Origin of the sequence: Pseudomonas sp. IT-P253 (assembly GCF_949768125.1) — a bacterium.
GTDB lineage: Bacteria > Pseudomonadota > Gammaproteobacteria > Pseudomonadales > Pseudomonadaceae > Aquipseudomonas.
Genome location: NZ_CATKPT010000011.1, coordinates 513,488 through 564,300, shown reverse-complemented (window position 1 = coordinate 564,300; position 50,813 = coordinate 513,488). Strand labels below are relative to the sequence as shown.

Genomic DNA, 50,813 nt, shown 5'->3' with positions numbered 1-50,813 from the left:
AATGTCCGACTCGATAATGCCGCCACTGCATTGCGTTTCCGCAAACGCACGTCTGAGGTAAGAAGCAAAACGCGTCAGGCGAGCGCTGGCGTCGGCTACGTCAGCGGCCGTCAACCCCACATCGCTAATCGATTCCGCGACCGGCGCCACGGCAGGATTAAACCAAGTGGTTTCTTGCAGCGCGACCAGATCGCGAATCAAGGGGTAGCCGGCGTACCAGCTTTCAAGTGTTCTTCCCAAAATCATAACGTGGTCCCTTTAAACAATCAGGCTGAAAATGTGGGTGGATTCAAACAAAACACGACAGCAGCAGGGTCAGTCCCAGCGCGACCAGCGAAGCCAGTACGGTGGCCAAGGTGAACTTCTTCAAGGCTTCGGCGAGCGAGACACCCAAGTATTCCTTGACCACCCAGAAGGCGGAGTCCGTCACATGGGTCCAGCCAATGGCGCCGGCGCCGATGGCAATGCAGATAATTTCCTTACTCACGGTTGGATGAGCGCTCAGCATTGGCATCACCATGCCCGCGGCGCTGATCATTGCCACCGTCGCCGAACCGACGGCGAAGTGCATCAACCCGGCCACCAACCACGCCAGGACGATGGGGTTCATATGCAATTGGGTCAACGTATCGGCCAGCACGTTACCCACGCCGCTGTCGACCAGGATGCCGTTGAATGCGCCACCCGCACCGATGATCAGCAGAATGCTGGCCAGTGGCGGAAAGCTCTTCTGAGTGTGCGCGAGCAAGTCAGGCATAGATAAGCCGCGGCGCAGGCCCAGCGCCCAGTAAGCGAATACCACGGCAATGGACAGGGCGATCAGCGGCGTTCCCAGGAACGAAATAACACTGAATATCCCCGAGTCATGGGGCCGGCCGGCCGCGAGGCTTTTCCCTACCATCAGCAGAAGTGGCAACAGAATGGTCAGCAGCGTCAAGCCAAGGCTTGGCAAGTCCCGGGTCATGCTGTCGTCGCAATGTTCGTCCAGAAAGGCTTCTTGAGTGGCAGGCGCTTCAGTCTTGCAGACCAGCTTGATCCACAGCGGCCCGGCGATAATGGCCGTCGGCAGCGCGACAATGAGGCCGTACGCAATCACCTTGCCGACATCGGCACCCAGCATTCCCGTGATCGCCATGGCGGCAGGGTGCGGGGGCAACATGCAATGAACGGCCATCAGCGACACGGCCAGGGGCACGCCCAGGTACAGAAGGTTGATTTTGGTCTCTTTCGCGACCACATAGATCAGTGGAATCAGCAGGACGAATCCAACTTCGAAGAACACGGGGATGCCCGCAATAAACCCGACGAGCATCATGGCCCATGACGCACGCTCTTTACCCAACGCGCTTAATAGCGTCTGGGCGATGCGCTCCGCGCCACCGGATTCTTCAAGCATTTTGCCGAGTATGCCGCCAAGGCCAATGATCGTTGCGAGGAACCCAAGTGTTCCACCGACACCTTTTTCATAAGCAGTGACCAGTTGCGCCAGTGGCATGCCTGAACCGATACCCACCACAAAACTCGCCGCGGTCAAGGCCAGGAAGGCGTGGACGCGAACTTTTACGATTAGAAAAATGATCAGAAGGATGGCGCAAAACAACACCAGCAATAGAGTAGGACCGCTGTGCATGGGATCTCCTGGAAGAGCTTTTATTGTTGAAATTAGTGACCGGGATCACTCGGCTTTCCGGCATTAGAGGCCACTGCACAGGGCCTGACAAAGGATGGATTATCAAGGTACAGATGACATGGGATCATCTATGAGGGGCGTGGGACACAGGCCATCGCACCGAGGCGTTGGTGCAGGAAGTCGGTCAGGGCATGCTTGAGCGGGTCATCGAAAAACGATTGGTGTCGTCACCAGGCACTCAATACCGCTAGAGTCATCGTGATGAACTCTTCGTTTTGGTCGATTGCGGCCAAGGCGTCTTGTACGTTGTCGGCGACTACACCTGATCCTCAAGGCTTGCCCCAAATTGTGAGTTCCATAATGGCCGCTACAAGGGCGAGTCGATTTTCATTGACCTTGAGCAGCAGTGAAGGGAGCAGTGAATGGCTTTCTCAGTCTCTCCTCGATAGCGATGAGTACAGGATGAAAATATGAGTAGCGAACGTTTAAACACCAACGCTGAACCTTTTCGTATTCCGCGCACGATCTGGGCTCTTGGCTTTGTCAGCCTATTCATGGATCTATCATCCGAGCTGGTGCACAGTTTACTGCCTGTGTTTTTGGTCACTACATTGGGGGCCAGCGCATTGGCTGTCGGCGTGATCGAGGGTATTGCCGAAGCGACCGCCATGCTCGTCAAGATATTTTCCGGTGCTATCAGCGACTTCATTGGCCGGCGCAAAGGATTGCTGTTGCTTGGATATGGTTTAGCCGCTCTGACCAAACCACTTTTTCCTCTGGCTCACTCGGTTGAAGTGGTCTTTACCGCACGATTCCTGGATCGAATTGGCAAAGGCATTCGTGGGGCGCCACGAGACGCTCTGATCGCAGATGTGGCTCCGCAAGAAATCCGTGGCGCCTGTTTTGGACTGCGACAGTCGATGGATACCGTCGGGGCTGTTTTTGGCCCCGCTCTGGCCATCGTGCTCATGTTATGGCTCGCCGATATACAGCTTGTCCTGTGGTTCGCGGTGATTCCGGCAGCGGTGGCGGTGGCGCTCATTGTCACCGGAGTAAAAGAGCCGACTCATCTCCCCGGCGAACACACATTTCGATCTCCCATTCATTGGAGAGTCCTTCACGACTTCTCCTCCGGGTATTGGTGGGTCGTCATAATCGGAGGGGTGTTTACGCTTGCTCGTTTCAGCGAGGCGTTTCTGGTATTACGAGCGCAACAGATAGGCCTGTCGATCACCTGGACTCCACTGGTGATGGTGGTGATGTCCCTTCTGTATGCACTGTCCGCTTATCCTGCCGGCTGGTTATCCGATCGCATCAGTCGCAGCAAACTGCTCTGCCTGGGTATGGGGTTGCTCGTCTTGGCGGATCTGGTACTTGCTCAATCCAGTTCTGTCATCACGATGATGCTGGGCGTTGCCTTGTGGGGGCTTCATATGGGATTTAGCCAAGGCATTCTTGCCTCGCTGGTAGCCGATACATCTCCCGCGGAACTCAAGGGCACGGCATTCGGCATTTTCAATCTTGTCAGTGGTCTATGCATGCTGATCGCCAGCGTTCTTGCCGGCTGGCTCTGGCAAAGCATCGGGTCAGACAGCACATTCCTCACAGGTGCACTGCTTGCCACAACAGCTCTGTTGTTACTGTTATTCAAGAAGCAGTAAGTGCGGGCAATCTTGCGGAACGCCGTGTCGGGAGCACCACGATCGCCGGGCAGCCGCATACTTTTGCAGAACCATCTAGAGTTGATGCCAGATGGTTTGAAGGATCAGCTTTCAGTCAGTCGTGGGAGTTGCATGGACATGATCCACATTCGGCGTAGATTGCTCTGGCATGGCATGTTTTTGTTCTTCCTGGGCCTCTGTACAGGCCTCATCGAACAGCGGTTCAGCAATCCGCGAATGGGCTTGCTGCTCACCTCAAACTACCGTCCACTCAGTAAGTGAGTCGTGCTGATCCTTTCCATGTAGTTCCCAGACCCGCTACTCACCCTTCCCGGCATCTTGTAATGTACGGCCCCAAAGGTTAAGAGGAGCTCGTCATGATCGACATGAACCATTTCACGCCACTCAGCGCACTCATCGGCGGCCTGTTGCTCGGCACTGCCGCCGTGTTGTTCATCCTGTTCAATGGGCGCATCGCCGGCATCAGTGGCATTGTCGGCGGTTTGCTGCGCCCGGTGGTCGGTGATGTCATCTGGCGAATAGTATTTGTGCTGGGCCTGCTCATGGCACCGCTGCTGTACCGCCTGATCGCCCCACTGCCCACCGTGCAGATTGACGCCGGTTATCCACTATTAATTATCGCCGGACTGCTGGTCGGTATTGGCACGCGCTATGGCGCTGGCTGTACCAGCGGTCATGGCGTCTGCGGCCTGTCGCGCTTGTCGCCTCGCTCAGGGGTGGCGACATTGGCGTTCATGAGCGTTGGTTTTATCACCGTCTTTGTGGTCCGCCACCTCCTGGGAGGGAATTAACCATGGTGCTGTTCTTTTCCTGGATGGCCGGGCTCATATTCGGTATTGGATTGCTGGTCTCAGGAATGACAAACCCCGCCAAGGTGTTGGGGTTCCTGGACGTGGCCGGGGCGTGGGACCCCTCGCTGGCCTTCGTCATGGCCGGTGCCATTGCAGTGGCAGCCGTAGGCTTTAAGGTGGCGAGAAAACGCACTCGATCACTGCTTGGCTTACCGATGAATCTGCCCACCGCTCGACATATCGATCGACGCCTGGTCATCGGCAGCATGCTGTTCGGGGTAGGCTGGGGACTGGCCGGGATTTGTCCGGGACCGTCTCTGATACTGCTGGGCTCGGGCATTCCCAAGGGCGCTGTGTTTGTCATGGCCATGTTGGCTGGCATGGGGCTGTTCGAATGTCTTGAACGGAAAAAGCGCCGTGGGTCGCCTGCTCCAACTGCTGTGGGTAAACCCACCTGACGCGGTCGAAGCTGCGTATCGGCGTTGAGACCTTTTCGAGAAACGGCGGCGTCGTATGGTCATCACCGGTCGCAGCCATAGCCATGATTTGAAAAAAATAGAGGTGCGGCAGCACCTCTATTGTTCAACTGCCTGGCCGAGCCGGGAATGCACTCACTGATGCAGTACGAAAGTCGCCAGGGTTTGCAGATCGTCCGGGCTTAACTGCGTGAAAGGCGGCATTGGGATATTCCCCCATTTGCCGGTACCGCCGTGCTGAATGCTGGACGTTACCTTGGCCAGTGCCTGCGGGTCATTGGCATACTTGGCAGCCACATCGTGATAGGCCGGGCCTACGACCTTATGATCGATTGCGTGGCAGGACAGGCAGGTGTTGCTCTGCAGCAAGGCCATGGCGTCGACTTTGGCGACAGGCACCGCCGGGGTTTGGCCGGTCGAAGGGTTCGAGGCAGCCTGCACATCGGCATCGCTCGCATGGGCACTACCGTAGGTAGCCGCAAGGTAGGCGCCGATGATGCTCACATCCTGATCGCTGATCGGAGCACCGTACACATGCTGCATCTTGCTCGCTTCCCCAGTCCACTGCGCCAGGTTCATGCCGGGAGGCTGGAAGTTGATGTAATCGGCGGAATGGCAGGTGGAGCACTTCTGTTGAGCCAATGGGTACCCGGGCAGAGCACTGGGCCTGAACACAGCCGTTTCGGGTGGCAATGTGATCGAGAGTGGCGCGGCACTAGCCATGGCAGCCAAACAAACCTGAGCCGCGCACAGCAAGGTGGTCATACGTTTCATGCGGAGCCCCCTCAGGCGATGGTCACGTGGCTGGTTTCTATGACGTGGCGGCGGTAGCCACCGGGGTTCCAGTCGGCTCGCAGCGGCTGCGTCTCGCCCGCACGGTTACTGGCGCGCACCATCAGCTGTGTGGCGCCCTTGCTGGTAAAGGTGATCGGCAGCGTCCACTCGCGGAAGGAGAAACGTCCAAGATCCACCCCAAGCCTGGCTTCGCGCCAACTTTGTCCACCGTCGATTGACACTTCCACCTTGTTGATCCCAACGCCGCCGTCGAACGCAATGCCCTTGAGCTCCACGTCCTTTTTAAGCGGCAATACATCGCCGTGTTTGACGTTGGTGATGAAGCTGCGTACCGGCATCTTGGAAATCGGCTGCGTTTGCGCCGCAGTGGTGCCGGGGGCGACGCAGAAACAATCGTTGTCTGGAACGCGATAACCTTTAGCCATGAAGAAACCGTCGTAGGTGTGGTCGACGACTTCGATCTCACTCAGGTGCTTGACCCAGTACGTGCCGAAATAGCCCGGCACCACCAGACGTATCGGGTAACCGTTTAGGAATGGCAGGTCGGTACCGTTCATTGACCAGGCGATCATGGGCTCGCCGTCCATGGCATGGCTGATGTCCAGGGCCTTGATGAACTCCGGTGTGCTCGGCAGCACTGGCTTATCGAGCCCACGGAATGTCACTTGCTTGGCGTCGGCTTTCACACCCGCCTTTTCCAATACCGCCTTGAGCGGTACCCCTACCCAGCGGGCATTACCCATTGAACCATTGCCCAACTGAGCGCCGAACACGCGCGGCATCGAGAAGCCACGGCTGTTACCCGAACATTGATTGACGGCCACCACTTCTACCGGTTCGGCCAGCGCCTTGAGTTCTGCAAGGGAAAGTGACAGTGGTGTGTTGACCGTTCCCTTGATCGTCAGACGGTAACTGTCCGGATCGATGCTGGTAGGGATATCGGCTAGATGGTAACGCACAAAAAAAGCGTCATTCGGCGTGATGGGCCCTTCGTTGAAGATGGCGAATGGCGTCTCAAGGTGTGGCGGGCGGGTGGTTACCAGGGTCAACGGTCGTTTTTGCGGGTATTGCACCAGCGGCCGTGGGCCGGCAGCAAAGGTCACTTCTTCCGGCGTTTCGTCGGCTGCTTTGGCGAGGTTTGCCAATGGAGAAGCTGTCAAAGCCAGTGCGAAGGCATCGCGTAGAACGCGCCGGCGGCTCGGGTTGCCGTTATCAACAAGACTGAACTTCATGCTGTTCTCTCTTTGATTTTTTTATTGAGATGTATCTCACAGCACCCCACATACCCCAATGGGGAGGAGAGGCATCCGACGTAACGTGTAAATGGTTTTTCAATTAACTGACCGACTTCGATTAACAAGCCAGTATCGTCACGCGCAAAGCGACTGCTTTTCATTGAGCGTCAGTGACTTGGCATTTGATGACAGGCAGCGTCGACATGTTAGGTATAGCCAACTAATGACTGGCCGTGCTTTCTTTCCGGGGCGGGGGATGACAGGCAATATGCCTAGGCTCAAGTGGGCAGTTGGCTGGCGAAAGCCGTGAAAAGTAGTGAGCGAATCGCAGGCAAAGAAAAGCCCGCACGGGGCGGGCTGTTTTTTCACACTGGGCGCTGATCCGTCAGCTGAGGTCAGTGTAGACGGTGCCCGCAGAGGCGCAAGTCAGAAACGCAAAGTCCGGCAAGTGAGGCGACACCCTGAAGGTCGCGCGTCAGGTCTTGCTCTGGCTTTTTAAGTCCCGTCATCATTCCTTGCAAATCGCCGCCACACTATTCGCTTCAGCTTGCCATCGCGATTCTCAGCGCTACCGCAGCCTCAAGCAGTTTATTCGCCTGATTCGAAACAGCCGTCGCCAAGACATCATTTCCTGCCTCTTTGAGCATCGCTGCCAAATCGAGCAGCTTCCCCACCTCGATTTCAACGACGCGAACGGATTCGGTTATCTGGTATTGAAGCGAGTGCGCCATGCCATCAACCCTCGATTAAGATCGCCCACAGATCCCCGACCTTGATGGTCATCCGTCTTTCAATGAGTCCATGGCAGGTCTTCAATGAAGAGTCACAACCCTGCGACTTTCGCCAATCCTGATCCGGTCCAGCGCCCGGTTTAGAGAATCCAAGGCATCAAGGAGGGCTTTCGCCTCGGTCTCTCGACCATCTCCCCAAAGGCGCTCGGCCATTTTATTCAGGGCTTGGATAGATCTTTCAATGTCTGCAGCGGTTGCTGCAGGGGTGTCTGCCGGTCGTTTCTTTGGCATGGTCAAAACTTCTGCAGTGCCCGCACGACGACGCCCACGATCCGGCAATGCTCGTCAAACGGTTCAATCGGATACCCAGGGTTCAGCGGCTTTAAGAACAGCCTTCCGCCATCTTTGACAAGTTTCTTGAACGTGGCCTCATTGCTATCTGGCAGCTTGGCGATTACCAGCTTGTCGGGTGCTGCCTCGGCTTCGGTATCTACCAGGATCAGTATACCTTCGGCGACGCTCTGCCCGGCAGGCGACGTCATCGAGTCGCCTTTGACCTCCAGCCAGAAGGCGGAGCCCTTTGAGTCGTACTCGGAAAATTCGTAGCGATCTGAAAACCCGGCAGGGTAGGGCTCAACAGCCCCGGCCCCGGCGGCCACCCAGCTGATCACAGGGTAGGACTCGACTGGCTGGCGTGCTTCTGCAATGTTGGAATCGGAGTTCGCTGCACCGGTCATTGGACCCATATTCTCAGACAGCCAGATTGCGCTCACGCCGCACGCATGCGCGATTTTTGGCAGATGTGCGCTTTGGAGGTTCTTCCCTGTCTCCAGCTGCGAAATCACTGGCTGCTCGACCCCCGCTTTTAGAGCAAGAGCCTTCTGCGTCAGCTTGGCATGAGTTCGTGCGGATTTGATTCTTTCGGCGAGTGTGCTCATCCGCTGAACTTTATAAGCTTCCTTATAGGCTTGCAAATAAGCGGCCTTCTATTTTGGGTATAAGCAGACGATGTTTCGGTTTGTTTGGAGGGTTAACGTGATGGATGATGGGGTGGTAAAAAAGATACTGGTTACGGTAGCCGTTGCAGCGGGAACTCCAGGGTACTGGACAGGTCAATTGGGACCCTGTATCGGAAAAGCCGAGCAGCGCTGTGGTCCGTTTTACGGCAGTGCCGTCCGAGATCAGTCGAGTCCGCCCCTGATGCCAACCAAGAGTTTTCTGCCGGGTCTTATCCTGGTGTTCTGCGCCGTCGCGTCGCTTTGTTCGGTTGCTGCCGAGCGAAGAGCGCCAGCGCAAAGTAACAGCGCATCAACCAACTTAATCGAAACCGCCTCGCGGCAGTATGAAAATGGCCAGCTGGACCAAGCCTCTGCCACGCTGGAGCGAGCCCTGCATATCCAGCCGAACAATCCCGCGACGCTGCATTACCTCGGTGTATTGCGTCTTCAGCAGGGGCAGTACCAGCAGGCTGAAACCTTGGCGGCACGCTCGAACATCCGGGTTGGCCGCAACATCGAGCTACGCAACCGCAACTTCCAATTGATCCAGGCGGCGCAGCAGGCCCAGTCTTCGGGTACCCCACCCAGCGCCAAAGTGGACCTGGTCGCAGCACAGAAAAGGCTGGAAGTGGAGACCCAAAGGCGCAGCGAAGCAGAAATGGGCGTTGCTGAACAATTCACTCAGGACACTGGGCGCAACGCTGGCAACTTCGCTGGAGCAAAGGCAGACCGAGAATTGGATTCACCGACGGCTGGCAGACCTCAGCCCGAAGGAAAATTACAAATGGCTTCCGTCGAGCCCGAGTCTGCGTTCGATGAAGTTGAGATTCCCCGCGGCCATTTGCCGCCTCCGGGTAAATGCCGAATCTGGTTTCCTGATCGCCCGCCGGGGCATCAGCCCCCACCCGGCAAATGCAAGAAGCTGCGATATCGGGTTCCGTCAGGGGCCTACTTGGTGCACGGTTGAGTTTCCACTTCTGGCTGTTTTTTGCCTGTCGCGAAGGACGGCAACCGACTGTGGATTCAACCGGTCGCGACAGGCAGAAAACGCCTAAATTAACGCCTCCATTCGACGGCCATGCGCATGGCCAAGCCCGCGAGAACCGTCCCCATCAGCCCGCGTTGCACGATCTGCCACGAGGGTCTGCTTGCAAGAAATGTCGCGATAGAGCCAGCCATCACGGCAATCAGCGCGTTGACGCTCACGCTAATGACGATCTGCGTAAAGCCAAGCACGATGGATTGCGCTAGGACGCTGCCGTGGCTGACGGGGTTAATGAACTGGGGCAACAGCGACAAATACATTACCGCGATTTTTGGATTCAGCAGGTTGGTAACAAAGCCCATCATGAACAATTTACGCGGGCTGTCCTTGGGAAGGTCGCGCACCTGGAACGGAGAGCGGCCACCGGGCTTGACCGCCTGCCAGGCGAGGTAGAGCAGATAGAGCGCGCCGCCGAGGCGCAGGGCGTCATACGCATAGGGAACAGCCAATACCAAGGCCGTGATGCCAAATGCGGCGCAAAGCATATAGACGACGAAACCCAATGCCACGCCGCCTAAGGAAATCAGTCCAGCCATTCGTCCCTGGCAGATCGACCGCGAGATGAGATAGATCATGTTTGGGCCGGGAGTCAGCACCATGCCAAGTGAGATCAGGCCGTAGGCAAACAGGTTTGACAGTTCGGGCATGGCGTAACTCCTGGGAAGAAATAACGAATCGGAAGCTTCGCTAAATCAGCATAAAGCGGCTTTCGCCATCTCTGATGGTATGCACCTGGATGGAGCGGGTGATAGTAGTGGAGCCTAAGGGGGAGTGTTAGATACAGATTGACTAACAAAACGTCATACAGAAGTGCAGCACCTGGTATCAGTCCCCCCAGAATACGTAGCGACTTCATCTTGAGCGGTGGCTTGCTCCATTGCGCATCTAAAGCACTCTGACATAGTCAACAACGGGCATTATGGATGACTGCTTTGGGCGTTTTCAGCATTGTCGCGACTGAGCAAAATCCATAACCCAAAGCGGAAAGTCCGGACACCAGAATCAGGTTTCGGATTGATCAGTCACCCAGTGTTTCATCTCTTCGGCAATGAAGTGGTTTACCAGGTCGCTGTACATCTTCTCGATTGCATCCGGGCTCAGGCCCTCGACCTCGGCCCACTCGCGACGTGTCGCCAGCATGGCCTTGAAACGCTCCGGAGCACGCACCGAAGTCGCCGAGGTCTTGAACTTCGAGGCAGCCAGCACGTAGTGAAAACGCTTGCCCAACAGCTTGATAACGACCTGATCAAGGGCGTCGATTTCGCGTCGGATGTCCTCCATGCCCGCACACTCTGCGGGTTGCAACTGATTGATGACTTCCATGTAGGTGACTCCGTTTGTTGAGAAAATGGTGAACCTTCGGAAGAGGACCAGCGTTTCTGGTTATTCTGTGCTACAGCTAAAGGCTATGTGTCTGCACTTTTCAGTTACCATTGCGTATCTAGGAATAGTTAGCTACTACTTGCAAGCGTTGAACATGGAAGGGAATCAATAACATGGATGATGTGCGTTCTGTACAAGTTATCGCCGTGACCGGCGGAAAGGGCGGCGTCGGCAAAACGACGGTGGCTGTGAATCTTTCATTGGCGCTGGCGAAACTTGGAAGGCGAGTCGTATTGCTTGATGGCGATCTTGGCTTGGCGAGTATCGATGTCCTGTTGGGGCTTTCCCCGCAGTACACGCTTGTCGATTTAATCGAAGGTCGCTGTGAGCTAGCCGATATACTTTTGCGCGGTCCGGGCGGGATACGAATCGTCCCCGCGGCTTCAGGCATCCAGAGCATGGTGCATTTGTCTCCGGCTCAGCACGCAGGCCTGATCCAGGCCTTCAGTGAAATCGGTGACAGTCTCGATGTGCTGGTGATTGATACAGCTGCGGGCATCGGCTCATCGGTGATCAGTCTCGTGCGGGCGGCCCACGAAGTCTTGCTGGTGGTCTGCGACGAACTGACCTCGATCAGCGATGCCTACGCACTGATCAAACTGCTTAATCGTGATTACGGAATGGACCGTTTCCGGGTGCTGGTCAATAGGGTGCAGAGCCCGAAGGAAGGTCACGCGCTGTTCGCTAAATTGACCAAAGTCACCGATCGCTTCCTCGACGTAACCCTGCGGTATGTGGGAGCGGTTCCGAACGATGAATGTGCGCGTAGGGCAGTGCAGAAGCAGCGAGCGGTGTACGAACACTTTCCGCGCTCCAAGTGCGCCCAAGCATTTCAGGAAATCGCTTTAAAGGTCGACGCTTGGCCTTTGCTGGCTACCCCCAGAGGGCATATGGAGTTCTTCGTTGACCGACTCGTCCTTAGTTCGAGAAGGTGACATTTCTCTTCCGGCCCCCAGTCAACAAAAAATAGCCCGCTCAAAGTACACAAAAACGCCACTCTATTTAGAGTGGCGTTTTTGTTGGCGCTTCAGGTGCGGTCAACCAAACTCTTGCATCGCGTCCAGCAGCGCCTCACGAAAATACGTCTTCGACGCCCGATCGCAAAGGATGTGAAAGCTCGGCTGCTGCGCGGTGCCGGAGTTGATCACGATCACATTGATTCGTGCCGCCGAGGTTTGCGCCACCGCACCGGGGCCGAACGCCGGTGGACTCAGGTCGACACCGCAGAACTTGGCCATGACGTCGGCCAGGTGTTCACCGCTCAGTTGAAAACAGGCATGGCTGTCCTGACGCGGCAGCAGGTAGTTGGCCTGGTGATCCAGCTCCCAACGGGCCTCTTCGTCGGCGATGCGTTGGCCCAGGTCCGAGGGGCTACCCAGCAGCAGGTATTCGGTCTGGGACAGGCGCGCCACTTGGCTGCCATCGGCCTGGAATACGACGCGGTTGGGGGCGTCCGGCAGGGCAAAATCCCGGCCTTGCAGGTACGCGGCGCTATGCGCACCACGAAAACCCACTCGAGGCAGGTCCGTTAAATCCGCCAGGGTGCAGCTCGGCAACGGAGCGAGGGCGTGCTGCCCGACGGTGTGTTGTTCTCTCAGGCTGGTCATGGCTTAAAGCTCCTGCCGTTGGTTGTCGGGATCGAAGAAGGGCAACTTCACCACCTCGGCCTGGAGCAGAATGCCGCCTTCGACACGGATCGGAATTCGCTGGCCGGGCTGGCTCTGGTCGATGCCGGCGTAGGCCAGACCGATGATTTTCCCCAGGGTCGCGGAATACTCGCAGGAGGTGACGCTGCCGCTGATGTTCTGGCCGTTGAGCACTAGATGGCCCTCAAGCGGTTGCGGGCTGCCCTTGGGCAGGGTGAACCCCACCAGTTTGCGTTTCAGCGGCTGGGCTTCGAGGATGTCCACCGAACGGCGACCGACGAAGAACGGCTTGGTGCGACTGACCGCCCAACTCATGTCGATTTCCGCCGGGTGGGTCATGCCGTCGGTGTCCTGGCTGATGATCACATGGCCTTTTTCCAGGCGCAGCAGGCGCTGGGTTTCGACACCAAAGGGACGGATGTCGTGGACTTTGCCAGCCTCAATAAGCGCATCCCAAAGCTTGAGACCGTGGCGCGCAGGAACGTGGATTTCATACCCCAGTTCGCCGACAAAACCGACCCGCAGCAAGCGCGCCTTGATCCCGGCGACCGTGCCCTGACGCACGCCCAGGTAGGGGAATCCTTCAGCGCTCAGATCGAGGTCGCTACAGACTTTCTCCAGCACTTTGCGCGAGTCGGGTCCGGCGACGTTGACCGCGCAGATGGCCGCGGTGACGTTGGCGACGTCCACGTCCAGGCGCCACTGTGCATTCCACTTGAGCATCTGCTGATAGATCCGGTCGACGCCGCTGGTGGTGGCAGTGACGTAGAAGTGATTTTCGGCAAACCGCGCGCAGACCCCATCGTCGATCACCACCCCGTGCTCATTGGTCATCAGCGCATAACGGGAACGACCGATCGGCTGTTTGAGGAAGGCAAAGGTGTACATCCGGTTAAGCAGCTCGGCGGCGTCCGGACCGCGCACGTCCAGGCCGCCGAGGGTCGAGACGTCGATGAGGCCGACCTTGTTGCGCACGTGCAAGGCTTCGGCTTGCATGCAGCGTTCGCGCTCCTTGGCGCTGCCGTAATAGGCCGGACTCTGCCAGATTCCGGCGGGCATCATCTTCGCCCCGGCTTGCAGGTGGCGAGCGTGCATTGGTGTTTGCCGGTAAGGGTCGAAGGCACGGCCGGCGACATGCGCCAGTTTCTCCGCGACGAAGGGCGGTCGTGCCGTCGTCACACCGGTTTCGCTGATGTTGCGTTGGGTCGCCCAGGCCACCAGGCGTGCGGTCGGCAACGCCGAGTGACGACCCTGGGACGGCCCCATGCCGACGGTGGAGTAACGCTTGACCAGTTGCACGTCGCGATAACCGATCCGGGTAGCGTTGACGATATCGGCCACTTGCAGGTCCTCGTCGAAGTCGACGAAGTCCTTGCCCTTGGGGTGAGGGAAGATCGGCCAGTTGAAGTTGACCCGGGCTTCTGTACCGAAAGATGCACGCTGGGCTCCAACCTCTAGGCCCAGGGCGAGCGCCGCATCGGCACCGGCGTTCACGCCATCGGCGATGACGTTGTCCAGCCCATGGTGGCCATTGACCGAGCCGGCGACCGCGAGGTTTTCTGGCAGGCCGCTGAGAGTGAACTCAGCACGCTGGTCGTCGTAGGCCAGTTTTCCTCCAGCCTGGCACAGCAGCTGATAGACCGGCATGTAGCCGGCGGACATGCACAGCAAGTCGCAGTCGAGTTGTAGGCCACTTTCGGCGACCTGACCTTGCGCGGTGATCTTGCGTATGTCGACGCCAGTGACATGACGCATACCCTTTTCGTGCAGGGCTTCGTACACCGTACTGTTGCTCAGGCGACGGATCTTGCGTTGCGCCAATGCGCCTTGCAAAGCGGTGTTCCCTGGCGCATGGCGCAGGTCCACCAGCGCCGCCACTTCTACCCCTTGATCATGCAAATCGAGAGCCGCGAGGTAACCGTCATCGTTACCCGTCAGTATCACCGCGCGTTTGTCGGGTTTGACCGCACCCTGGTCACGTCCCGGCGATTACGTGCTGCTGCCTGTCAGCACAGGCAGAAATCGGCCAATAGCTGAAGTAGCCAGCTTGGGGAGCAGACATTCAAGGTCTGGCCTAACCCGGTGCTACGCGGCTTCTTCGCCCGGCGCCCATATCGATCGATACGTTAAGCCCCAGGCTTTAGATGCGCCTGAGCGTCGCGATGGAATTCTTGCGACTTCGCACATGACTCGGTTTTCTGATCTGGCTCAAAGTATCTACCGTCCCTGGGCGTAGTGTTTGTAATAACGTTTCGTAGACACGCCGGAAATTGGTGCTCACGTCCTTTACGTTTTTCAGTGTGTTTTTGAGATGTTTTTGCCTTTTTCATACTTTAAAAGGGTGTCCCATGAAAACCTCATATTTCGTAGCAGCGACAATCCTCGCCGCAGGCTTGTCTGCCATCGCATCTCACGCCAACTCGCAGACACTCGAAAAAGTTGCCGGTAGTAACAAAATCACCGTGTCTTACCGCGAGGCATCGGTACCTTTCAGCTACTTGATTAGTCCCACCAAAGCCGTGGGTTTCTCAGTCGATTTAACCGATGCCATCGTTGATGATGTGCGCAGGAAGCTCAAGAAGCCGAACTTAGAAGTGGCTTACATTCCTGTGTCCTCGCAAACCCGCATTCCGTTGCTGGTCAACGGCACATACGATCTGGAGTGCGGATCCACCACCAACAACGCTGCGCGTGGCAAGGACGTGGCTTTTGCAATTAGCCATTTCTACACCGGCACGCGCCTATTGACTAAGAAGACCTCCGGCATAAAGAACTACGCCGATCTCGCAAAGAAGACTGTCGCCAGCACCGTCGGCAGCACGAACGAGAAGGTCCTCCGCCAATACAGTGCCGACAACAATCTAGACGTACAGGTCGTCTTGGGCAAAGACTATGACGACTCCTTGGCGCTGGTTGAAAATGATCGTGCCGTGGCGTTTGCCATGGACGATATCCTGCTGTTTGGCCTCATGGCGAACTCCAAAAATCCCGACTCGCTCGAAGTCGTGGGTGATGCACTGCAAGTCGAACCCTACGGCTGCATGCTTCGCAAAGATGATCCTGAATTCAAGGAATTGGTCGATGGCACCATAACCCGTCTCATGAAGTCGGGCGAATTCGCAAGGCTATACACCAAGTGGTTTCAATCACCGATTCCTCCAAAAGGAATGAATCTGAACATGCCGATGAGCGAACAGCTCAAAGCCAATCTCGAGGCGCGCAGTGACAAACCAGCGCTGTAAAGCATGACGAATACCTGAGCAAACGACACAGAAGTCCGACTTGACTCGGTCATTGCGAGCAGCTGCCGGTTCCGAATCGCATTGGGTCGGCACTCACGCTCGGTGAGAGGCGGTTGCAGCCGCGAAGCTCAGATTAGAGTTGGCTCCATTCACTTAATTGAGTACAAAACCGGTCGGTTGCGTACTCTCATACTTTTCAAGTATTCGAAACTAAGCAATATGATTTTCGGACACGTCAGTAATTTCATGCATCCATTCCGGACGGAATTATCTGAGCTTTGCGGCTAGACCGCCTTTGAGCAACGCCTAGTATTGCTTGAGTGGTGCGAACGTCTTCTTTGAAGCGAAAGCACCAAGGTCCGGAATTGGCGGATTGCAGTCTGTCGCAAAGGGGTACATCCGTCACAATGCGATGCACGTTGATTTTAGATGTTTGGTGAGGTCGTCCGACATTTTGTTTCTCCTTGTGTGGGTTGGTGCTGCGCAAGGAGGCTAGCAGTGTCGTTGATTGTCGCGAGGTGAAACCGCGCAAAACCGATGATCGGCATCGCCGACGGCAGCCAAGGATTGATTGTGTTGGCTGCGTGTAAGGCATACGTCCGGGAAATCACGTGTTGAGTGTTACCCGTTATTGACAACATCACTGCCATCGCCGCCGAATCGCTCTATCAGGTTGGCTCCTTGGTTATGCACATTGCCAATGGCTGCACTGACCTTGAACCATTCGAAGACCTCGGACGGCTCTCCCTGTTGAATCATCATATGCTCGGCGCGCTCCTTGGGCGTGGCCGGGTCAAGCCATTCTCGGGCCAGCTCCGGTGCCAGTATTACCGGGCGTCGGTCGTGGATGTCCACCATTCCGCCGGCCGAATCGGCGGTGATGATCACGAAACCGTCATACTCGCTGGGCGCGTGGTCGCCGGTCGTAAACTGGCCGATTGAGGCGCAGAAGGCAGGGGTACCATCTCGGCGCCGGATAAGGTAGGGCTGTTTCTTGGGGCCACCTTCATCGACCCACTCATACCACCCGTCGATTGGCGTAATGGCGCGGTGTGGCCAGATCGCCCGATAGAATGGGCTATGCGCTACTTTTTCGACTCTGCCGTTCGGTTTCGCTGGCAGGTCGGTTGCCCAATGCGGTCGCCAACACCACCTGACCAGGTCGGCGCGCAGCGTGTCGCCTTCCTGGCGAAAGAGGGCGACCCTTGTTGTGGGGGCGACGTTGTACTGCTCGAGCGGCTGGTCGCCGACGGTGTTGACCAGAGCATTGGGTATGCTCAGCGCCGCCACGAAGTCGTGGATACCCCTGTACTGCGAAAGTCGTCCGCACATGGCTGAACCCTCAAGCTGAATCTTGAGTTTAGACGATCGTTTTCGGGCGATCTATCAGGCCGTCTAACATGTCGCGCAGCCGTTCAGCCTCGCGCTTGTTACCTCTCTCTATTAAGTCGAGGTCATACAGTTGCTTGCGAACGGTTGCCAGCTGCCCGGACCTCTCCCGGAGATTTTTCATCGCTTCGTCACGCTGGGCGCCGGCTTCGCCATACATCTGCACCAGACCGAAGATGTCCTCTCTGGCCTTGCGTAGTTGCAGGGTCAGTTCCTGTACTTCGTTTTCCAGCATGCGCAGGTAGTGACGGCAGGTTTCGAGGGGCGTCGGGCACCCGAGCCAGTCACTGGTGTCTTCGATTTCGTACGAGTCCACGGTCGCCTCACGGAGAACTGTTTGCATATACAGTAAAAGAGGCGTTACGAATCGGCGAGGATGAAATGACGAACAGGTCGGCAGAAAGCGGCAGGAGCAAGTCAGTACAAGGCCAACCTGAAGGTCCTAGACAGTCGATAGGATACGTATGGGATAATGGCTTTTTGCCCACAAGGATAAAGTGATGACCCTACGCAATGCGTTCTTGAGCCTGATGGTGGCTTGCGGTGCCTCGATTGCACAAGCAGCAGATGGTGTTTACACGGAGATTGGTGTGTACATGATGGTCTGCGATAGCCCATCTCAGGCAATAAAGCTGTCCCGGCTTGGGCTTAATGAAGACAATATGCGTGCCTTTGTTCTTGCGGATAATAGCGGCTGTACATTTTGGAAGAGTCCGGCAAGCTACCGAGTAGTTCCAGGCACAGCCACTAACGGTATCGTGCAGATCCAGATCGATAAAGACAATAGGGGCACAAATCCAGGGATGGGCTGGCTGACACAGCAACAGCTTGAGTTTGCGAGCGGTAAGAATACAAACATGGTGAGATTGGAAAAGCCTGTCCTCGCGTGTAACACCCTAGAGGGTGCAAAACAGAACATCCCTGCCAGCATGCGTGCAGCTAAAGCTGGTGTTGCTATTCTTGGCGCCTCTGACGGTTCCAAAGCTCACCCAACGCAAAACTATACTTGCACTCGCATCGAGCCGGTCACGTACGCCATTGGCTACCTTGACTCAGTCAATTCAGGGTTTGCCCATTACAGGCTCATGGATGCCAAGAACAGCGAAGTGTGGATGAGCAAATTCTGGAAATGAGCGGGCTGGAAAATTTTAGGATGAGGCTTCGTTAAAGTTGGGCTCTTGATGGCAGATACTTAACGCACGCAAATTCTAAATTGCCTCCAACTGGCTGTTTTCTCCGTCCAGGCCGGTGTCAACTATTGGCAGTTGATAGCGGTCACTCCGGCGTCATCATCACCGCGAGCGTCATCTTGATGAACTCTTTGTTTTTTTCGATCGTCTCCAGGGCACTGCGGATATTACCGCCGACCTCGGTAGCTCCGCGTTGCTCGACCCAGAGGGTGAGCTCCATGGTGGCGGCTTCTAGGGCGAGTTGGTTTTCGTTGATTTTGAACAGCAGGGAAGGGAGCAGGTCTGAGTTTGGCATCGTGAATCCTCGGTGATGAGGTCAGCGTAGCAGTCGTCAATCGTGGGGGATTGTGCAGTCGGCAGAACGCCGGGGAGGGGCCGAAATAGCGTGCGTGACTTTTGCGTGACTCTCTCACGCACTTGTAAGCTCTTGTGGGCATTCGGTTGCAGCGAGCGCCAATGATTACGGGCAAAACAAGGGGCCTTGCAAGGGGCCTGCATGCATGGGGTGCTAGGGGTCGATAAAGGGGGTATGTTCGGTCGGCAGGACGCCGTAGGAGGGCGAAATGCTGTCTAAAACTACCTCGGCCTTACTCGGTTTCATTGGTCCGAAACGCGCTTAATTCGTGGTAGGGTTTTAGACAATCACCAATGCAAACCGTTGAAATACATGGTCTGTAGGCCAATTTCGATACTACTGCTGTATTGCCGCTGTCTGCATAGAGCCGTGGGGGCGACGTGAGCCCAAACGATAGACTCAGAAAGGAGGTTGCCCGACAGCTCAACTTTTTTTTAAGGGCTCCTTGTCGTGATGGCTTGTGGCCATAATAATCTCTTCGCTATTTTTGGCATAAGCATGGACGTCGAAGGATATTTATGGCGATTAAAATTTTTGAGGGCGTGGTTTCTCGAACCAGCCATGGAACTATCAGCGAAGGCTCGGTCACTACCTACGAATTCATCGAGATTGGTGGTAAGCGTGTAATGAAGGTCCAGGCTTCCAATTTGCTAGATACGTTCATCCAGGTCGGGGATAACATTGCTATCTCGACCGAGAAAGGCTTGGGTAGTCCCCACAGGGTGTGTGCCGTTCGCGAACCAGATGGTCGTGTCACGAAAATGGAAATGAGCGTTCCTGTTGCTACCTCAGTAATAGCGTTCGGCTGCTTGGTCGTGGTGGCTTTAATTCCTATGTTCTTCGCATTGGCGATTATGTCTCCCGTAGCCTCCCTTGTGCTTGGGCTCTCTTTATCTGCGGGATTGACATACCTTTTGACAAAGGACCTCTACAAGGCGCGGAACGCTCTCGATGCGCTGTCCATAGTGGCGCCAGTAGCTCGGAAGGGATAAATCGTAGTGCCAGTTTGGCCATGATTTAGTATGCATTCGCCCAACTCGCCTTGAATGGTTGGGCGGGCGCTCCACTTGCATGGTAGTAACTCTCACCACTTGCACGCTATGTCTACAAGCGCTCCAGATAACCGTCACTCCGGTGTCATCATACCGCGAGTGTTATCTTGATGAACTCGTCATTCTTGTCGACGGTGTCCAGGGCGCCTCGCATATTGTCAGTAACTACGGCCGAGCCGCGCTGCTCAACCCAATTCGTGAGCTCCATGATGGCGGCTTCCAGGGCAAGCTGGTTTTCGTCGAGCTTGAACAGCAGGGAAGGGAGCAGGTCTGAATTTGGCATCGCGATTCCTCCATGAACGAAGGCCAGCGTAGCAGCGGAAATCTGGTGACACATATAGGGGAAGGCAGCGGTCGGCAGGACGCCGGATGAAGGGAAAAAGCGGAAAGTTTTGTAACGGTTACCAAATAGTTTTGTAACGACTCCAAAAAACAGCGCCGATTCCCAAACCCCAGAAACGACAAAGCCCTGAAAAATCAGGGCTTTGTCGGTACAAATATGGCGGAGGCGATGGGATTCGAACTCATGGACCTGTTACAGTCGACGGTTTTCAAGACCGCTATTTAGATCCGCTAAATTCGCTGCGCGTAGCGATTTTTCGTTCCATTACTTTCGTCTTTCAGCACCCCTACAGACCGCATTCTACAAGGGGGCTGCTTTGAGTTATGGAACGCATTTTTCGGTTATTTAGACGGCCTGGCAATGGCGCCCACGCGGCGATAAACCCGCTCGGTGATGTCGCCTTTGGTGTGCCCCAACAGCAGACTTGCTTCGCCGACATCGAGGATTTCCGATGCAGCTTTCGGCCTGATATCCCGGAACTGGAACCCACCGATCTTTGCCGCAAGCAATTCGTCGCCAATCTCGATCGCTGCCAGCTGTGCTTTTTCTCGAGCAGTGTCCCAACGCTTTCTCAGCATCGTCGCAGTCATCCGCTTTCCGTGTCGGCTCACAATCAAATAGTTCGAGACGTGCCGAGCATTGCGCTCGGTTATCTCTGTGATGAGTTTACCAAGGCTGTTTGCCTTACCGCCGGTGGTCATCTGAATCCGCAACTTTTTGTGCGTCTTGTTCTGTTGCACTCCCAAATATCCCCCCTCTGCATCATCCTTTCGCATGACTAGAACATCTGCCGGTCGCTGCCCGGTCAGGTAGGCCAGGTCCATCGCGTCTTTCAGCTCTTGAGCTGCCTTCTTGTAAACCGCATCCCAAACCACATCATTCGCGTAATAATCCCTCGGTGTTTCCTTGTTTTTACGCACGCCCTGACAGGGGTTTTCTTTGGTCGTCAGCCCCCACTCCCGGGCGATGTTGAAAACGTGGGAGAGGGTAGCGATCTCTCTATTCGCCCGAACCTTTGCCGTTCGAGCATCCCGGTACCCAGCAATCGTGGCCGGGGTGATTGAGTCAATGGGCGCACTGTCGAACATCGGCCGCAGCTGCTTGATCTCCGACAGGTTGTCCTTCTGGGTGCGCGGTGCCTTCTTGGAGACAATGTCGCGGATGTAGCGGTCAAAGATCCCTTTCATAGTCCGCAGGTCTAGGGGCTTTTCCTTGGCTTCGAGTTCGGCCCATTTGATCCTGGCCTTGTCGAGGTCTTTGCCCAGGGGGATGTCCTTGCCTAGCAGGTCGCGGTAGTAATACGCGGTCCACACATCGCCGCTTTTCCGTGTGCGGGAGCGCTGATACATCCGAGGGGGAAGGTGGTGATATTCGGTCTTGCGGGGGCGCATATCAGTTCACTCGCGAGAAGTCTGGCGTCCATGCCGGAGCTGCCGGCGGTGGGTTGGGGTCAGCGATGGTGGGGGAGATCATTCCCAGCTTCATGCGGGCATACATCCGCCCAACCAGTGGTCGCTTGCCGCGGCTTTCTACGAACACCCAATGGCGATCTATAAGCCAGCGCCGCTGGTATGCCCGAGCTTTGTAGCCAGTAAGATCCGCCAGCTCTTCGTCCGAGAGAATTTCAGTTTCCATAGAGATGCTCCGTGCCGCGCGTGGCGGCAGAAGGGGGGAGGGGTCAGATGATGGCGGTTAGCGTCTGACTGCCGTCGGCATGAGTAGTCGTCATATGCATTACGGATCGGCTGGGCGGCCTGATGATGTTCAATGCCTGGACAAATTTCTCGTCAGACACATCGTCATTACCTGGAAGGATGGTTGTGCAGTAGAGCGTTTCATCATCCTCGTCCTGCAGCTGGGCAGAGAGCAGCAGCGCGATGTTGTGCTCTTTGCAGATGTTGATGATCTGGTGAACCAGAGGGCTGATTTGTTCGTCGTATACGTTTTCTTTGGACATGACTGTTCCTTTGCCGCTATAGCGGCTGACTTTGAGTTGGTTAATGAATTTTGAGTGAGAGCGCCGGATATTAGGATTTTCGAGCCGGCGTTAAGATTTTCTAGGAGTGGAGTACAGATGTGCTCCTGCCGGGATACGGCTGACTTTGAAGGGGGAGAGTGGTGTTATTTATGGGGCGAGGCAGAGATTTTGGAGTAAGTGTTGATGTCAGTTGTGGCCAGAAGGCAGCGACCATCCTGAAACTTTGCGTAGAAGGTTATTTCCTTTTTTCTATTACATAGCAACCAGCCTGCAACTAGCCCAATCGGCCCTAAAAACAATGCTCCAGCTAGGCTCCATCGAATAATGCTTCCTTGATTACTTACGACTTCTTCGGTTGCTGTTTCCAAGACTTCTATTTTTGATATGGGTATCGTTAATTCGCGAGCAGGTTTTAATACGGATTTTAGAGTGAACAGTCCAGATTGAAATTCTGCATCACCTGCTAGAAAGTCACCGGAGATCACCGTTATTTTCGACATGGTGTTTCTCTTCTGATCAGGTTTAGCCAGCTGGTTACTGGGCTCCAAAGGTCCCTGTCAGTCAATCGAGTTGCGACAAAAGGTGAGGCCGATGGTCACTCCCTCGATACCAGATCATGAGCATTCACAACCGTCATGCCGAGGCGGTCGGCTATCAGCGCTTCTGTGCACATGGGGGTAATTTCGCTATGTCGTTGAAATTTGAATCGTGCTGTGAGAAATTCGCTGCCCGGCAGCCAGCTGTGGAAAGCAAAGGCTTTCCAGAGATGGCTCGAGTGGCTTAAGGCACCGACCTACGAAGTCGGCGGTTGCGCAAGTGGCCCGCGGGTTCGAATCCCGCTCTCTCCACAAAACCCCTTCCAGCAATGGAGGGGGTTTTGCGGTTCTGGGGTTCCGCTTTTTAAGCTGCGAGGCGCTGATAAAGCTCGATGATGTCGGCTGCGTTGGCCGCAACCAGTGCTTCAGCTTCATCTGGACAGACACTGTTGCCGATCAGCCGGACCTGATCTGTTTTGTTGATGTCTCGCCACTCTTCAGCGCCGGTGACCGGATCAACGAACAGTCCGCGGTCGATGATGTAGTCCTTGTCGAATCCCTGCGCCGCCTTCAGTTCAGGTGGTTGCAGCATGCGCAGGGTGATGTCCACCAGCACGTAGCCACCGACCATCACCATTTCGGCAGGGTCTTTGAAATGCTCCGGCAGGTGCTCGTGCATGAAGGCGGCGCAGCGCCGGGCGCCTTCCATCTGTTCGGGTGTCAGCGTGTCCGGTACCTGCACAACCTCGACAAGAGCTACTCGGTCTTTCGTCGGCAGGGTATGCATCGGCTCGGTGAGCGATATGCCGTCCTTCTCGTTGCCGTAATACTTCACCAGGTAGGCGTTCACCAGGCGCTGATTGGCGCCGGACTGGCAGATGGTTGAGAGCGGCGAGTCGGCGGCGCGGCCATCACCGTTATAGAAACCGCCGTTCGCCTGCTCGAAGAACGCTGCGACAACGCCATGCCGTGCGGCCCCAGCCATAACTGTCTGTACCGGCTCGTCAGGTGAGGTGCCGACAGAGTTCTGACCAAAAGCCGTCATGTGTGCAGCTACCATTGCGAAGTGCCCACCCTTGACCTGAGCCACCTGCGTGCGCAGCGGTTCCTGCACATCGAAGTTGCGCTGGGCTGAACCGTTGGCGCACTCGGTGAGGAATGGCGCCGCCACTGGCTGCACCAGTGCGTGATGCGTGCCGCCGGCGCTGATGGTCGAGAGGGCTTCGTCCACGCCGTGGGTACTGGTGTGTGATTCCGAGGTGCCACGCATCGGGACAATGAACGGCTTCGCACTGGTCAGCACATGCCTCCAACAGCCCTTGGCCACGCGGCGCATGGTGTTCACCGCCATTGGCTTGTCGCGGAAAATCGTGCGGCCGAGGTTGCTCCAGTCGATGCACTCTGCTGCGGTGCGCCACGGGTGCTGCCTTGCCGTAGGCCGCTTGTGGCGCTTCGGCACCGGCCAGACGATCGGCTTTCCGTCGCTGCGCGCCACCAGGTACAGGCGCTTGCGGATGGTCGGCGTTCCGGCGTTGGCGGCGATTCGCTCGCGCCATTCGACGTTGTAGCCAAGGCCGCGCACCAGTGTTTCCATCGGCACGAACTCCCCGATAGCCTGCATGATCTCCGGCATGTCCGGGTGATCGGCGGGCAGCCCCACGCTGATCGCAGCAATGAACGCCTTGAAGGTACGCCCGCGCTCGGCCTTGATTGGCTGGCCCTCTTCGTCGATCGGTCCCCAGTCGCAGAACTCTTCGACGTTCTCCAAGAAGAGCAGTCGCGTCTTGGTGATGAAACACCAGCGGATCACCACCCATGCCAGCCCGCGAACGCCTCGGTCACGCGGCGCGCCACCTTTGGCCTTGCTGTGGTGGCGGCAGTCGGGCGATGCCCAGATGATCGCCACAGGCTGGCCGCCGGTTGCTTTTCGAGGGCACACCTCATACACGTCGGCAACGTAGTGCGCCGTCTGTGGGTGGTTGGCGCGGTGCACGGCCAAGGCGATCGGGTTGTGGTTCACGGCCACGTCCGGCTCTCGGTAGGCCCGGGCAATGCCGGTGCTGGCGCCACCGCCACCGGCGAACAGGTCCACCACCAGTTCTTTTTCGAACGGCAGGCCCATGCTTGGCTGACCATGGATGAACTGGGGTAATTTCTGTTGTACGGACATAGGGGATCCTCGCCGGTATAGTTCCGGGATCTACAGGGAGTGTTTTATGGAGTTTGCAGACGTTTTAGGCTGGATAGAGAAACATCCAGGGCTAGCATCTTGGGTTCAAGCTATCGGGGCTATCGCAGCGCTTGGTCTCGCTTTGTGGATACCTAATCGGCAACGACTTGCTGAACGCAAAGAGGTTGAAGAAAAGAGGAAGTCAATGCTGCTGGTTTTCTTGGTCGAATGTGAATGGGTCATAGCCATCACACAGAAAGACTCTGCCACGTTAGATGTTCGGAAGAAGCTGATTCGCGAGCTGCTGGCAGGGGTTCGTTTGGTCATTGAGGCAGACACCAACCCTGATAGTGCAGCGGACTGTTTGAGGCTTAAATATAACTTCGAAGGTCTACTTTTCGAGCTGGAAGAGAACGAAGTGGAAATGGAAAAGTGGCTGGAGCTTACCGACCGGGCATTACATCGAATTGCTATCGCTAAAGAAGCTCACTGCGCAGGCATTCGAACGGCAACGGATATAGGTTCCGTTTCCCGAGTGTCATGACCAATGACCACGCCATATTTCGTCACTGGCGTTGGCGTGATTCGTTGAAGTGGGGTATTTATTTATGTCGAACTCAGCCTGACGGGAGGCCGACATGAGACTGCAAAGCGATATCGATGCACTTGCGGCAATCGAAGAAGACGCTCAGATGATGCTCAAGCGGATAGGGATCCCCGACGACAAGCAGAAGCTTGAGGTCGTCATTTGCTTGCGGCAGATCATTGAGCTGGCTACTTACAGGAAGGCGATTGACCGATTTACAGAGCCTTCAGCGCAATAGGTGAGGGTGGGGGCAGGCGCTTTTCATGAGGCATCAAATGCGAAAAATCATACTGCTGGTGTTTGTGATACTGCTCGCCGGATGCACCACGGGGGAGCTGATGTCGGATATTCAGCCAGGTATGACGAAGGACGAGGTAACTAGCGTTCTTGGTAGGCCGGATGGATATCAGTCACGCGGAGAGTTTGAAGCCTTGAAGTACTCGCATCGCCTGGTCAGTGGCTGGGCGTGGGACCGAGCGGATTACTTTGTGATCCTCAACGCAAACAAGGTGGTTGAGTACGGAACTGGCGAGGTTCGAGTTAAAGACATGAGCAGCAATGTCCTGTTCTTGGTCCCCCTCAAATAGCGCGATGTCTTCAGCGACGGTATGCGGTGGCGTGATTCGTTGAAGTGGGGTATTTGTGTTCGGCCCGGCATGGAGCCGGATCAAGGAGTTGCGATGTTCCCAAATGCTTGCTGCGAAAAATCTATACGGTCGTACGACGAAGAAGACGATCTGGGAAGCTTCGAAGTGCTCAGCGGTCGCGACGCAGTTGATGAGGCCCTTTTTATCAAGTGCAAGGACTGCGGAGATGAATGGAGCAGGAAGTACCAGAGGAGCGGCACGCTTATTTGGACAAAAACCAAAGAGGTTTTTCAGCCCTCATAGCCAGCCGCACCATTTTCTAGGCGGCGACGCGCTTTAATTGCTCGGTGAGCTGAGTAGGCAGGCCGTGCAGCGTCAGCGTGCCGCCGTCTTTGTCGAACTCGATTTTGGAGCCAAGCAGGTGTTGCTCGAAGCTGATCGATAGGCCCTCAGCGCGACCTGTGAAGCGCCGGAATTTGTTCAGGGTCTTTTTGTCCGCGGGTATGGTGGGCGACAGGCCGTAGTCCTTGTTGCGAATGAAATCGGCGAAGGCCTTCGGTTGATCTTCATCAATCAGTTCCGACAGATCATCAAGGGTGATGGGCTCACCGATCTTGGCTTGGGCCATGGAGTAGCTGACCAAGGCGTGGGTTTTTTCCCGGGCCAATTCTTCTCCCAGGTCTTCGTTCTCAACGAAGTCACTGAACGCCTTGAGCAGGGTTCGGGTTTCGCCCGGACCGTCGACACCTTCCTGACAACCAATGAAGTCGCGGAAGTAATCGTTTGCCTTTCGGCCATTCTTGCCCTTGATGAACGAAATATACTGGCGGGACGCTGGGTTGCTCTTCCACTCACTGAGATTGATGCGCGCGGCCAGACGGATGTGATCGAGATCCAGGCGCCGAATAGGCATCAGCGTCAGCCCGTCGGTCATGATCACCGCCTCGGTTTCCTGTAGCAGGGCAATGACCAGGTAATCGGTCATGCCTTGCAAGTAGTGGCAGAAGAGGGCGCTGCCGCCAATCGACAGGTTGGATTCCTCCATGAGCTTTGTCAGGTGCTCAACGGCGTCGCCACTGAAATCCACGAAGTCTACGGTGCCAGCCATGTACTTACTGAGCCAGCCACTGAGTGGGAAGGCGCCCGATTCGGCATGAAAAAAACCCCAGGCCTTTCCGGTCTTGGCGTTGTAGCTTTCGTTGAGCTGGGTGATCAGATCGTCGCGGGCTTGGCTCTCGGCCAGTTCTGTGCCGCTGCGGTGCAGGATCGCCGGACTGCCGTCGGGCTTCTTGTCGATTTTGTGGATTATGCTGTGAAGAACAGGCATTGCGATTACCTCGGATAGGCGCCGCCCTCCGAGATCGGATGCGGTGGCGAGATGTGGGTTTGTGGGCTATTGGTTCATGACCCGGCATGAGCCAGGAAGACAGGGAGCTAATAATGAAAACGCTGATAGTTGATCACTCTTGGACCAAAATCGTCGAGCGAGATGAGTTCGCTAAGGTCGCGCTGGCGGCAAAGATTGAACAGATCGAAGAAATCGAAGCTGCCATTCGAGCGGTTGAAGGTGAAGAGGCAGCCCGCAATGCTCTAAATGATGGCTTGATAAAGCATGCATTAATGCGCTGCCTGGAGAACTTGCAGGGATCTGCATCCGTAACAGAGCAGGACTACTGGGTCTGTTACGAGTTTGCGACAACTGCTGCGAAGAATGCTGAGCGAATCATTGACGAAGAGCTTTCGCACGTAGGGTCGTGATCGTAGGCGCCGCGCTCCGTGACCGGATGCGACAGCGTGTAGTGGCGTTTTGCCCATATATGAGCTATTCATCTCGTACCCGGCATAAAGTCGGATCAAGGAAGAGCAGATGATTACTGATCGCGAAGTCGCACTTGAGCAGGCGCTTGTAGCCATCATTGGAGCGGCCATTGCCAGCGGGCTAGATGTAAAAACTCTGATGGATAATGCGGCAGCGGGCTTATTGAGTAACGCCCCATACCGCTGGGTTGGGCACCCGCATGTGTCAAACGCCATTCAAGTTATGAGCGCTGCTCATGAGCTGGCATTGGCCACCGCGCCAGTCTAAAAGCTAAGGTGGGCTTATTCGTCGCGGCAGATACGCAGCGCCTCACGCTGATAAGCCTGAGCCAGCTTACGCGACACATTTTCGCTTATCGTGAATTTGTGTCGCGACATGGTAGCGAAGCGGGCGGACTCTTCGGCTGGCGCATCGGCCAGGTTGATCAGCAACGTCGATACCGTCTCCTGCCATTCCTCGAAGTCGTGGCGCTCGCCCAGCACCTGAAGTGCATCAGCCAGCGCCTTCGACACAATCAGCGTGCGTTTCTCGGCACCAATCCGGTCGAGCAAGGCTTTCTCCTTGGCACGCTTGTCCTTCTGAATATCCGCGTTGCTCTTGGCCATCGCCTGCCTCTTCAATTCCGTGGGCTGGAATATCCAGCCATGTCTGTCGTCGGCGCTGGCGCACCTGATTGCTGATGCGTCTCATGCTGCGACCTTTACCTGATGCCAGGCCCCGGCGGCATAGAACAACTTCGCCGCCTGCGCCTCTTCAAGCGACACCTCTGCGGGAACGGCGATCCATCCAGACGCAACCAGATGGTTCGGATTGCAGCTGTTTCGCAGCTCTAGGTAGTAATGCTCGATGGCATCCGTCAGGCGCTCTACCTTGTAGATGCCCTCCGGCGATATCTCCACCGACTTGACGTACTCAACGCCGCGCTCGTCTCGACACATGGCGCTGAGGTAAATCGTCCAGCGGTAGGAAAAATCGAACAGAGCGTTGGCGATCGCCAAGCTCCGGATCTGCCGGCAGTTCTTCCAGTTCGCCATGATCTGCGCACCGCTGGGGTCGATGTTCACGACGGCGACATGATTCGTCCTGAGCAATGCCCGGCAGCTGCGTTCGGCGCGGGCGAAGCCGTTGTTTGCCTTGCGCTTGCTCATAACGCCTCCGCGAGTTTCCGCAGCGCCTTGCGCTCAGCCGCAGTGATGGCGGGGCGGCGGCGCTTGAGGACGGTTTCGGGATCGATCTTTGTGGAGCGCTCAGCAGGTGGTGGATTGATTTGAGCAGGCTCGGATCTGGAGAAGCGTCCGCCCGCGGCCAGGTGCTGCTCGACCTGGCTGGAAAGCTCCAGCGCTTTATCGCGCCGGAACTCGATATCATATTTTAGGTTGCTGATCATGATGGCCACCTCATTCGTTATCAGGCACTTAACCGATGAGCTTGCGCACGAGCTCTGTCCGCGACCTCATCAACCATGCGATTCAGTTCCAGGTTGAACTGGACGAGCTCTTTGTGCAGGTTGGCGATGTAGTCTTCGTCGCGGTGAATCGTCTCGATGTAGAGCTGACACTCTTCATCTTGGCGAGAATCGAACGACAGAAAGTCCCACCATTTCCGTCCCGTAACGAACATGCAGCCCTGGACCTGCGGCATGTGCTCTTCGGGCATGCCTTCGAGCCACGTCCTGACGTGTATCGCCTCGTTGAAAGGACACTTCGACTCGGTCCCGCCGTCATCGTTGATCAGGCCGTCTGGCGAACAGCCGAGCCAGTCATACTTCGGGTGAACAATGAACTCTGACGGCATGACGATGTTGCCGGTCAACATCTCGTAGGCGTCCTGAGCCTTCTGTTCTTCGGTGTGCCCCCACTTCATGGAAGCGCTGCTGACGTTATGCTTGGACTTCTTTGCCAGTCGCTCGAAGCACAGTTCGCGCATGTATGAGGTGCGCGCCCCCATAGGCTCGCGCTTCCCATTTTTGTCAGGCTTTCCCCAGGCCATCACGTCTTTAAACCGACTGGCTGTCACTCGGCCAGATCGGTCTGCATGCCACTTTTCAGTACCCTGAAGTTCCGCTCTCACTACGCCGCCTCCTCGGCCTGAGACAGGTCGTCGTTGGTGCCGGTCATGTCGGTAAAGTCGCCATCAACGGTTGCGGCCATGTTCTTGAGTGCTTCGTGGCATTCCAGGCCGATTGCTGCGCGCTGCTTCGGCTTGAGAGCTGCCCAGGCTGTCGCGTAGGCTTCTATGTCCTGCCGCCTCGCGACGACCAAAAGGTCTGCGAATACCCCGTCGATTTCCGGCGACGGGGATTTCGGGCCGAACGACACACCAGCAGCGGCAGCGGTGTTTGAAGCCTGCTTCGCAGGGGTGATATCGATTTCGCCGCCGTACGAGTCTTCGAATTCATCGGGTGTATAGACGCCGAGGATGACGTCAGGGCAGAAGAGTCGCGCCCATTTTTTAGTCACCAAGTAGGCAATCTGCTGCTTGGGATCTTCCGCCCAAAGCGTCGAGTTCCGCGTACGGACCTGGGTGAGCAGAAGTTCCAGAACGCGTGGTTCGTCTTCGCCTTTGAAAGTTGCCCAGACCCTGATCCCGAGACCTCTCTCGTCGTCAAAGCTCCAGGCCGGAACGCGGTACTTCTTGAACTCGCCAGTGTCCTCGTCCTTCTTGGTCTTGCTGGTGACTTCGCGCATCTTCCCGATGACGTTTTCCCAGGTGCCGAACCACTCGAAGTTCAAGCGACCCTTGACTGGTGCCTTGGCGGTGATCACTGCGTTAACGAGCTGCGCCTCATAGCTCAGCGCACCGCCGTTGACGATGAACGTCTTCTGCGCAACAGCGAATGGGTTCATCTGCCACTGCATTGCTTGTAGCACTACCGCCATGCAGTCGGCTTGATTGCCCTTCAGATGCTTGGGGACTGTTGTCACGCCCTTCGACATCATCAGCGCGAGGTCGCTCATCGACTTCATGGTGCCCGGATCGAGAATAAGCGCTGCCGCGTTGTGCGATGGATCGTGGTATGTGGCGAGGCCGGTTGGTGCTTGAGTGTCTGAGTCGGTCATTGCGCTCTCCGTGGTCGACGAGGATTTAGTCGACCTTCAGATGGAAAGGGAGGTTAGAAGCGGATGGCGCGAAGCCAGGCGCGAGCAGTGTCGAGATCCACGTCGAAGCCCAGAGCTACAACCTCGACAATGTCGTCAACCGATGGTGCGGTCGTAGTCAGATCGTCGGATTGAGCAACGATCGCCTGTGCTTCTTCGACCTTCTCTGCGACCGCGGGCGCAGCTACTGAAGTGGCTGGAGCGGGTGCGGCGGCCTGGGCGCGCAGACGGGCCAGCTCTTCCTGATCGCGTTGATACTGTGCGTCGCGTTCACGCTGCTGACGCTGTTGCTCTTCCTGCTGCTCACGCTGTTGCCGTTGCTGTGCTTCCATGTCGCGGCGCTGCTGGTCCAGCTCGTCCTGCTGTTGCTTCAAACGCTTGCGGTCTTCCTCGGCGCGCTGTTTGCGCAGCTCCTCAGATTCAGCGTCGGCAATGCGTTGCTTCTCGCGCAGCTCACCAAGTTCTTTCTGCTGGGCCAGCAGCTTGGCGGCAGCCTCTTCTCGTTCAACAGCAGACTTGTGTAGCGTTTCAAGCTGCTCAATAGCGTTGTCGCGGGCGATGGTGCCTTCAGCTTCGAACTCGGCATATTCTTCGGGCAGGATCACCGATTCCTTGACGCCTTGCAGAATGGTCGCGACATCGGCAGCGCTACGGCTTGCATATGCGGCAGCGACGGAGCTGAAGCGGGTAATCTTTGCCCGGATGGCTTCGACACGTTCAGTCTCGACACGCTCGCGCTCTGCTTTGGCATCAGCTACGCGTTTTTCCTCAGCCTTAATTGCTTCGTCGACAGGCGTTTCAATTGCCAGCACACGATCTTTCAGCGTCTCGCCGAACTCCTTAACCTGGTTGACGCGAGCCTGGGCATCTTTGACTTTCTGCTGATAGGGAACGAGCGCCGTCTTGGTGGTGTTCGCCAAGGCATAGCGCACGTCGCGGATATCGACGCGAACTTCCTTCGCATTCGCCAAGCCTTCGCTGGTCGAGCAGTCAACGACCAGCTTCGCGTAAGTTGTCTCCAGACGAACGATCTGTTCCTCGTGCGGCCGATATTCGGCGATGTCGGTGACGGCTACCGCAGGGACTACAGATTTTTGTACATCGTCGCTTTCGCTAGCTTCGAGCGGTTCTTGTGCGAGTGCTTGTTTAGTATTTGTGGACATGAAAGTTCCTTGCGGCGCGGTGCGCAGCTTTGAAGGTGTGGGTTATTGAGTGATCTGGCCGGAGTAGGCGCTTGCCAGCATCCAGGCAGTGAAGTAGAGCAGGGCGATGGCTGAACCGCGCCAGAACCAAAAGCGTTTTGCGCGCTGATAGGAAGTCATGGCCGAACCCTCACCGCGATCCGGCCGCCTTTCATGGTTGCCGCCAGACGGCGAGGCAGGCTGGCGACCAGAGCTTCACGAGACTTGCCAATCACCTCGTTGAACGGCAGGCCGAAACCCAGCAGGACCAGCTTCGATTCGATCTCGTCGAGCTGCTCGTCGATCAGTGATTTAACTGGTGGGGTCGTCATGCTGCAGCTCCTTGCCGGATCGATTCGTTATAGGTGGCGTAGATCTGGTCGATGCGCGCCCGGTAGTGCCGATGTTCGCTGTCGTCGATGACGCGCAGCATGTAGGCCAACGTGATGCACGACGTTGCCGCGGAACTGGCGTTGGGTTTCCCAAGGTCGCGGATCATGTTGTCGATCTCAGCCTCGATCCAAGTGATCGCCGTCTGGTGGTCGCGTTGTTCTTTGTTCACGCTTCGCCTCCTTTTGGCAGACAGACCATCTCCATTTGCACCATGGCCAGACCAATACGCCGCTTCAGGCTTTTGCGTTCTTCCAGCAACCCTGCCGCTCGATCAGCGAGCGCCTGGGTGCGCTTGAGTGCCTCGGCCTCGTAGTCATGGAACTCTTCAGGCTGCGATTTTTTCTCGCGGCCCCAAGCGTCGTAGCGCCTGTCCCAATCCCGGGCCTGCGCACTGTCTGCATAGCTGGCTGCCATGGTCGCCTCCAGAGTGACGGGTGTTGATCCAACTAAACCCGGCTGCACTCATCTATTCCGCTGGTTGCCGTTGGGCGCGGAGGGGAGTGCATGCGGGTTGTGTCGGAAGGAAGAGCCCAGGCCCGCTACTGGCGACGGCCTGGGTTTGCAGCATCAAGGTGTCTTCGTGCGCTGGAGTGGCCTACCGGAATTCCGGCCGATGCGCGGTGACATCGTCGGCCTACTGTCCGCTGCCTGTATGGGTGTTGGGCGCAGCCTTCAGGCTTGCTGCACCACGCGGGCGGATCGTTTACTGGTGCATGACTGCCAATCCTCCAGGCGGGGTTGTTTGATAAATGCAGGTGGCCGGTATAAGCCGGGGCTTCGTCCGCATCGGCAGGCGCTGTCAGCTGTGAGTAATGGAAAGATCGCTGATGATGCAGACCGAGCCGTCTTCCGGGTCAGTGGTTTCGGAGTAATCGATTTGGTTGTACACGCCGCCGTGGAAGGCGAGAGTTTTCGTGTCCCAGGTGTTGTCGAGGCGCATGATTTCGGAAGTAGATTTGACGCCGTTACAGCTCGCCGATACGGAAACGGCACCGCTGGAGTTGGCGTGAATGTTGATTTTGAAAAGCGCACCGAGCGGTACGTTTTCCAGCACCGTCGAATTCACGGGATCGTCTTGCAGGTAGCTCGATCGGAACCCCATGATGATTTTTCCTTTGCTCCAGAACACCTTTACAGGCGGTCGTTCTGAATCCTTCACATGAATCTGAGCGATCACAACCTTCTGCAACGAGTTGACCTTCGTCACTCGCATCTCTTGTAGGCTCCAGTGGTCTGCGGCGCTGGAGAACAACCAGTAGCCTGGCTCCTTCCATTCGCACCGAGTTCGCTTCGTGCTCTTACTCGAAGCGCCGAGTGTCGGCGCCGTCATCTGCAGCGAACCATCTGGAAGCATCGAGACAACGTCTGGACATTCGAGTAGTGCCCGCCAGCCGATGAGCTCAAGCGCAATCGGGTTGGTGTCGGAGATCGGAAGCGGGGTAGCGATGGTGAAGTTGCTGATGTCTACAGTCATGGTTTATGCCTCATTCCGTTGATGTCGCCTTTTGCTCAGTTGAGCCTTTCGTTTGATGCAGGCCTACATCCCAAAGCCCATTCAATGAATGGGCAGAGGTGATGCTGACGTTCAGTCGTCCTCGCCCTGGCTGAGCATCTTTTCGATGTCATCGGCAGATGGTTTTTTCCAGTTCTTGATCTGCCCGGTTTCCAGATCGATGTTGAGGATCAGGTAATCGCCGTAGTGGTCACCCGGGAAAAAGTCCGGCACGTAGCCTTCGTAGCTGCCCACTTCTTCACCCTGTGCATCCTTCAGGCCGGCAGCGAAGCCGTCGCGTACCTTGATGTGCAGGTGAAGCTCAGTCACGTCGACCTGCACCGTTTTCTGCTGGTTGATTTGCATGCTGCTGTCTCCGGTTGATTTTCCGGATGACCCTGTTGCCAAGGTCATCGAGGAAATCTGTTTTCTCCACCACGCGCGTCGCCCGATTCATATCTCTAATCCGCGTCACACATTTCGTGTTCGGTGTTCTTCGCAGATCGGCTTGCGTGGTTTCGCGTACTCACATCTAGTGAGCACGGCCAGTTCCAGAGCTGGCGTGGCATCGACTATTTGTTGCTCGCGCTTACCGGCTGAAACCCGGGGTAGTCGATGGCGAGGTTCCCTAACTGTTAAAGAGCGGCGGGTTTCTCGACCCTTCGCTGCCGGTCCCTAATTGGTACTCGGTGGCGATGGAGTTAAATTAACCGCCGGTTTATATCTAGTCAATACCGCCGGTTAATTTATTTTTCGTTCAGCTGGGGTATGCTCAATGTTAACTGTATGGATATACAGCATTAGGAGGCAGGAATGTCCAAGGCGAACAAGCAGTCAAAACCGGCGCAGCGACAAGAAAGAAGCGGGATGGAGCGACTCGGGCTGCGTGTTTCTGAAATGATCAATCACCCCGTTGCGCAGATTCAGCGCTGGGTAACGATTCACCGCCTGGATACCGATGGCGATCGGGAGTGGGAAGAGGTGATGGGCTTGCTATCCGAAACGGACGGCATCGACATGACATTCAACGACGATGAATCGGTGACGCTTAGATGGGAAGCTCAAGAAGGCGAAGACTGCCCGGCTGAAGTGCACGAGGCGTTTGCTGCTGAGGGGGAGGCGCCTTTCTGATTAACAAAAAAGCCCGTAATTTACGGGCTTTTCTCAGAGACTGAATTGCGTTAGGAAGGTTGGGGGGCGAAGTAGTGTGTAGTAAAACAGGATGTCATTTCCATGTCTTAATTAGTAGTTGAGATGAGGCGATTTTTTGTACTGAGTGACTAATTTTCCTAATCTTGATGTCGTTTTCAGGAATAGGTCTGGTCGCTGTTTCGGCATCCAGCGTGCATTCTTTGCGAAGATTTTTGATTTCGGAGATTGGGAAGTCTCCTGATTTAAGTTCAAGTAATTGTTTAAGGTTGCTGATAGCTCGTTGATGAAGGCTAACAAGCTGATAAAGCTTAATCTTACTGTCTTTTTCAGCCCAAAATGAGAGTGCGGCATCTTCGAATTCGTTAAAAGACTTCAAGGTTTTATCAATTGCCTCGTGAGCATCCTTCTTTTTAGCAAGCTGTTTGGCTTTGTTTCCATTTACAGTCCAGCCCACTATCGTAACGAATATGCCGAATATTACGAAAAATAGACTTGCGCCCCAAAAGCATATTTGTAGAAACTTCAGGAGGCTATTTTCATCCATTTTTCTGACGCTCATTTTCATCGATGATGTATTCTCGTATTTCATCGATTAGAGATTCATCTTCTTCAGAAATTATATTGTCGCAAATTTCTATCGCTTTGCTTAATGGGATGTTGTGCCTAAGTAACCCGCCAAACGCCTCTTCGAGGAATGAGGAGCCGTATCCTGCCGTGCCGTCCAAATTAACTACAATTTGCTCGCCAGGATACTTAGCAATTACAGGCAGAAGAACTGAATCGCGAAATTTTTCTCCGGAATTAGGGCCTATTGACTCCTTTCGAGGGCCAGGGAATTCGGAGAAATCAACGACTTTAACTTCTATCATAATACGATGTCCTCTAAAGGAACAATCCATTCCGTGAGTGTACCACGGATTGAAAGTGAATGATTTTGAGTGGATTCACGATTGTTCGTTCCCTCCACGTAACGGCGCGAGGAAGATTTTTTCAATGGTGCAGCTTTTTCGCCAGTTAGAAAAAAAGCACCTTTATTACTTCGAACAATTAGAGTTGCACTTGGGAAGTTTCGAGCAATACTCCTGAAGTCCTTGCCACCTTTTCCCCGGTTGGCAAGCAATGTTCGGGTAGACTTAATGTGTGTGGAAGCTCTAATTAATTCCGAATCGGAATTGTCGAAAATTGAGAACTTGCTTTTGATCAAAGACAGAAGTGTTTCTGGGTGTTTTTTTGGTAATGTTTCAGGAATGCCTACTCCGAGATCGCATATGATTACTGATAGTCTGCGTTCATCAAGGCCGACAAGCATCCACCATCTGCTGTCAAGGGAATTAGTACCGTCTAGCCTTCTTGAAGGATACGCATGCTCAACCGAGTTAGCGATTGCTTCAATAGCGCCACGATATAACTTCTGCTTCGATCGTTTCGGGATGCTGTCAGGCAGAGAGTCCAAAAGTGACTGCGCTAAACTACCGTCAGCAGTGTCGCCGGAGAGTTGGTGCCACATCTCAACGCTTTTGTATTTTGCTGCCCTGTTGCATTGCTGATTAATTAGCTCAAAAAAACCGATTTGATTTAGAGCGCTTTCCACTATGTTATATGTGTTCTTATACCGTCCTTCATTTGAGGTCGGCGGAAAAGAACATTTGATAATGGCTTGCGGAAAAGCTTTCACAAGTTTTGCGGTCTCGGCCACTAAGAGCAATCCCGCAGCAGCCGTGATTCGGGTTGAGTTTCGGAAACTTATAAATGTTTTTTTATTGCTTATAACGCTTGCTCGCAACTTTTCTAAAAAACCAATAAATAGTGTATGGTTTTTTCCGCTATAGATATCTAGCTTTGCAGGTGCGTCCACACTGCCTATTTTGGATGAGCGCTTGTTCCTTTTTTTGCGCTTAACTATTGCTGCGCGCTCTGCTGGGGTCGTATTTAGACGGAACGTATGGCGATGCGAACGCTTTATTGCTTTGCTCTGTTTTACCGAAATTGTCAAAGTATCTAATTTTTTCATCCTGAAACGCCTGTTAATCCTGCCGCGATATTTGGCTGCTAGCGTGGTCCCGGGGGGCGGAGTGGTGGCTTGGTGGATCAATTGCCCCCATCCTAAAATCGGGATAGGTACAGTTAGGTCTTTTCTTCATACTAAATGCGCATTCCAGACCAGCAGTACCCGTGCCTGGATATAGGTGTCTTCAGCCCTGATGGATTGAGGTGGATGCCGTGGATTGTCCGATAGCATGGTGATCTGCTCGTCACCAAGCCACTGCAGTCGCTTGATATAGAGGTGGCCCTCCCAAGAAAACATATAGATCCCATCCCCAGCGAACTCGCGAATGCTGATGTCGACAAGAAGTGGGTCACGGTGCTTGATCGTGGGTGCCATCGACTGACCCCAGCCAGTCACCATCTTGAGATGGAAGTGCTCCTTGAACTCGACGCCCATCTCGCGCAGGTGCTGGGGGCTAACCCGGACATCCTGCAGCATCTCTGGATAGTCATGAGGTATCTGTCCGCCGCCCATGGCTGCGCGCACGTCGTAGTGCGCAATCCATACTTCGTCACCCATGACGCCTGGGCGATAGTAGTCAATCTCAAGTACGCCGCCGTCATCCGATTCAGCCGCTGCAAGCAACCGTCTGCGGGCTGTATCCGAAAGTCCTTTCCCCTGTTTTGCCAGCATCTGGCGAACCATGTCGGCAGCGGAAGCGCTCTGCGATGACGCGTTCGTTTGCTCCGCAGCGCCTGTTAGACCGCTGATTTCATTCGCTAGGCGCTTGCTGAATTTCTCAATGGGGACATCAAGCAGGCGCGACAACACAACCGCAAACTTGGCGTTCAGTGGGTTGGTGCCGTTCAGGTACATCGCGACAGCGGCAGCAGAGATGTCAGCCGCTTCCGCAAGGCTTGCTTGAGTCAGGCCGAGGGCGTTCTTTTTCGATACGAAAAGCGCCTTGGCGGCGTCGCACTCAGCTTTTAACTCTGGGGAAAGTTCTTTCTTTTTACTCATCCGTGAAATTTAACCGTTGGTTAATTTATTTGCGGCAACCGGCGGTATTGCTAGAAAACTAACCGGCGGTTAATATTGATCTCGAAAACACCATTCGAGATTTCCAGAATGAAGCAGATCCCACTTACAGAGCTGGTTGCTACGAAAGGGCAGGCCTTTACGGCCAAGGCTCTTGGGGTCAGCCCTGCCGCAATCAGCAAGGCCATCGCAGCCGAGCGAAATATTTCCGTCACCTGCAATCGGGATGGGACTTTTGAAGCGCACGAGCTCAAGTCCTTTCCCGCTCAGGCATCGCCGAAGAAATCCGCCGCCTAACCAACAACCCGCTGCGAACTGAGCGAAGCAGTTGCCCGCTCAAAGCCGCGAAGCTCTTCACGACCAAGCCGATTCCTTAACGGACCGGCAACCCGCTCGAAGGCAGGCCAAAGCCTGAGCTGAGAAGACAAGGGAAGGGTGGAAGCCAAGGCGACCGCAAGGCAACAAAGGGCGGCTATCTCGCCTTGTAATTCGGATTGATTGGTCATGGATGCGTTCCTGATCAGCAGCAACAAATTTGCATGAACCCAGAATACGAACGAGAGATACCCATGGAAACGTCCAGTTCAAGACACAGCGCTCAAACCCGCGACCAGGTTCTGGTAGCGCACGCGGCAAACCAAATTGCTCGCACAAGCTTGAGTCAGGACGACTTCGCCCAGACGCTGAGTCGCGAGCTGCACTTGGCCTGCCCGGACAAGGCAGCGGCCAAAGAGGTTCCTGACTTCGGCGCTCTGACAGATCTGAACGATGTCGGTGAGTTCGTAAAGGCGACCGGCCGTTGGTTGAAGCGCGTTCAGCGCTGGCTCTCCGGCGATCAAGACATGCCGTCGTGGTTGGAAGAGTCGTGGGTTAACGCGCTTGAGCCTGAGTTCCGAGATCACTGCATTAACGAATTGGCCGGCCGCCATGGGCTGATCGGCGCCCGCCAGATGACCAGCGATCAATGCGCGAACAAAAGTTTCGGCGCGCTGATCCGCGCCTTGGGCGATGTGATCGATACCGGCAGCGAAGTGTTCGATGACCAAGTGATGTGCGAGGAGGACTTGCCGCACCTCCCGGCATTTGCAAAGCAGTGCCGCCAAGTTGAAGCGCGGGCAGGGGAGTTGGGCCGGAAGGCTGAAGCCTTGCTCGTGAAGCATCGCCCGAATTTGAAATCAATCGCCTGAATTTCAGGCACAAAAAAGCCGGGATTGCGCCCCGGCTAATTTATTACCACTTGATGAGGCTGATTATGCAGACCCAACCTAATTCAAGCAATACCCCGAACCATGTCGCGACACGTTTTGTTAATTCTGAAAACGTGTCGCGGACCACGATGTCTTCCCGTGAGATCGCCAATGTCACTGGTAAGCGTCACCCAGATGTGAAGCGTGACATCCAGTCCATGGCAACAGAGCTCGGAGAAGATGTGAGCGCTTTTGCTCATATCTATCGGGACAGCATGAACCGCGAGCAGACCGAATATTTGCTCGATCGCGAGCACACCGACTGCCTGCTTACCGGCTACAGCGCACCAATGCGCATGAAGGTGATTCGCCGCTGGCGCGAGCTGGAACAGCAGCAGGGCGCTCGCGAGCAAGTCCTGCTCAATGGCACCAAGGTCGTCGGTGAGCTGGCAATCATGGAGTGCTTCACGCGCCTCCTGAAACCGGCACCCTCCAGCCAAATGCTGATGCTGGCAAAGATTGCCGCGAACAACGGCCTCGACGCCCAGTTCCTTCCCGGTTACGCCATCGACGCCGCGCCTGATGCCACTGGCGGCAGCTCCATGCCGACCAAATCACTGACCGCACTCATCAAAGAAAACAGCATTGCTAGCACCGCAGCCGCTTTCAATGTGTGTCTGGAGAAGCACGGCTACCTGAAGTACCTACAGCGGAAAAACTCCAAGCAGGAGTTGGTCTGGTTCTGGTGCGTTACCGAGAAGGGCATGACCTACGGCAAGAATCTCACCAACCCTCAATCCCCCCGCGAGACGCAACCGCACTGGTACGTCGATCGTTTCCTCGAACTGGCCGACCTGATCGGCAAAGGCAGCAAGTAATGGCCGGAGACTGGATCAAAATGCGCATCGAACTTCAAACGCATCCGAAAGTTTTCCGCATGGTGTCCGCATTGCAAGCGGACAGACTTCGGATCATCGGCGGACTGCACATCGCTTGGAGCATCTTCGACACCCATTGTGATGATGGTGTGCTGGTGGGGTACACCACTGATGCAATGGATGCTGTCATCGGCTGGCCGGGCTTCACCCAGGCAATGATTGACGTCGAGTGGGCCGCCCTAAATGACGCTGGAAGCCTTGTAATGCCTCGCTTTGACGAGCACAACGGCAAGAGTGCGAAGCGCCGCGCCAACGATAACGAGCGCAAGCGTAACTCTCGTAATGGAGAACCTGTCCCGAAAATGTCCGCCAGTGATGCGGACAAAAAGCGGACCAGAGAAGAGAAGAGAAGAGAAGATAAAGATCAAAAGCCTTATGGCGATGATGCGGTCGATCCTGCGGAGCTGTTCGCACGGTTCTGGGCGCTGTATCCCCGCAAGGTCAGCAAGGACGCTGCACGCAAGGCTTGGGACAAGCTTGATCTGTCCGCAGAGCTTTTCGAGACGATGATCAAGGCCTTGGGTGCGCAGAGCCTTAGCGTCGACTGGACCAAGGACAACGGCCAGTTCATCCCGCACGCCTCGACCTGGCTCAACGGCAAGCGCTGGGAAGACGAAGTGCCGGAGCCGGTACCCACGGGCAGCAATGTTCACCAGTTCCCGCCGCGACGTCAGGCTAGCGGCCCAGACTTCGACGACAAGACCTGGGCTGATGACTTGGGGGCTCTCTGATGAAAACCCCCAATCAACTCATGCAGACCATGGGCAACGCGACCGCCGTCGAAACCGCTCCACTGAAAATCGACACCGGTACCGCCGACGTCGTGAACTCACTGTTCAAGGAACTCAAGGCGATCTTCCCGGCGTGGAAGCAGGCCTGGCCGCTCGACGACGACCTGAAAACTGCAAAGCGCAGTTGGATCAAGGCGTTCGTGGCCCAGGGAATCACTCGCATCGAGCAGATCCGCTACGGGATTGAAAACTGCCGGAAGCTGGGCACCGACTTCATCCCGAGCGTGGGAAAGTTCGTTGCGATGTGCCAGCCATCGCCTGAAGACCTCGGCATACTGCCCCACGAAGCCGCCTACGCCGAAGCCATCGCAAACGCTCACCCGAGCATGGCGGGAAGTCGCGAGTGGTCACACCAAGCCGTGTACCACGCTGCAAGCCAGTGTGGATTCAACGCGCTAAGCACGATGAAGGCCGATATCAGCCGAAAGCTGTTCGACCGCAACTACGACATCACCATCCAGATGATGCTCGCAGGCGAGCGACTGCGGAATATCCCGCTGGCCCTGCCTGACCGCGTCGACGGTCGTGTGACGCCTGAGATTGGCAACCAGGCGTTGGCCAATCTGCGCAAGAGCCGGGGAGGTCATGCGCATGGGTAACGACATTCCTAAATCTGCAATCACACTGGCCTGCACCGTTGCCGGTTTCGCCATTGGCGTGTTCTGCGTTCTGATCACGATGGCGGTGACGGCATGACCGACAAGATCAGCGTCAACAGCCAGGCCAAACTCACTGAGGCGATCACCTGCCTCAGCGCCATGTTCCGCGAGAAGAAGTTCGTTGTGGTGTCCCTTCGCCCGGGCAAGGATCGCACGCTCGATCAGAACGCCCTCTGGTTCGCCCTGTACCAGCGCATCGCGCAGATGACGCAGATCGGCGACGTCGAGGATGCCCGCCGGTACTGCAAGCTGCACTTCGGGGTTCAGATCCTGCTGAACGAGGACGACGAATTCCGCAACGGCTGGTACCGGACCATGCGTCACCTGACCTACGCGGAAAAGCTGGATCTGATGGGGGGCTGCCCGCTGTTTGGTCCGGATGGATTCCCGGTGACTCGGTTGTTCAGTCGCGCCCAGGGCATCGCTTACACCGATCGGATCGTGGCTGATTTCACTGAGCGCGGCGTGGTGTTCACTGATCTTCTGGGCGAGGTGGCTGCATGAGTTTTCCAGCAAAACAGCCTCGGCCGAAGAAGTGCAGTGTCACGTCGTGCAGGGCCTCATTCGTCCCGAAGGAAAGCTTTCAGAGTTGGTGCTCTCCAGACTGCGCCGTCGTGATCGCCCGAGATAGGCAGGAGAAGAAACGCAAAGAGCTCGCCGCGATCGGGCGCCGCGAAATCAAGGTTCGCAAGGAGAAGCTCAAGAGCCGGGCGGACCACCTCAAAGACACGCAGATCGCATTTAACGCTTGGGTGCGCGCCCGTGACGCCGAGTTGCCGTGCATCAGCTGCGGCCGGCACCACCAGGGCAAGTACGACGCCGGACATTACCGCACTGTCGGCAGCAACCCTGCACTGCGCTTTGAGCCGCTGAACTGCCACCGCCAGTGTTCACCGTGCAACACCCAGCTGTCAGGGAACATCGTGAATTACCGCATCGCACTGGTTAAGCGGATCGGCACCGAGGCCGTCGATTGGCTCGAAGGTCCGCATGAGCCGAAGAAGTACACCGTCGATGAGCTGAAGGCGATGACCGCCGAGTATCGGGCAAAGACAAGAGAGCTGAAGGGGAGAGCAGCATGACCTATCGCAACGTTGTTTCAGCAGTTGTTCGGTCGCTCGCCGCCGAAACCATCAACTCGGCTGGCGGGTGTGATTTCGAGCCTAAGGTCCAATGCGCCAAGCAGAAGGGGGAGATCGTCGGGAAAGAGGCTGCGTTTCTCCAGGACTGCTGGGTGTTCGGCCGACTGCATAAAGCGCTCACGCCGGCACACTGGCGGGCCTTGGTAGCGAAGTATTCGACGCACGAAGAGCGCAAGCACGGCGCCATTCTGGAACTGCTGAACTCCGTGCGCACGCCGGCACCGAAACGATTCCGGGAGTGTGCCGTGCTGACCTGGGCCATTCCCCAAGTAGCAGGCGCTGATGGCAAGCGTTCAGCCGCGGTGCTGCCCGCTGCCTGGTACGACATTACAAACTGGGACAACGACGGAAAGCCGGAATCGACCCGGTACCGGTGGCGTTCGAACATCCGCAAATCATTAGACGACCAGGTGAACGAAGCGCTCACCGCCGCTCAGGAGCTGCTGGATACAGAGGGTTTGATCGAAAGTTGCGCGGCGTAGCAAATAGCCATTGCAATGAGTGAGAAAGTAAGAGAGTATTTGCCCATCCTGTCGATCTTGCGCGTTAGGGATTGACACAAAAAGCCCGGCCAATGAGTCGGGCTTTTTATTGACAAGGGGTCGCCTCATCTCTATATAGCGAACGTCCAACCAGCTTTATGTGAGGCGTTAAAATGACCGACTTTAACGAGTCCGAGCCCGATGTCGAGCGTGTTTACGATGGCGATTTTGCCATAGAAGACGATGACGAGGAGCCTGTCGACCCGTTCTATGAGTCTCCGTTTCAAGATCAAATGGACGAAGACGAAGAGGACGAGTACGAAAAGGATAATCGTGAAGGGTGGGAGGGCAACATTGAAAAGTGGAATGACGCCTGACCTAGAAATCTGACTTCTCTAAAAAAGCCTCGCCATCGTGCGGGGCTTTTTTGTATCCCTCATACACCGCTCCCCAGCGGTTTTGGCCGCCACCTGACGGCCTTTTTTATTCAGGCTGCCTCGACAGACACCGTTATGCGTTTGCCCAGGGCAGCCAAAGCTTTTTCGATCGCTTCCATCTTCGAGGTGTGCAGGAAGTCGACTAGGCGATCACCCTGGGTCTGAGCCAGCCCGAGAAGACGGCACAGATCAGCCTTGCGCATATCGCGAGCCATCATCTCGTTCCACAGGACGATCTTTGCCACCGTCACCGCTGGTAGGTGAATGACTTCCTCGCCGGCCTCTGGTGCAGATGCCGCGGGAATAGTCCGGCGCTGATCGACGAAGATGGAAAGGGTTGTTTCGATGGCATCCACGGCTTCGCTGATGGCGTGCTCTCGGTCATCGCCATAGCTGTTCAGTAAAGGAAGATCCCGGCAGTACACCGCCAGGCCCGGACACGTGTCTTTCTCAAAACGGATTGCATAGTCGTACATGGTCACTCCTTGGAGGTGATCGTCCAGCGTTCAGATGTGGTGAAGGGGCTCTCAGAGCCCCAGTTGTTTAATGATCGCCTTGCGGGTCGGTTCTGGAATTTCCTTGCTGCCGTGATCCGCGAAGGTGGTCTTGTTGCCGTTTGGGGCGGTGACTTTGAAGTGGCTTCCTTTGCCTGCTTCGAAGGTCACCCCTTGGGCCTTCAACCATCGTCTGAACTCGCTGAATTTCATCACCTCGCCTCGTTGTTTGGATGAGTCCACTTTACCACTATTTTGTGGTAATACAACGTTTTTGTGGTACTTGTTCGATTTTTTCAAATTCCCCATCACATGCAACTGAGAGGTCGAGCGCATGGAAGTTATTCATCGCTTGGTCGATTGGCTCAGCTGGGCATTTGCTGGCCTGCTTGGCGCCGTCGCCGCGAGCTGGTGGCATCGAGAGGACCTGGTAGACCGAAAGGCCTGGGCGATCTTCATTTTCTCGGGTGCGGTCTGTGCCCATTACCTAACTGGCTTGGTCAGCTCCTACTTCGGAGTGGTTGAGCCGCGCAGTGTTGCCGGTGTCGGCTTCCTGCTGGGTACCTTCGGCGGATCGCTCATAGCCGCAATTACCCGAGCCATTAAAGCCGCCGACATCTGGGCATTCATCCGCCAGAGGTTCGGGGGAGGCAATCCACCATGACCTACGAAACGTTGAACGCAGTTGCCTGCGGGCTGATTGGTTTGTGGGCGACCTGGTGCGTGCTGAGCGAGAAGGTGCGTGATGGTGTGGTGGGCAAGGTCATTTACGCCGCAATCGCGATTAGTGGGTACGCAATCCTGGCCCGCAACGATCACTTCATACTGCCGCCCACCGCTGCTGGTGTAACACTGCATGTGTCTCTAGCACTGGCCGGCATCCGCCACATTTTCATGGTTATCTGGTGGCAGCAGGTGAAAGCCTGGCTCTGTCGTGCGCTGAACTGTGAGCACTGCATGGGTTGTGACAAGGCGCCCGGTGGAATTGATCGGCGCAAATCATAAGCCGCGACACGTTTCGCGAGTCGGCAAATTGTGGCGCGAACTGGTAAGGATGCCTCTATTGTTCCACCGCTTGGTTCAGTGCGCGTGCGCGAGCTTCCGCATCTTCTTCGTGCTCGAAGTGGTCGCCTGTATAGGCTCCGGTCTGGCTGTCGATGATGTGGTAGTTGATAGCGACAAATGCGGGTGTCCAGTCGTCATCCTTAGCAACTATGCCCTGAACTATCTTTATCTGCTGTGGCGGCACGACCTGAAATCTTGGCATGGTGGGTTCCTTGGGTTAGGTGTGCCGCAGGTGATTGCGGCACCGGCAGATCAAGAGGTTGAGTATTCGAGAAATAGTCGTTCGAGAGCCTCTTGGTACTTTTCTCCCGTTAAAGACTTTTTCAGTACTGCCAAGGCTTCAAGCGCTGAAGCCGCGGCCATCGCCTCGTTTTCTCCCCGGTTGGCGGCGCGCAGTCTTGCCGCTGCGATTATCGATTCTTCAGTCGTTGGCATGTTATTGCCCTCGAAGGATTGAGTCTCACTGATAGCCTCAACCCGTCACCATTTCAAGTATCAGAGCGAACCCATGACAACCAAGCAACCCGACTGGGAGGCAATCGAACGCGCCTACCGGGCCGGTTCGCTTTCCATCAGAACCATTGCCGAACGGCAGGGTGTCAGCGACACCGCGATCAGGAAGAAGGCTAAGACTTTAGGGTGGGTTAGAGACCTATCCGATCAAGTCAGGAAAGAGGTTCGCAGCAAGCTGGTTCGCGGAGAGGTTCGCAACAGCCAAGGCGCGAACTGCGAACTTGATGCAGAGATCATCGAAGAGGCCGCAGAAGAGGGCGCTCAAGTAGTTCGCAGTCATCGTCGCGACATTCGCAAGGCCACGAGCCTTGCGAACCTGCTGATGGATGATTTGCTGATGACTATTCAGCAGCGAGAGTCCATCGAAGAAGCGATCGATGAAGAGACCAAGGAAGACAGCAGCGGCATTCGGCGGGGCAGCATGCTTGCCGCGGTAGGCCTGCCGAGCAACGCAAAGACACTTTTTCAGCTTTCCTCGGCGATGAAGAACTTGCAGGTCCTTGAGCGCCAGGCATTCGGCCTGGACGATAAAGAACAGCCCGGAGACTCGGACGAACTGTCCAAACTGATGGACGATCTATCGAAGGAAGCCTGACATGAAGCCCGAGCATCTGAAGCTGCTCCGGGATAAGCGTTGGCGGATCAACAATCTCTACTTCATCACGGATAAGCAGGGCAAGAAGGTCCGCTTCCGGATGACGAACGAGCAGATCGAATACTTCGACGGGATGCACACTCGGAACATCATCCTGAAGGCGCGGCAACTCGGCTTCACCACTGAGTGCTGCATCATCCAGCTGGACGCCGCTCTGTTCGAGTCGGCCAAGTGCGCCTTGATCGCTCACACCCTGAACGACGCTAAGCGCCTGTTCCGCGAGAAGGTGAAGTACGCCTACGACAACCTGCCCAAGGAAGTCAGGGCGGCCAATCCGGCAAGCAACGACGCTGCCGGCGAACTAGTGTTCAGCAAAGGCGGTTCGCTCTACGTCAGTACCTCGTTCCGGGGCGGCACGCTGCGTTACCTGCATGTGTCCGAATTCGGGAAGATCTGCGCCAAGTTTCCACACAAGGCCAGAGAGATCGTCACCGGTGCATTCGAGGCTGTGGCCACCGACTGCTTCGTCACGATTGAATCGACGGCAGAAGGCCGGGCTGGCTACTTCTTCGACTATTCGCAGAGCGCGGAACGCCAGCAACTGGCCGGCGTGCCCCTGGGCCTGTTGGACTGGAAGTTCTTCTTTTTTAGTTGGTGGAAAAACAAGGCTTACTGGCTCGATCCCACTGATGTGGTCATCCCGCAACGCCTGACCGATTACTTCAACGAGCTGCGCGCCAAGCATGGGATCGTCACGAACGACGGCCAGCGCGCCTGGTACGCCGCCAAGGAGAAGACGCTCGGCGATGATATGAAGCGGGAATACCCGTCTATCCCTGTCGAAGCCTTCCAGCAGTCGGTCGAAGGCGCCTATTACGCGCAGCAACTGACTAGGCTTTACGCCCAGCAGCGTATTGGCGCGATACCGAACAACAGCCATCTGCCGGTGATGACCTTCTGGGACATCGGCGTTAGCGACTCCACGGCTATCTGGTTCGTGCGCCAGGTAGGCACCGAGTATCACGTCATCGACTACTACGAGAACTCAGGCGAAGGCCTGCGGCATTACATGAAGGTGCTTAAGGACAAGGGTTACACCTATTCCGAGCACTGGGGGCCGCACGACATCGACAACCGGGAGTTTGGCAGCGATGCCAAGACCCGCCGCGAACTGGCCCAAGAGGGCTACGAGATCGACGGGCAGAAGTACCAAATGACTTTCCAGGTGGTCCCGAAGATCGGCATCAACGACGGCATCGAGGCGGTGCGGGAGATTCTTCCGCTCTGCGTGTTCGATGAGGCGAAGTGCGAGCAGGGCATCAACTGCATCGAGAACTACCGCAAAGAATGGGACGACAAACGTGGCTGCTGGAAAGACAGGCCGCTTCATGACTGGACCTCTCACGGCTCCGACGGTTTCCGGTACTTCGCTGTAGCGAAGAGCGCCAGGAAGCCGGCCACCAAAATCAAAATGGGATTCGCACGCTGATGAGCGACGTCACTTTCACTCGCCCCGAGTATGTCGCGGCGAAAAACCGCTGGCGCTTGGTGCGCGACGTTTGCAAAGGCTCGGAGACCATTAAGGCCGCTGGCGATGTGTATCTGCCACGGCCCAATGCTGCCGACACAAGCCAAGACAACAGGGAACGCTACGACGCTTACAAGAAGCGTGCAGTGTTCTACAACGCAACCGGACGGACGAAACACAGTTTGGTGGGTGCAGTGTTTCGCACCTGGCCGACGCTGACTGTCCCTGGCGCCCTCGACTACGTGTCGAAGGATATCGACGGGCAGGGCGTGAGCGTCTACCAGCAGTCGCAATCGGTCATCGGGCATTTGCTCGAAGTTGGGCGGCATGGCCTGCTGGTGGATTACGCGGCCGTCGTGGCCGGCACCGTGAGCAGAGCAGATGAGCAAGCTGGACGCGCCCGGGCGAGCATCGCCAGTTATCCGGCCGAGGCAATCATCAACTGGAAGACTCGCCAAGTAGGTGGTCAACACCTGCTGAGTCTGGTCGTGTTGCGCGAAACGGTCGACGTCGATACCGATGACGGATTCGGCAGCGAGCAGGTCGTTCAATACCGGGTGCTGCGCCTGGACGTGACGGGCGTTTATACGCAGGAAGTTTGGGAAGAGGGCTCTAGCCAGGCGGCAATGATCATCGCTCCTTTTACGCCTCTTAATGGCACCGGTCAGCCATGGCGTGTCATTCCGTTTCAGTTCCTTGGCAGCGAGAACAACGACACCAGCATCGACGATTCGCCGCTGTACGACATGGCCGAAATCAACATCGGCCATTATCGAAACAGTGCAGACTATGAAGAGGCAGCCTACTTGGTGGGCCAGCCTCAGCCGTGGATGTCCGGGCTCAGTGATCAATGGCGGGATCATTTGGAGAAAGAAGGCATTTACCTTGGATCGCGAGCACCGTGGTTGCTTCCCCAAGGCGGTGCCTGCGGAATGATGCAAGCTCAGCCAAACGCACTTGCCAAAGAGGCCATGGACAGTAAGAAAGAGGACATGGTGTCGCTCGGCGCCAGATTGATCGAACGCGGCAGCGCGGTGAAAACTGCAACCCAGGCCGACAACGACAGCGCCGCGGAACACAGCGTCCTTTCGCTGGTGGTGAGTAACGTCAGCGAGGCCTACAGCCAGTGTCTGGTCTGGATGGCTGAGTTTGCGAACGTCACCGGCGAAACCCTCTACAAACTCAACCAGGACTTCAGTCAGATCAGCCTCGACGCAACTATCCTCACCGGCCTGTTCAATGCGGTGCAGGGTGGCAAGCTTCCCGAGTCGGACTTCTGGCAGTACCTGCGTGACCGCGGGGTGATCGACCCTGAGAAGACTGACGATGAGATCCGGGGTGAGTTGGAAACCAGCAGTACCGGCCTTGGCCTGGACGAGGTGACATCGAATGGCGGAAAACCAAGCAATCCTTGATGCCACGATTCGGCACGCAGTTTTCCTCGAACAACTGAAGTCAGGGGAGGTCGCGAAGTTCGGGCCTTTCCTCAAGGAGATTGACCGCTCGATCCGCGAGCGGCTGACTCGGACCGATCTGACGGATTACACCATCGTCAGGTTAGAGCGGCTGCTGAGTGAAGTGGACAGCCTGCTGCTGGGTATCTTCAACCGCTACAGCGACAAGCTGAGCCTCGACCTGATCGACATTGCAAACTACGAGGCCGAGTTCGAAGCGACCAGCCTGACCCGGGCGGCACCGGTCGGCGTGTCGTTCGATGCGGCGGTGCCTGGCGCTGCTGCGATTAGGGCGGCCATCCTCACCAACCCGCTTAGCGTGCGCGGTGCTGATGGCGGCAAGCTGCTCAAGTCGTTCATTGATGGCTTCACCGCCACCGAGCGACAACGCCTCACTGGCGCGATCCGGCAGGGCTTCTTCGAAGGCCAGACGAACTTTCAGATCATCAAGAACATTCGCGGGACCAAGACGCTCCAGTACAACGACGGCATCCTGGCCACGACCAACCGGAATGCCGGTGCCGTGGTGCGGACTGCGGTACAGCACGTCGCCACCCAGGCGCGCATGGAGACGCTGAAAGAGAACTCCGATGTCGTGCAGGCGGTGGAGTGGGTCAGCACCCTGGATTCGAAGACGACCAGTCAGTGCCGGTCGCTCGACAAGCAGCGCTTCAAGCTGACTGAAGGGCCGCGTCCGCCGATCCACATCAACTGCCGCTCTACGGTGGTGGCTGTCACTCGCTTCAGCGCTCTATTCGCCAAGGACGCCACGCGCGCATCCATCGGTGATGGTGGCGCCCAGCAAGTTAGGGCAGAGCTTTCGTACTACGACTGGCTCCAGCAGCAGCCGGCGGCGTTTCAGGACAAGGCTATCGGCCCGGTCCGCGCCAAGCTTTTCCGCGAAGGCGGCCTGAGCATCGAACGATTTTCCGAGCTGCAGCTTGATCGCAACTTTTCACCTCTGACCCTTGTGCAGATGAAGGCTCTTGAGCCTCTGGCGTTCGAGCGGGCGGGCATCAAATAGCAGGCAGGGCCTGCACCAACGTCTCTGGGAGACAAGAAAATGGGTTTGAAATATCAGCTGGACACTCTGGAAGGGGTGGATGACACCGTGCGCGCTCTTTACACCGAGAAGGACGGCAAGTTCGTACTCGGCATTGAAGGTCTGCCACAACCTGAAGACGTTTCAGGCTTGAAGTCGAAGGTTGAAGAACTGCTCGGCGAGAAGAAAGCTGCCGAGAAGGCTCGCAAGGATGCCGAAGACCAGGCTCGCCTGGAGCGCGAAGAGGCTGCCCGCAAGTCCGGCAATGTCGAAGAACTCGAGCGCTCCTGGTCTGAAAAATACAACCGCCGCGAAGCTGAACTGAACGGCATGCTGGAACAGGAACGAGGAACGCTGAGCACTCAGATCCGGGATCTGACTGTCGGCCGTACCGCTACTGATATCGCGTCTGCTCTGGCAATCCCGGGCAGCGCAAAAGCCTTGTTGCCGCACATCGAACGCCGGTTGAGCGTCGAGCAGCGCGAC

69 protein-coding genes, 1 tRNA gene and 2 pseudogenes (2 of these 72 running past the window's edge) are annotated in these 50,813 nt (G+C 56.1%); 32 read left to right on the top strand and 40 right to left on the bottom strand.

Annotation, left to right across the window (positions count from 1 at the left end):
- From dsdA to ACM6IR_RS08525, 3 genes and pseudogenes are all read right to left on the bottom strand, one after another.
- Positions 1 to 246, bottom strand: the 5' end (the start) of a protein-coding gene (gene dsdA / locus ACM6IR_RS08535; RefSeq protein ID WP_414907289.1) for a D-serine ammonia-lyase. 1,107 nt of this gene lie to the left of the window's left edge; only the first 246 of its 1,353 coding nucleotides appear in the window; it begins with the start codon at positions 244 to 246; its stop codon lies off the left edge, out of view.
- A 43-nt stretch (positions 247 to 289) separates the two neighbouring features.
- The gene (locus ACM6IR_RS08530; protein ID WP_414907288.1) at positions 290 to 1,630 is read right to left on the bottom strand and encodes a gluconate:H+ symporter; all 1,341 of its coding nucleotides are present in this window, start codon (positions 1,628 to 1,630) and stop codon (positions 290 to 292) included.
- 227 nt (positions 1,631 to 1,857) lie between these two features.
- A pseudogene (locus ACM6IR_RS08525) lies at positions 1,858 to 2,049 on the bottom strand (hypothetical protein).
- 51 nt (positions 2,050 to 2,100) lie between these two features.
- Here ACM6IR_RS08525 and ACM6IR_RS08520 point away from each other — a divergent pair.
- From ACM6IR_RS08520 to ACM6IR_RS08510, 3 genes are all read left to right on the top strand, one after another.
- Positions 2,101 to 3,291, top strand: a complete 1,191-nt coding sequence (locus ACM6IR_RS08520; RefSeq protein WP_414907287.1) for an MFS transporter — start codon at positions 2,101 to 2,103, stop codon at positions 3,289 to 3,291.
- Between the two features lie 377 nt (positions 3,292 to 3,668).
- The gene (locus ACM6IR_RS08515) at positions 3,669 to 4,103 is read left to right on the top strand and encodes a YeeE/YedE family protein (protein WP_414907286.1); all 435 of its coding nucleotides are present in this window, start codon (positions 3,669 to 3,671) and stop codon (positions 4,101 to 4,103) included.
- Positions 4,104 to 4,105: 2 nt separating this feature from the next.
- Positions 4,106 to 4,561: a DUF6691 family protein gene (locus ACM6IR_RS08510; RefSeq protein ID WP_414907285.1), complete on the top strand. Its 456-nt coding sequence runs from the start codon at positions 4,106 to 4,108 to the stop codon at positions 4,559 to 4,561.
- Positions 4,562 to 4,714: 153 nt separating this feature from the next.
- On the opposite strand, the gene ACM6IR_RS08505 is transcribed toward ACM6IR_RS08510, so the two are convergent.
- The 5 genes from ACM6IR_RS08505 to ACM6IR_RS08485 form a co-directional block, all read right to left on the bottom strand.
- Positions 4,715 to 5,353: a c-type cytochrome gene (locus ACM6IR_RS08505; protein WP_414907284.1), complete on the bottom strand. Its 639-nt coding sequence runs from the start codon at positions 5,351 to 5,353 to the stop codon at positions 4,715 to 4,717.
- Between the two features lie 11 nt (positions 5,354 to 5,364).
- Complete coding sequence (locus ACM6IR_RS08500) at positions 5,365 to 6,606, bottom strand: molybdopterin-dependent oxidoreductase (RefSeq protein ID WP_414907283.1); 1,242 nt, start codon at positions 6,604 to 6,606, stop codon at positions 5,365 to 5,367.
- Positions 6,607 to 7,151: 545 nt separating this feature from the next.
- Positions 7,152 to 7,340, bottom strand: a complete 189-nt coding sequence (locus tag ACM6IR_RS08495; RefSeq protein ID WP_414907282.1) for a hypothetical protein — start codon at positions 7,338 to 7,340, stop codon at positions 7,152 to 7,154.
- An 81-nt stretch (positions 7,341 to 7,421) separates the two neighbouring features.
- Positions 7,422 to 7,631, bottom strand: coding sequence for a hypothetical protein (locus ACM6IR_RS08490; protein ID WP_414907281.1), 210 nt, complete (start codon positions 7,629 to 7,631; stop codon positions 7,422 to 7,424).
- A gap of 2 nt (positions 7,632 to 7,633) precedes the next feature.
- A complete protein-coding gene (locus tag ACM6IR_RS08485) occupies positions 7,634 to 8,278 on the bottom strand; it encodes a LexA family protein (protein WP_414907280.1) in 645 nt (214 codons plus the stop codon).
- 262 nt (positions 8,279 to 8,540) lie between these two features.
- On the opposite strand from ACM6IR_RS08485, the gene ACM6IR_RS08480 reads away from it, so the two are divergent.
- Positions 8,541 to 9,305, top strand: a complete 765-nt coding sequence (locus ACM6IR_RS08480; RefSeq protein ID WP_414907279.1) for a tetratricopeptide repeat protein — start codon at positions 8,541 to 8,543, stop codon at positions 9,303 to 9,305.
- A gap of 89 nt (positions 9,306 to 9,394) precedes the next feature.
- Here ACM6IR_RS08480 and ACM6IR_RS08475 read toward each other — a convergent pair whose 3' ends face one another.
- Both ACM6IR_RS08475 and ACM6IR_RS08470 read right to left on the bottom strand, forming a co-directional pair.
- Positions 9,395 to 10,030 carry a LysE family translocator gene (locus tag ACM6IR_RS08475; protein WP_414907278.1) on the bottom strand — a complete coding sequence of 212 codons (636 nt, stop codon included), beginning with the start codon at positions 10,028 to 10,030 and terminating at the stop codon, positions 9,395 to 9,397.
- Between the two features lie 355 nt (positions 10,031 to 10,385).
- The gene (locus ACM6IR_RS08470) at positions 10,386 to 10,706 is read right to left on the bottom strand and encodes an isochorismate lyase (protein WP_414907277.1); all 321 of its coding nucleotides are present in this window, start codon (positions 10,704 to 10,706) and stop codon (positions 10,386 to 10,388) included.
- A 173-nt stretch (positions 10,707 to 10,879) separates the two neighbouring features.
- Between ACM6IR_RS08470 and ACM6IR_RS08465 the strand changes: the two genes are divergently transcribed.
- Positions 10,880 to 11,701 (top strand): MinD/ParA family protein, encoded by an 822-nt coding sequence (locus ACM6IR_RS08465; RefSeq protein WP_414907276.1) that lies wholly within the window; start codon positions 10,880 to 10,882, stop codon positions 11,699 to 11,701.
- Between the two features lie 102 nt (positions 11,702 to 11,803).
- Here ACM6IR_RS08465 and ACM6IR_RS08460 read toward each other — a convergent pair whose 3' ends face one another.
- Both ACM6IR_RS08460 and ACM6IR_RS08455 read right to left on the bottom strand, forming a co-directional pair.
- On the bottom strand, positions 11,804 to 12,373 hold the full coding sequence (locus ACM6IR_RS08460) for a sarcosine oxidase subunit gamma (RefSeq protein WP_414907275.1): 570 nt from the start codon (positions 12,371 to 12,373) through the stop codon (positions 11,804 to 11,806).
- A 3-nt stretch (positions 12,374 to 12,376) separates the two neighbouring features.
- A pseudogene (locus ACM6IR_RS08455) lies at positions 12,377 to 14,380 on the bottom strand (glycine cleavage T C-terminal barrel domain-containing protein); the annotation flags it as partial.
- 380 nt (positions 14,381 to 14,760) lie between these two features.
- On the opposite strand from ACM6IR_RS08455, the gene ACM6IR_RS08450 reads away from it, so the two are divergent.
- Complete coding sequence (locus ACM6IR_RS08450) at positions 14,761 to 15,654, top strand: transporter substrate-binding domain-containing protein (RefSeq protein WP_414907274.1); 894 nt, start codon at positions 14,761 to 14,763, stop codon at positions 15,652 to 15,654.
- Between the two features lie 621 nt (positions 15,655 to 16,275).
- On the opposite strand, the gene ACM6IR_RS08445 is transcribed toward ACM6IR_RS08450, so the two are convergent.
- Positions 16,276 to 16,986, bottom strand: a complete 711-nt coding sequence (locus ACM6IR_RS08445) for an SOS response-associated peptidase family protein (RefSeq protein WP_414907273.1) — start codon at positions 16,984 to 16,986, stop codon at positions 16,276 to 16,278.
- 28 nt (positions 16,987 to 17,014) lie between these two features.
- A complete protein-coding gene (locus ACM6IR_RS08440) occupies positions 17,015 to 17,359 on the bottom strand; it encodes a hypothetical protein (protein ID WP_414907272.1) in 345 nt (114 codons plus the stop codon).
- 184 nt (positions 17,360 to 17,543) lie between these two features.
- Here ACM6IR_RS08440 and ACM6IR_RS08435 point away from each other — a divergent pair, with 184 nt between their 5' ends.
- Complete coding sequence (locus ACM6IR_RS08435) at positions 17,544 to 18,176, top strand: hypothetical protein (protein WP_414907271.1); 633 nt, start codon at positions 17,544 to 17,546, stop codon at positions 18,174 to 18,176.
- Between the two features lie 142 nt (positions 18,177 to 18,318).
- Here ACM6IR_RS08435 and ACM6IR_RS08430 read toward each other — a convergent pair whose 3' ends face one another.
- Positions 18,319 to 18,528, bottom strand: a complete 210-nt coding sequence (locus ACM6IR_RS08430) for a hypothetical protein (RefSeq protein ID WP_414907270.1) — start codon at positions 18,526 to 18,528, stop codon at positions 18,319 to 18,321.
- Positions 18,529 to 19,106: 578 nt separating this feature from the next.
- Here ACM6IR_RS08430 and ACM6IR_RS08425 point away from each other — a divergent pair.
- Positions 19,107 to 19,580 (top strand): hypothetical protein, encoded by a 474-nt coding sequence (locus tag ACM6IR_RS08425; RefSeq protein WP_414907269.1) that lies wholly within the window; start codon positions 19,107 to 19,109, stop codon positions 19,578 to 19,580.
- 148 nt (positions 19,581 to 19,728) lie between these two features.
- Here ACM6IR_RS08425 and ACM6IR_RS08420 read toward each other — a convergent pair whose 3' ends face one another.
- The 5 genes from ACM6IR_RS08420 to ACM6IR_RS08400 all read right to left on the bottom strand — a co-directional run bounded on the left by ACM6IR_RS08420 (position 19,729) and on the right by ACM6IR_RS08400 (position 22,461).
- A complete protein-coding gene (locus ACM6IR_RS08420) occupies positions 19,729 to 19,923 on the bottom strand; it encodes a hypothetical protein (RefSeq protein ID WP_414907268.1) in 195 nt (64 codons plus the stop codon).
- A 401-nt stretch (positions 19,924 to 20,324) separates the two neighbouring features.
- Positions 20,325 to 21,374, bottom strand: coding sequence for a tyrosine-type recombinase/integrase (locus ACM6IR_RS08415; protein ID WP_414907267.1), 1,050 nt, complete (start codon positions 21,372 to 21,374; stop codon positions 20,325 to 20,327).
- A 1-nt stretch (position 21,375) separates the two neighbouring features.
- A complete protein-coding gene (locus ACM6IR_RS08410; RefSeq protein WP_414907266.1) occupies positions 21,376 to 21,618 on the bottom strand; it encodes a DUF4224 domain-containing protein in 243 nt (80 codons plus the stop codon).
- 43 nt (positions 21,619 to 21,661) lie between these two features.
- Positions 21,662 to 21,940, bottom strand: coding sequence for a hypothetical protein (locus ACM6IR_RS08405; protein ID WP_414907265.1), 279 nt, complete (start codon positions 21,938 to 21,940; stop codon positions 21,662 to 21,664).
- A gap of 164 nt (positions 21,941 to 22,104) precedes the next feature.
- Positions 22,105 to 22,461 (bottom strand): hypothetical protein, encoded by a 357-nt coding sequence (locus tag ACM6IR_RS08400; protein WP_414907264.1) that lies wholly within the window; start codon positions 22,459 to 22,461, stop codon positions 22,105 to 22,107.
- Between the two features lie 262 nt (positions 22,462 to 22,723).
- On the opposite strand from ACM6IR_RS08400, the gene ACM6IR_RS08395 reads away from it, so the two are divergent.
- Positions 22,724 to 22,809 (top strand) — tRNA-Arg (locus ACM6IR_RS08395).
- 52 nt (positions 22,810 to 22,861) lie between these two features.
- On the opposite strand, the gene ACM6IR_RS08390 is transcribed toward ACM6IR_RS08395, so the two are convergent.
- Positions 22,862 to 24,667: a DNA cytosine methyltransferase gene (locus ACM6IR_RS08390; RefSeq protein ID WP_414907263.1), complete on the bottom strand. Its 1,806-nt coding sequence runs from the start codon at positions 24,665 to 24,667 to the stop codon at positions 22,862 to 22,864.
- Between the two features lie 46 nt (positions 24,668 to 24,713).
- Between ACM6IR_RS08390 and ACM6IR_RS08385 the strand changes: the two genes are divergently transcribed.
- From ACM6IR_RS08385 to ACM6IR_RS08375, 3 genes are all read left to right on the top strand, one after another.
- Positions 24,714 to 25,211, top strand: coding sequence for a hypothetical protein (locus ACM6IR_RS08385; RefSeq protein ID WP_414907262.1), 498 nt, complete (start codon positions 24,714 to 24,716; stop codon positions 25,209 to 25,211).
- A gap of 94 nt (positions 25,212 to 25,305) precedes the next feature.
- Positions 25,306 to 25,491, top strand: a complete 186-nt coding sequence (locus ACM6IR_RS08380) for a hypothetical protein (protein WP_414907261.1) — start codon at positions 25,306 to 25,308, stop codon at positions 25,489 to 25,491.
- Positions 25,492 to 25,528: 37 nt separating this feature from the next.
- Positions 25,529 to 25,840 carry a hypothetical protein gene (locus tag ACM6IR_RS08375; RefSeq protein WP_414907260.1) on the top strand — a complete coding sequence of 104 codons (312 nt, stop codon included), beginning with the start codon at positions 25,529 to 25,531 and terminating at the stop codon, positions 25,838 to 25,840.
- Positions 25,841 to 26,159: 319 nt separating this feature from the next.
- Here the strand turns inward: ACM6IR_RS08375 and yejK are convergent, their stop codons facing one another.
- Positions 26,160 to 27,167, bottom strand: coding sequence for a nucleoid-associated protein YejK (yejK, locus tag ACM6IR_RS08370; RefSeq protein WP_414907259.1), 1,008 nt, complete (start codon positions 27,165 to 27,167; stop codon positions 26,160 to 26,162).
- Positions 27,168 to 27,280: 113 nt separating this feature from the next.
- On the opposite strand from yejK, the gene ACM6IR_RS08365 reads away from it, so the two are divergent.
- The gene (locus ACM6IR_RS08365) at positions 27,281 to 27,598 is read left to right on the top strand and encodes a hypothetical protein (RefSeq protein ID WP_414907258.1); all 318 of its coding nucleotides are present in this window, start codon (positions 27,281 to 27,283) and stop codon (positions 27,596 to 27,598) included.
- A gap of 109 nt (positions 27,599 to 27,707) precedes the next feature.
- Positions 27,708 to 27,926 carry a hypothetical protein gene (locus ACM6IR_RS08360; protein ID WP_414907257.1) on the top strand — a complete coding sequence of 73 codons (219 nt, stop codon included), beginning with the start codon at positions 27,708 to 27,710 and terminating at the stop codon, positions 27,924 to 27,926.
- Positions 27,927 to 27,940: 14 nt separating this feature from the next.
- Here ACM6IR_RS08360 and ACM6IR_RS08355 read toward each other — a convergent pair whose 3' ends face one another.
- The 11 genes from ACM6IR_RS08355 to ACM6IR_RS08305 form a co-directional block, all read right to left on the bottom strand.
- On the bottom strand, positions 27,941 to 28,264 hold the full coding sequence (locus tag ACM6IR_RS08355) for a hypothetical protein (protein WP_414907256.1): 324 nt from the start codon (positions 28,262 to 28,264) through the stop codon (positions 27,941 to 27,943).
- Between the two features lie 81 nt (positions 28,265 to 28,345).
- Positions 28,346 to 28,807 carry a hypothetical protein gene (locus tag ACM6IR_RS08350; protein ID WP_414907255.1) on the bottom strand — a complete coding sequence of 154 codons (462 nt, stop codon included), beginning with the start codon at positions 28,805 to 28,807 and terminating at the stop codon, positions 28,346 to 28,348.
- On the bottom strand, positions 28,804 to 29,046 hold the full coding sequence (locus ACM6IR_RS08345) for a hypothetical protein (protein ID WP_414907254.1): 243 nt from the start codon (positions 29,044 to 29,046) through the stop codon (positions 28,804 to 28,806). The genes ACM6IR_RS08350 and ACM6IR_RS08345 overlap by 4 nt, the downstream gene beginning before the upstream one ends.
- Before the next feature lie 20 nt (positions 29,047 to 29,066).
- The gene (locus ACM6IR_RS08340) at positions 29,067 to 29,729 is read right to left on the bottom strand and encodes a lambda exonuclease family protein (RefSeq protein ID WP_414907253.1); all 663 of its coding nucleotides are present in this window, start codon (positions 29,727 to 29,729) and stop codon (positions 29,067 to 29,069) included.
- Entirely contained in the window at positions 29,729 to 30,718 is a 990-nt protein-coding gene (locus ACM6IR_RS08335; RefSeq protein ID WP_414907252.1) for a RecT family recombinase, read from the bottom strand. Before ACM6IR_RS08335 ends, ACM6IR_RS08340 begins: the two co-directional genes overlap by 1 nt.
- 53 nt (positions 30,719 to 30,771) lie before the next feature.
- Complete coding sequence (locus tag ACM6IR_RS08330) at positions 30,772 to 31,920, bottom strand: hypothetical protein (protein WP_414907251.1); 1,149 nt, start codon at positions 31,918 to 31,920, stop codon at positions 30,772 to 30,774.
- 155 nt (positions 31,921 to 32,075) lie between these two features.
- The gene (locus tag ACM6IR_RS08325) at positions 32,076 to 32,270 is read right to left on the bottom strand and encodes a hypothetical protein (RefSeq protein ID WP_008075831.1); all 195 of its coding nucleotides are present in this window, start codon (positions 32,268 to 32,270) and stop codon (positions 32,076 to 32,078) included.
- Complete coding sequence (locus ACM6IR_RS08320) at positions 32,267 to 32,500, bottom strand: hypothetical protein (protein ID WP_414907250.1); 234 nt, start codon at positions 32,498 to 32,500, stop codon at positions 32,267 to 32,269. The genes ACM6IR_RS08325 and ACM6IR_RS08320 overlap by 4 nt, the downstream gene beginning before the upstream one ends.
- Entirely contained in the window at positions 32,497 to 32,745 is a 249-nt protein-coding gene (locus ACM6IR_RS08315) for a hypothetical protein (protein ID WP_414907249.1), read from the bottom strand. The genes ACM6IR_RS08320 and ACM6IR_RS08315 overlap by 4 nt, the downstream gene beginning before the upstream one ends.
- 385 nt (positions 32,746 to 33,130) lie before the next feature.
- The gene (locus tag ACM6IR_RS08310) at positions 33,131 to 33,805 is read right to left on the bottom strand and encodes a polysaccharide lyase family 7 protein (RefSeq protein WP_414907248.1); all 675 of its coding nucleotides are present in this window, start codon (positions 33,803 to 33,805) and stop codon (positions 33,131 to 33,133) included.
- A 111-nt stretch (positions 33,806 to 33,916) separates the two neighbouring features.
- Positions 33,917 to 34,189: a hypothetical protein gene (locus ACM6IR_RS08305; protein WP_414907247.1), complete on the bottom strand. Its 273-nt coding sequence runs from the start codon at positions 34,187 to 34,189 to the stop codon at positions 33,917 to 33,919.
- A gap of 447 nt (positions 34,190 to 34,636) precedes the next feature.
- Here ACM6IR_RS08305 and ACM6IR_RS08300 point away from each other — a divergent pair, with 447 nt between their 5' ends.
- A complete protein-coding gene (locus tag ACM6IR_RS08300; protein WP_414907246.1) occupies positions 34,637 to 34,954 on the top strand; it encodes a DUF1654 domain-containing protein in 318 nt (105 codons plus the stop codon).
- A 94-nt stretch (positions 34,955 to 35,048) separates the two neighbouring features.
- On the opposite strand, the gene ACM6IR_RS08295 is transcribed toward ACM6IR_RS08300, so the two are convergent.
- The 4 genes from ACM6IR_RS08295 to ACM6IR_RS08280 all read right to left on the bottom strand — a co-directional run bounded on the left by ACM6IR_RS08295 (position 35,049) and on the right by ACM6IR_RS08280 (position 37,982).
- Positions 35,049 to 35,540: a hypothetical protein gene (locus ACM6IR_RS08295; RefSeq protein WP_414907245.1), complete on the bottom strand. Its 492-nt coding sequence runs from the start codon at positions 35,538 to 35,540 to the stop codon at positions 35,049 to 35,051.
- Positions 35,512 to 35,844 (bottom strand): STAS-like domain-containing protein, encoded by a 333-nt coding sequence (locus tag ACM6IR_RS08290; protein WP_414907244.1) that lies wholly within the window; start codon positions 35,842 to 35,844, stop codon positions 35,512 to 35,514. Before ACM6IR_RS08290 ends, ACM6IR_RS08295 begins: the two co-directional genes overlap by 29 nt.
- Positions 35,841 to 36,986 carry a hypothetical protein gene (locus ACM6IR_RS08285; protein ID WP_414907243.1) on the bottom strand — a complete coding sequence of 382 codons (1,146 nt, stop codon included), beginning with the start codon at positions 36,984 to 36,986 and terminating at the stop codon, positions 35,841 to 35,843. The genes ACM6IR_RS08290 and ACM6IR_RS08285 overlap by 4 nt, the downstream gene beginning before the upstream one ends.
- Before the next feature lie 126 nt (positions 36,987 to 37,112).
- The gene (locus tag ACM6IR_RS08280; RefSeq protein ID WP_414907242.1) at positions 37,113 to 37,982 is read right to left on the bottom strand and encodes a S24 family peptidase; all 870 of its coding nucleotides are present in this window, start codon (positions 37,980 to 37,982) and stop codon (positions 37,113 to 37,115) included.
- Positions 37,983 to 38,090: 108 nt separating this feature from the next.
- Here ACM6IR_RS08280 and ACM6IR_RS08275 point away from each other — a divergent pair, with 108 nt between their 5' ends.
- Complete coding sequence (locus ACM6IR_RS08275; protein WP_414907241.1) at positions 38,091 to 38,297, top strand: Cro/CI family transcriptional regulator; 207 nt, start codon at positions 38,091 to 38,093, stop codon at positions 38,295 to 38,297.
- Here the strand turns inward: ACM6IR_RS08275 and ACM6IR_RS08270 are convergent.
- Positions 38,294 to 38,506: a hypothetical protein gene (locus ACM6IR_RS08270; protein WP_414907240.1), complete on the bottom strand. Its 213-nt coding sequence runs from the start codon at positions 38,504 to 38,506 to the stop codon at positions 38,294 to 38,296. The genes ACM6IR_RS08275 and ACM6IR_RS08270 overlap by 4 nt on opposite strands.
- 63 nt (positions 38,507 to 38,569) lie before the next feature.
- On the opposite strand from ACM6IR_RS08270, the gene ACM6IR_RS08265 reads away from it, so the two are divergent.
- From ACM6IR_RS08265 to ACM6IR_RS08230, 8 genes are all read left to right on the top strand, one after another.
- Positions 38,570 to 39,187, top strand: coding sequence for a hypothetical protein (locus ACM6IR_RS08265; RefSeq protein ID WP_414907307.1), 618 nt, complete (start codon positions 38,570 to 38,572; stop codon positions 39,185 to 39,187).
- Between the two features lie 65 nt (positions 39,188 to 39,252).
- Positions 39,253 to 40,065, top strand: coding sequence for a Rha family transcriptional regulator (locus ACM6IR_RS08260; RefSeq protein ID WP_414907239.1), 813 nt, complete (start codon positions 39,253 to 39,255; stop codon positions 40,063 to 40,065).
- Between the two features lie 20 nt (positions 40,066 to 40,085).
- The gene (locus ACM6IR_RS08255) at positions 40,086 to 40,856 is read left to right on the top strand and encodes a Pyocin large subunit-like protein (RefSeq protein ID WP_414907238.1); all 771 of its coding nucleotides are present in this window, start codon (positions 40,086 to 40,088) and stop codon (positions 40,854 to 40,856) included.
- A complete protein-coding gene (locus ACM6IR_RS08250; protein ID WP_414907237.1) occupies positions 40,856 to 41,515 on the top strand; it encodes a replication protein P in 660 nt (219 codons plus the stop codon). The genes ACM6IR_RS08255 and ACM6IR_RS08250 overlap by 1 nt, the downstream gene beginning before the upstream one ends.
- A gap of 93 nt (positions 41,516 to 41,608) precedes the next feature.
- Positions 41,609 to 42,079 carry a hypothetical protein gene (locus tag ACM6IR_RS08245; RefSeq protein WP_414907236.1) on the top strand — a complete coding sequence of 157 codons (471 nt, stop codon included), beginning with the start codon at positions 41,609 to 41,611 and terminating at the stop codon, positions 42,077 to 42,079.
- The gene (locus tag ACM6IR_RS08240) at positions 42,076 to 42,657 is read left to right on the top strand and encodes a recombination protein NinG (RefSeq protein ID WP_414907235.1); all 582 of its coding nucleotides are present in this window, start codon (positions 42,076 to 42,078) and stop codon (positions 42,655 to 42,657) included. Before ACM6IR_RS08245 ends, ACM6IR_RS08240 begins: the two co-directional genes overlap by 4 nt.
- Entirely contained in the window at positions 42,654 to 43,199 is a 546-nt protein-coding gene (locus tag ACM6IR_RS08235) for a hypothetical protein (RefSeq protein WP_414907234.1), read from the top strand. The genes ACM6IR_RS08240 and ACM6IR_RS08235 overlap by 4 nt, the downstream gene beginning before the upstream one ends.
- 173 nt (positions 43,200 to 43,372) lie before the next feature.
- A complete protein-coding gene (locus tag ACM6IR_RS08230) occupies positions 43,373 to 43,576 on the top strand; it encodes a hypothetical protein (RefSeq protein WP_414907233.1) in 204 nt (67 codons plus the stop codon).
- A 110-nt stretch (positions 43,577 to 43,686) separates the two neighbouring features.
- Here the strand turns inward: ACM6IR_RS08230 and ACM6IR_RS08225 are convergent, their stop codons facing one another.
- Together ACM6IR_RS08225 and ACM6IR_RS08220 are read right to left on the bottom strand one after the other, a co-directional pair.
- Positions 43,687 to 44,112, bottom strand: coding sequence for a type II toxin-antitoxin system HicB family antitoxin (locus tag ACM6IR_RS08225; protein WP_414907232.1), 426 nt, complete (start codon positions 44,110 to 44,112; stop codon positions 43,687 to 43,689).
- A gap of 51 nt (positions 44,113 to 44,163) precedes the next feature.
- On the bottom strand, positions 44,164 to 44,343 hold the full coding sequence (locus ACM6IR_RS08220; RefSeq protein ID WP_414907306.1) for a type II toxin-antitoxin system HicA family toxin: 180 nt from the start codon (positions 44,341 to 44,343) through the stop codon (positions 44,164 to 44,166).
- Positions 44,344 to 44,464: 121 nt separating this feature from the next.
- On the opposite strand from ACM6IR_RS08220, the gene ACM6IR_RS08215 reads away from it, so the two are divergent.
- The 8 genes in view from ACM6IR_RS08215 to ACM6IR_RS08180 are tightly spaced (at most 58 nt apart) and all read left to right on the top strand, a layout consistent with a single transcriptional unit that may run on beyond the window.
- The gene (locus ACM6IR_RS08215) at positions 44,465 to 44,794 is read left to right on the top strand and encodes an MFS transporter (RefSeq protein WP_414907231.1); all 330 of its coding nucleotides are present in this window, start codon (positions 44,465 to 44,467) and stop codon (positions 44,792 to 44,794) included.
- On the top strand, positions 44,791 to 45,135 hold the full coding sequence (locus ACM6IR_RS08210; protein WP_414907230.1) for a hypothetical protein: 345 nt from the start codon (positions 44,791 to 44,793) through the stop codon (positions 45,133 to 45,135). Before ACM6IR_RS08215 ends, ACM6IR_RS08210 begins: the two co-directional genes overlap by 4 nt.
- A gap of 58 nt (positions 45,136 to 45,193) precedes the next feature.
- Entirely contained in the window at positions 45,194 to 45,652 is a 459-nt protein-coding gene (locus ACM6IR_RS08205; protein ID WP_414907229.1) for a hypothetical protein, read from the top strand.
- A 51-nt stretch (positions 45,653 to 45,703) separates the two neighbouring features.
- Positions 45,704 to 46,303, top strand: a complete 600-nt coding sequence (locus ACM6IR_RS08200; RefSeq protein WP_414907228.1) for a hypothetical protein — start codon at positions 45,704 to 45,706, stop codon at positions 46,301 to 46,303.
- Between the two features lies 1 nt (position 46,304).
- Positions 46,305 to 47,792: a terminase gene (locus ACM6IR_RS08195; RefSeq protein ID WP_414907227.1), complete on the top strand. Its 1,488-nt coding sequence runs from the start codon at positions 46,305 to 46,307 to the stop codon at positions 47,790 to 47,792.
- On the top strand, positions 47,792 to 49,246 hold the full coding sequence (locus ACM6IR_RS08190; RefSeq protein ID WP_414907226.1) for a DUF4055 domain-containing protein: 1,455 nt from the start codon (positions 47,792 to 47,794) through the stop codon (positions 49,244 to 49,246). The genes ACM6IR_RS08195 and ACM6IR_RS08190 overlap by 1 nt, the downstream gene beginning before the upstream one ends.
- Positions 49,221 to 50,309 carry a minor capsid protein gene (locus tag ACM6IR_RS08185; protein WP_414907225.1) on the top strand — a complete coding sequence of 363 codons (1,089 nt, stop codon included), beginning with the start codon at positions 49,221 to 49,223 and terminating at the stop codon, positions 50,307 to 50,309. Before ACM6IR_RS08190 ends, ACM6IR_RS08185 begins: the two co-directional genes overlap by 26 nt.
- 39 nt (positions 50,310 to 50,348) lie before the next feature.
- A protein-coding gene (locus tag ACM6IR_RS08180) for a hypothetical protein (RefSeq protein WP_414907224.1) crosses the window boundary here: on the top strand, positions 50,349 to 50,813 show its 5' portion. Its footprint extends 246 nt past the window's final position; 465 of the gene's 711 nt are visible here — the first part of the coding sequence; the start codon lies at positions 50,349 to 50,351; its stop codon lies off the right edge, out of view.

What these genes read in the sequence shown, in the direction of transcription:
- ACM6IR_RS08530 (WP_414907288.1), bottom strand. Translation starts at nt 1,630, where the DNA reads ATGCACAGCGGTCCTACTCTATTGCTGGTGTTGTTTTGCGCCATCCTT.
- ACM6IR_RS08520 (WP_414907287.1), top strand. Translation starts at nt 2,101, where the DNA reads ATGAGTAGCGAACGTTTAAACACCAACGCTGAACCTTTTCGTATTCCG.
- ACM6IR_RS08515 (WP_414907286.1), top strand. Translation starts at nt 3,669, where the DNA reads ATGATCGACATGAACCATTTCACGCCACTCAGCGCACTCATCGGCGGC.
- ACM6IR_RS08510 (WP_414907285.1), top strand. Translation starts at nt 4,106, where the DNA reads ATGGTGCTGTTCTTTTCCTGGATGGCCGGGCTCATATTCGGTATTGGA.
- ACM6IR_RS08505 (WP_414907284.1), bottom strand. Translation starts at nt 5,353, where the DNA reads ATGAAACGTATGACCACCTTGCTGTGCGCGGCTCAGGTTTGTTTGGCT.
- ACM6IR_RS08500 (WP_414907283.1), bottom strand. Translation starts at nt 6,606, where the DNA reads ATGAAGTTCAGTCTTGTTGATAACGGCAACCCGAGCCGCCGGCGCGTT.
- ACM6IR_RS08495 (WP_414907282.1), bottom strand. Translation starts at nt 7,340, where the DNA reads ATGGCGCACTCGCTTCAATACCAGATAACCGAATCCGTTCGCGTCGTT.
- ACM6IR_RS08490 (WP_414907281.1), bottom strand. Translation starts at nt 7,631, where the DNA reads ATGCCAAAGAAACGACCGGCAGACACCCCTGCAGCAACCGCTGCAGAC.
- ACM6IR_RS08485 (WP_414907280.1), bottom strand. Translation starts at nt 8,278, where the DNA reads ATGAGCACACTCGCCGAAAGAATCAAATCCGCACGAACTCATGCCAAG.
- ACM6IR_RS08480 (WP_414907279.1), top strand. Translation starts at nt 8,541, where the DNA reads ATGCCAACCAAGAGTTTTCTGCCGGGTCTTATCCTGGTGTTCTGCGCC.
- ACM6IR_RS08475 (WP_414907278.1), bottom strand. Translation starts at nt 10,030, where the DNA reads ATGCCCGAACTGTCAAACCTGTTTGCCTACGGCCTGATCTCACTTGGC.
- ACM6IR_RS08470 (WP_414907277.1), bottom strand. Translation starts at nt 10,706, where the DNA reads ATGGAAGTCATCAATCAGTTGCAACCCGCAGAGTGTGCGGGCATGGAG.
- ACM6IR_RS08465 (WP_414907276.1), top strand. Translation starts at nt 10,880, where the DNA reads ATGGATGATGTGCGTTCTGTACAAGTTATCGCCGTGACCGGCGGAAAG.
- ACM6IR_RS08460 (WP_414907275.1), bottom strand. Translation starts at nt 12,373, where the DNA reads ATGACCAGCCTGAGAGAACAACACACCGTCGGGCAGCACGCCCTCGCT.
- ACM6IR_RS08450 (WP_414907274.1), top strand. Translation starts at nt 14,761, where the DNA reads ATGAAAACCTCATATTTCGTAGCAGCGACAATCCTCGCCGCAGGCTTG.
- ACM6IR_RS08445 (WP_414907273.1), bottom strand. Translation starts at nt 16,986, where the DNA reads ATGTGCGGACGACTTTCGCAGTACAGGGGTATCCACGACTTCGTGGCG.
- ACM6IR_RS08435 (WP_414907271.1), top strand. Translation starts at nt 17,544, where the DNA reads ATGACCCTACGCAATGCGTTCTTGAGCCTGATGGTGGCTTGCGGTGCC.
- ACM6IR_RS08430 (WP_414907270.1), bottom strand. Translation starts at nt 18,528, where the DNA reads ATGCCAAACTCAGACCTGCTCCCTTCCCTGCTGTTCAAAATCAACGAA.
- ACM6IR_RS08425 (WP_414907269.1), top strand. Translation starts at nt 19,107, where the DNA reads ATGGCGATTAAAATTTTTGAGGGCGTGGTTTCTCGAACCAGCCATGGA.
- ACM6IR_RS08420 (WP_414907268.1), bottom strand. Translation starts at nt 19,923, where the DNA reads ATGCCAAATTCAGACCTGCTCCCTTCCCTGCTGTTCAAGCTCGACGAA.
- ACM6IR_RS08415 (WP_414907267.1), bottom strand. Translation starts at nt 21,374, where the DNA reads ATGCGCCCCCGCAAGACCGAATATCACCACCTTCCCCCTCGGATGTAT.
- ACM6IR_RS08410 (WP_414907266.1), bottom strand. Translation starts at nt 21,618, where the DNA reads ATGGAAACTGAAATTCTCTCGGACGAAGAGCTGGCGGATCTTACTGGC.
- ACM6IR_RS08405 (WP_414907265.1), bottom strand. Translation starts at nt 21,940, where the DNA reads ATGTCCAAAGAAAACGTATACGACGAACAAATCAGCCCTCTGGTTCAC.
- ACM6IR_RS08400 (WP_414907264.1), bottom strand. Translation starts at nt 22,461, where the DNA reads ATGTCGAAAATAACGGTGATCTCCGGTGACTTTCTAGCAGGTGATGCA.
- ACM6IR_RS08390 (WP_414907263.1), bottom strand. Translation starts at nt 24,667, where the DNA reads ATGTCCGTACAACAGAAATTACCCCAGTTCATCCATGGTCAGCCAAGC.
- ACM6IR_RS08385 (WP_414907262.1), top strand. Translation starts at nt 24,714, where the DNA reads ATGGAGTTTGCAGACGTTTTAGGCTGGATAGAGAAACATCCAGGGCTA.
- ACM6IR_RS08380 (WP_414907261.1), top strand. Translation starts at nt 25,306, where the DNA reads ATGAGACTGCAAAGCGATATCGATGCACTTGCGGCAATCGAAGAAGAC.
- ACM6IR_RS08375 (WP_414907260.1), top strand. Translation starts at nt 25,529, where the DNA reads ATGCGAAAAATCATACTGCTGGTGTTTGTGATACTGCTCGCCGGATGC.
- yejK (WP_414907259.1), bottom strand. Translation starts at nt 27,167, where the DNA reads ATGCCTGTTCTTCACAGCATAATCCACAAAATCGACAAGAAGCCCGAC.
- ACM6IR_RS08365 (WP_414907258.1), top strand. Translation starts at nt 27,281, where the DNA reads ATGAAAACGCTGATAGTTGATCACTCTTGGACCAAAATCGTCGAGCGA.
- ACM6IR_RS08360 (WP_414907257.1), top strand. Translation starts at nt 27,708, where the DNA reads ATGATTACTGATCGCGAAGTCGCACTTGAGCAGGCGCTTGTAGCCATC.
- ACM6IR_RS08355 (WP_414907256.1), bottom strand. Translation starts at nt 28,264, where the DNA reads ATGGCCAAGAGCAACGCGGATATTCAGAAGGACAAGCGTGCCAAGGAG.
- ACM6IR_RS08350 (WP_414907255.1), bottom strand. Translation starts at nt 28,807, where the DNA reads ATGAGCAAGCGCAAGGCAAACAACGGCTTCGCCCGCGCCGAACGCAGC.
- ACM6IR_RS08345 (WP_414907254.1), bottom strand. Translation starts at nt 29,046, where the DNA reads ATGATCAGCAACCTAAAATATGATATCGAGTTCCGGCGCGATAAAGCG.
- ACM6IR_RS08335 (WP_414907252.1), bottom strand. Translation starts at nt 30,718, where the DNA reads ATGACCGACTCAGACACTCAAGCACCAACCGGCCTCGCCACATACCAC.
- ACM6IR_RS08330 (WP_414907251.1), bottom strand. Translation starts at nt 31,920, where the DNA reads ATGTCCACAAATACTAAACAAGCACTCGCACAAGAACCGCTCGAAGCT.
- ACM6IR_RS08325 (WP_008075831.1), bottom strand. Translation starts at nt 32,270, where the DNA reads ATGACGACCCCACCAGTTAAATCACTGATCGACGAGCAGCTCGACGAG.
- ACM6IR_RS08315 (WP_414907249.1), bottom strand. Translation starts at nt 32,745, where the DNA reads ATGGCAGCCAGCTATGCAGACAGTGCGCAGGCCCGGGATTGGGACAGG.
- ACM6IR_RS08310 (WP_414907248.1), bottom strand. Translation starts at nt 33,805, where the DNA reads ATGACTGTAGACATCAGCAACTTCACCATCGCTACCCCGCTTCCGATC.
- ACM6IR_RS08305 (WP_414907247.1), bottom strand. Translation starts at nt 34,189, where the DNA reads ATGCAAATCAACCAGCAGAAAACGGTGCAGGTCGACGTGACTGAGCTT.
- ACM6IR_RS08300 (WP_414907246.1), top strand. Translation starts at nt 34,637, where the DNA reads ATGTCCAAGGCGAACAAGCAGTCAAAACCGGCGCAGCGACAAGAAAGA.
- ACM6IR_RS08295 (WP_414907245.1), bottom strand. Translation starts at nt 35,540, where the DNA reads ATGAAAATGAGCGTCAGAAAAATGGATGAAAATAGCCTCCTGAAGTTT.
- ACM6IR_RS08290 (WP_414907244.1), bottom strand. Translation starts at nt 35,844, where the DNA reads ATGATAGAAGTTAAAGTCGTTGATTTCTCCGAATTCCCTGGCCCTCGA.
- ACM6IR_RS08285 (WP_414907243.1), bottom strand. Translation starts at nt 36,986, where the DNA reads ATGAAAAAATTAGATACTTTGACAATTTCGGTAAAACAGAGCAAAGCA.
- ACM6IR_RS08280 (WP_414907242.1), bottom strand. Translation starts at nt 37,982, where the DNA reads ATGAGTAAAAAGAAAGAACTTTCCCCAGAGTTAAAAGCTGAGTGCGAC.
- ACM6IR_RS08275 (WP_414907241.1), top strand. Translation starts at nt 38,091, where the DNA reads ATGAAGCAGATCCCACTTACAGAGCTGGTTGCTACGAAAGGGCAGGCC.
- ACM6IR_RS08270 (WP_414907240.1), bottom strand. Translation starts at nt 38,506, where the DNA reads ATGACCAATCAATCCGAATTACAAGGCGAGATAGCCGCCCTTTGTTGC.
- ACM6IR_RS08265 (WP_414907307.1), top strand. Translation starts at nt 38,570, where the DNA reads ATGGAAACGTCCAGTTCAAGACACAGCGCTCAAACCCGCGACCAGGTT.
- ACM6IR_RS08260 (WP_414907239.1), top strand. Translation starts at nt 39,253, where the DNA reads ATGCAGACCCAACCTAATTCAAGCAATACCCCGAACCATGTCGCGACA.
- ACM6IR_RS08255 (WP_414907238.1), top strand. Translation starts at nt 40,086, where the DNA reads ATGCGCATCGAACTTCAAACGCATCCGAAAGTTTTCCGCATGGTGTCC.
- ACM6IR_RS08250 (WP_414907237.1), top strand. Translation starts at nt 40,856, where the DNA reads ATGAAAACCCCCAATCAACTCATGCAGACCATGGGCAACGCGACCGCC.
- ACM6IR_RS08245 (WP_414907236.1), top strand. Translation starts at nt 41,609, where the DNA reads ATGACCGACAAGATCAGCGTCAACAGCCAGGCCAAACTCACTGAGGCG.
- ACM6IR_RS08240 (WP_414907235.1), top strand. Translation starts at nt 42,076, where the DNA reads ATGAGTTTTCCAGCAAAACAGCCTCGGCCGAAGAAGTGCAGTGTCACG.
- ACM6IR_RS08235 (WP_414907234.1), top strand. Translation starts at nt 42,654, where the DNA reads ATGACCTATCGCAACGTTGTTTCAGCAGTTGTTCGGTCGCTCGCCGCC.
- ACM6IR_RS08230 (WP_414907233.1), top strand. Translation starts at nt 43,373, where the DNA reads ATGACCGACTTTAACGAGTCCGAGCCCGATGTCGAGCGTGTTTACGAT.
- ACM6IR_RS08225 (WP_414907232.1), bottom strand. Translation starts at nt 44,112, where the DNA reads ATGTACGACTATGCAATCCGTTTTGAGAAAGACACGTGTCCGGGCCTG.
- ACM6IR_RS08220 (WP_414907306.1), bottom strand. Translation starts at nt 44,343, where the DNA reads ATGAAATTCAGCGAGTTCAGACGATGGTTGAAGGCCCAAGGGGTGACC.
- ACM6IR_RS08215 (WP_414907231.1), top strand. Translation starts at nt 44,465, where the DNA reads ATGGAAGTTATTCATCGCTTGGTCGATTGGCTCAGCTGGGCATTTGCT.
- ACM6IR_RS08210 (WP_414907230.1), top strand. Translation starts at nt 44,791, where the DNA reads ATGACCTACGAAACGTTGAACGCAGTTGCCTGCGGGCTGATTGGTTTG.
- ACM6IR_RS08200 (WP_414907228.1), top strand. Translation starts at nt 45,704, where the DNA reads ATGACAACCAAGCAACCCGACTGGGAGGCAATCGAACGCGCCTACCGG.
- ACM6IR_RS08195 (WP_414907227.1), top strand. Translation starts at nt 46,305, where the DNA reads ATGAAGCCCGAGCATCTGAAGCTGCTCCGGGATAAGCGTTGGCGGATC.
- ACM6IR_RS08190 (WP_414907226.1), top strand. Translation starts at nt 47,792, where the DNA reads ATGAGCGACGTCACTTTCACTCGCCCCGAGTATGTCGCGGCGAAAAAC.
- ACM6IR_RS08185 (WP_414907225.1), top strand. Translation starts at nt 49,221, where the DNA reads ATGGCGGAAAACCAAGCAATCCTTGATGCCACGATTCGGCACGCAGTT.